Below are 57,671 nucleotides of genomic sequence, written 5' to 3'. Positions count from 1 at the left end.
ATTATTGCAAGTATGTGTTGCGGGTGGGCTTGCAGTTTGGGCGTGAGGTGGGGGCGATCGCTTTTCCCAGGCGAGGCGCTGATAAGATACCTTTACATCTTAGAATAGGAAGTACCACAGCACAATTTAGCAGCATCAGGAGCGATTCATAATGGATACCCAAGAACCAGAGTTAATAGATAAAATTCGTCAACAATTTGACAATGCCCCTTATCCGAGAATTCCCCTAGAGACATCTCCTAAGAATAACTATCAGATTCTGTATCTCCATAATTTGGTAACAGCTTACTATATAAGAAATCAGAAAGTCATAGAAACCAAAGGAAAAGTTATTTTAGATGCCGGCTGCGGCAGCGGGTACAAATCGTTAATTTTGGCAGAGGCAAATCCGGGAGCCAAAATTGTTGGGATCGATTTATCAGAAGAGTCTGTTAAGCTAGCCCGAGAACGCTTGCAATATCACGGCTTTGAGAATATTGAGTTTCATGCTCTGTCAATTGAAGAACTGCCTAGCTTAAACCAGCAGTTTGATTATATCAACAATGACGAGGTGCTTTATCTCTTGCCAGACGCAGTTGTCGGATTGCAAGCCATGAAATCTGTTTTGAAACCGGATGGAATTATTCGCACCAACCTCCACAGCTCCCTCCAGCGAAGTTCTTACTTTGCAGTTCAAAAAGTATTCAAAATCATGGGATTGATGGATGATAATCCTAGGGAGATGGAGATAGAGCTAGCCAAAGAAATTATACAGGACCTAAAAGATGACGTGGCTATTAAGTCAAGAACATGGAGTTCTCCAGCAGAAAAAAACGAAGAATGGATGCTGGCTAACTATTTGCTGCTGGGAGATCAAGGCTATACTGTACCTGAAGTGTTTTCAGCATTAAGAGATGCTGATTTAGAATTTATTAGCATGGTGAGTTGGCGGTTGTGGGACTTGACGGATTTGTTCAAGGAGCCAAATAACATACCTGCGTTTCTGGCAATGAGCTTGCCAGACATTCCTGTGGAACAACGGCTGCACCTGTTTGAACTTTTACATCCAGTTCATCGTTTGATAGACTTTTGGTGCGGTCTTCCCAACCAAGCTCAGTCGTTTGTACCAGTTTCAGAATGGACTGTGGCTGACTGGCAGCAGGCAAAGGTGCATCTGCATCCTCAGCTCAGAACTCCCCAGTTAAAAGAAGATTTGATTAAATCTATCACTAACCAGAGTTCCTGCGAGATTAGCCGTTATGTCACTTCGCCAACCTTAGTGCCGATTTTAATAGAGAGCAGTGTGGCAGCTTGCTTGCTGCCTCTGTGGGAGGGCGCACAGCCTGTGATATCGTTAGCGGAGCGCTGGCTCAACCTCAGACCCCTAGACCTTGTAACCCTGGAACCTGTGAATCAGGAGAGAGCCTTCAATGAAATCAAGGAACTCTTGATTAGCTTAGAAGTCTTTCTGTATGTGCTTTTGGAGCATTAAAGCCAGGAGGTGAAAAAAAAAATAGTTTGGGGTGATATTAAAGGGCTGGTAACTGGGTAAGTTACATACAAGAGTTAGAAATCAAGCATCCCACCCCTCTAGGAGAAACAACCAATGAAAACTGAATTTAAAGCCAGATTCCTGCAACACCTCAATCAAAAAAGACAGGACAAGGGTTTTACCCTGATTGAACTGCTGGTCGTTATCATCATTATCGGTATTCTATCTGCTATTGCTTTGCCCTCCTTCCTTAACCAAGCTAACAAAGCCAAGCAATCAGAGGGTAAGCAGTACGCTGGTTCTATGAACCGTGCCCAGCAAGCAAATTTTGCTGAAAGCGGTAAATTTGGCTCAAACGTGGAGGTTCTGGGGCTGGGCATTAGAACTCAAACCGAGAACTATAAATACAGCGTTATAGCACCAGGTGCTATTGACTCAAACACCACTCAGGTTGGAAATGTCGCGCACGGTCAAAGCACTGTACTCAAATCGTATATAGGATCGGTAGCTCTGATTACTGCACCAGGCACAGTTGACAAAAGCAGCACGGCAGTATTGTGCGAGAGCGCTAAGGCTGGTGCAGATATACCAGTATTGGGAAATACGCCTGCTGATGCTGCTGCTGGTAAGCTAACTTGCGACAACACTAACTATACTATAGTGTCGAAGTAGGAGACGCATCAAAGCAGGGATTCTTCCTGCAAGCCTAACCTGAATCTTTTAAGCAAGTGGGTAGTGTTGTTTACACTACCCATTGCTATTAAGGAGGTTGATAAAAACTGAAAAGCTTCAATTACTATTACTATGACAATCTCTTTAGAAAATATTTCATCGACTGTTCTAGCTGATTGGCAGCAACAAGCGCGTCAATATCTAATCCAAGGAGATTGCACTCAGGCTGCAAACCTCTACGAGCAGGCAATGGCAGCGGAGCCGGAAACTAAGTCCCACTACTGGCACTTGGGGTTGATGTTGCTCTTGCAAGGGCAAGAGATGGAAGCCCAAACGACTTGGCTGCTGGGCATGGCCGACGGGGAACCGGAACAAGTTGAGGAATGGACTGCTCAACTGTTAGATGTGCTGCAAATGGAAGCAGAGCGCCGGGAGGTTTTGTCAGACTACTCTGTTGCTTGGGCAATTCGGCATCATATCAGGGAAATTAATCCGGCGGATGTTAACAACTTGTTGCGTTTGATTGAGCTTTTCATCCGGCTTGAAACTTTTACAGGAGACGAACTGACTTCTGTTGGCTTAATCGAGTTGCTACAGGTAGAGCCTGCAATTGAGGTTGACGCAGCTCTGTTGATGCAAGTATTGCAAAGTGTTTTGGCTCGCGAACCCTCGCATCCGTTAACGCTGGAGTTTGCAGAAGCTTGTCTCGCTCATGTCTGCGAACCTCAAGTTTATATCGGAATTCTATTAGAAACTGCTTGCGAGCTAGGCTATATATTAAAAATAACTAGAGTAGCCATACGCTTGGCTGAGCTGGTTTTGCGCTTAGATTCAGAGCATCCAGAGATGGTTCGCCACTTGGCTTGTTTTTATCAGAATGCCGGTGAATATGATCAGGGGATAAAAACAGCTAAGCTTTTCTACTCATTAATACAAGAGTTACCGGCTAAAGTTTATGCGAATCACCTGATTTTGCGGGGGTTGATGAGTGCAGGCGGATACTGGGAAGAAGCTTGTGCGATACTCAAGCGGCTCAAGTCAGATCAGGAGTTGCTGATAGCAGAGCAGCCGACATCGCTTAACTTATCGACTGTTGACGACTTATTTGTTACTAGCTTTTTTTACCCATACTTTCAGGACGAGCCAAGAAATGGTAGAAAAATTAGCAACCAATTGGCTCAGCTATGCCAACTCAACGTTCAAAACAACAACAAGGAGCAGATAGAGGGGTACCGACAGCGACAGTTAGCTCGAAAAAGCCGGGGCTTTTCTGCTAAGCCGCTGAAGATTGGCTATTTGTCCCACTGCCTGAGAAGGCATTCTGTGGGCTGGCTAGCGCGATGGCTGTTTGAGCACCACGATCGCGATCGCTTTCAAATTCATGCCTATTTTCTCAATTATGTTAATACCGATCACTTTTTACAAGAATGGTATGTCAATCACGTTGATAAAGCCTATCGGTGCGGGATTGTCAGTACCAACGTTGCCGAGCAAATCGATAAAGATGAGATTGATATTCTGATCGATCTCGACAGCATTACTCTAGACATTAACTGTGAAGTGATGGCGATGAAACCCGCGCCCGTTCAAGTCACTTGGTTGGGTTGGGATGCTTCAGGAGTGCCTGCAATTGACTATTTTATTGCCGATCCATACGTGCTGCCGGAATCAGCGCAGGATTATTACAGTGAAAAAATCTGGCGCTTGCCCCAGACTTACATAGCTGTGGATGGTTTTGAAGTGGGAGTGCCAACATTACGTCGCGATCAGTTGAAGATTCCTAACGATGCTATTGTGTATCTCAGTAGTCAGAGCGGTTACAAGCGCCATCAGGACACAGCGCGACTACAGTTGAAGATTTTGAAGGAAGTGCCAAATAGTTATTTTTTAATTAAAGGGGGGGCTGACGAACAATCGATTCAAAAATTCTTTAACCAGTTAGCAGAAGAAGAGGGTTTGGAGGGCGATCGCTTGCGATTTTTGGCAACAGTTACTTCAGAAGAAGTTCACCGAGCTAACTTAGGTATTGCGGATGTAGTTCTGGATACTTATCCTTACAATGGAGCCACAACCACTCTAGAGACTCTTTGGATGTGCATTCCCTTGGTGACGCGAGTCGGGCAGCAATTTGCAGCTCGCAACAGCTACACTATGATGATGAATGCAGGGGTAACAGAGGGAATTGCTTGGACTGATGAAGAATATGTCGAATGGGGAATTCGCTTAGGAAAAGATGCTGCTTTGCGGCAACAAATTTCGTGGAAACTGTGGCAGTCAAGGCAAACTTCTCCGCTTTGGAATGCCCAGCAGTTTACGCGAGAGATGGAAAAAGCATACGAGCAGATGTGGCAAATTTATCTCCAAAGTTAGCCTTATTAAGCTATACTCTCAAACGAGTCAATATCACAATCACTAATATAATCCCGAATTCTGGCAACGATAGGCAGGGAACCTAGTCCCTGCTTAACTAGCTCGGGAAATTGAGCTAGGCCCTCAATGATATTGTTGGCAAAGTTATATTGGGGGTTATTGCCATGTTGCAAAGTTAGATACTCCAATAATTCTAAAGCGTAGTCGGGGAAATTCATAATATCGGCAATGCAAGCCAATTTAAGAATATTGTCAGGTGTTGCCATATTTTGATTAATGTCTTCTCCAATTAAATCGCGGAAGTAAAACGCATCTCCCCACAGTAATTGTCCGCCGCGTAGTGTTGAACCAATAGGGGAATGACTGCGGAAACGGCGAGCACCTGTTAAATCAAATAGTGTAAAACCTTGCTTCCTGAGATAGATATCTACATCTGCAAACAAAGGTTGATTTAAGTATAAATTTGAAAACGAAACTTCAACTTGAACACCTAGAACACTTCGTTTTAAAATTTCTACTGCACCTTCTAATACCAAAAGTTCGGCACCTTGAACATCAATTTGCAGGAAATCTATTTCATCAATTCCTTCCTGCTGGCAGAACTCATCTAAAGTGGTGGTTTCAAGTTCTATACAAAAATCTAAGTTCACCAGTTCGGGTAGTCCTAAAAAACGCTCCAAGTAAGGTTCATTCGGTGGATAAAGCGAACTGCACATGGGATGTTGTGTGACATAAAGTGTAGATTCACCTACAGAGTTTGCTAAGGCTAGAGGAATATGTTTTTCAGTCCAATTGACTTGTCGTGATTCAAGGTCAGCATTGGCTGCTTGGCAAGCATCTGCATCTGCATCAAAACCGTAGATAGTCAGCCGAGGTGCAAAAATATTCCATCCCTGGCTGCCATAGTCATCTTGGCTTGTTAATTTACGACAGCCCACATTACAAAGTGTCATGTGAACTTGCTCTAAATGACCACTTTTCTTTAAGCTTTCAATAAAAAATGTCATAATCAAAGTATCCTCTTCTGTTTCCAAAACTGATTATTCTTGAGTTAATAGGTAACTTTGATTTGGGGGTAAAGCGATTATATTCATATTTCCGTGCAACTCCTCGGCGGAGTTTACAGGAATTAGGTTCTGCAAGTAAGGTTGATAGCGGAATAATCTATATCCTTTCCCTCTAAGGTAGTCAGCAACAGGTAAATTGCTCTCTTTACTTCCGGCAGCGATATTTTCATACATAATGACGGGAGCAAATTCAGATAAGATTCTGTCGCTGCCTGTCAATACTGACAGTTCGTGCCCTTCAACATCTATTTTGAGGAAATCTAGTCGGCTCAAGTTTTCCTGCTCAATCAAGCTGTCTAGAGTAAAGCAGGTGACTTCTTCAAAAGAGTCTGACTGCATTTCTGCGACAGCTTCGCCAGTGACGATTTTGTTTAATTCACTGGCCGGAGAAAGAGATAAGCGAACTGTTCCAGAGCGATCGCTGGCAGCACCGGCACAGACTTTCACCCAGTTTAGATGATTTATTCTACAGGTTTCTTGCAAATAGCTAACGCACCCCGAAAAAGGCTCTACTGCCAGCACGTGGCCTTGGGAACCGACCCGGAGAGCAGCGCTAAAGGTGTAAACTCCTACATTAGCACCCACATCGATAACAGTCATGCCTGGTGCGATCGCACTGCGCCAAAATTCCATTTCTTTTTCAAACCAGTCTCTTTCGGCAATCAATACGCTGCTGGTTATACAACCGTAAAACCTCGGTTCAACTGCTAATAAAAGTTGAGTTTCAAAAGGCACGTAAGTGAAGGGACTGTTAACTTCTAAGTCAGTCCATCTCCACTCTAGAGAATTGGGATGCTGTTGACCCAATTCTCTAGCAAAATTTAGCCATTGCTGGGCATATTCTATCTGCTCTAAATCTTTACAGGCGATGTATAGAGCTTGCAGCACGGGTGCGGAATTCGAGGAAATTTGTTTGGCACGGTGCAAATACATGACTCCTTCCGATTGATCGTTTAGCAGACTGTATACTCCTATTTTTAAGTTTATGGAACCAGAATCTGGTAAAACTTGGGCCGTTAGGTGCAGCAGCCTCATTCCGAATTCATTGTAAGAAATAATCTGCGATCGACCTAGTGCTTCAATTAACAATAATATCGATTGACTGCGAGCGTCTTCGGCTTGTAAAATTTGAGTTAGCTGTTCTGCTTGGTACGTCTTCAAACTACTAGCAGTCGGTGGCAGATAAACAAGAGCTGGAGGAATTTTTTCTAGTGAGCTGCCAGCAGACTGCTGAATACCAAGGGATACCAAAAAATGAAAAGCTTCTTTAATTGATTCATCGGATTCCCCAGTCAGGGCAAGAACTAGGGCAAAATGAGCTGCACAGAGTGGATGATTGTATAAATCAACTGCACTCTTTAAGGCTTCTAAAGCTGTATTGATATATATTTCTTTGAGGGATGATTCCTGGCACTGCTCTGCTTCTATCAAAGCGACTACAGCAAAATTGTTTAAATCCGTCGCTGATACAGGTTCTTCCCAAGATGTATTCTCAATAATTGAACCTACGCGCGACAAGGTATCTAAATCGATAGTCGGACAGTTTCTTTGGAGGTATTCTAAGTAGAAAATGGCGGGGGGTTTTTCGTTAAAATTATTGTGTCTTTGAGAAATTGTGAGAAATAAACTTTCTGGTAAAATCAACTGCCAATCTCCTGTTTCTGATTGGACGGCTCGCTTGCGACTGAAGCTAGCGAGATCGCAGCAGGGAAGGTTTTCTGCTTTTGCTGCTGCGATCGCCTGTTTATTTTCGTTCTCTAAGACAAGTCTAGCCTGGATGCGGCTCAACAGCGCTTCCCGCTGTTTTTCCTCCAGTTGTCCTACCAAGGAAATTTCGGCACACTCAGTAACGTCCAAATCTTCTTCTATCAGCAGATTCATAGCGACACTGGATAAAATCAGATTTGCATCCTCGTCAGAAATGTTGCCAGTATCTACAAGTAATGTCATCTTCATTCGATCGGGGTGAGAAGCGATCGCCCTGATAACTTGTGTAAATTCTTCGCAAATCGTCTCTTCTGATGCTAGCCAATTTGGGAAAACGATTAAATTGATTGACCCCAGCTTTAAAGGCAAGAATGCTGCATCTATCAAAGCCAAACTCACCGTTTTCGCCATTTTCGACCACGAAAAATTTTGCGCTTGTTTGAGACCCGCAGCAATTAAGGCCTTGCGAACATCCGGCTTTTGCACTTCGCAAAGCGCATTTGCCAGTTCGCTAACATCAGCATCGTTAACATATAATGCAGCTTTCCCTGCGACTTCAGGTATAGAGGCATTTGCACAAGTAATGACTGGACATCCGCAAGCGATCGCCTCCAGCACAGGTAAGCCAAAACCTTCATACTTCGACGGATAAACCAGTGCAACAGCACCGGAATAAGCAGCTATCAACTCTTCATCGCTGAGTTGCAGTACGATATGCACCGTACAACCTGACGTATAGGATCTAAACTTTGTATCTAATAAAAAATCACTCCCCGTACAGACAATTTCAAACCCTTGTCTGCTTTCAAGTTGAGCAAAAGCCTGAAAAAACAAAGTTCCATTCTTATAGCCAATTCCAGGCCCGATCAAAAGAAAGTATGGCTTTGAGATACCGTACTTGTTTTTAAAATGATTAACTGCCTCTGGACTCGCTGGTGAAAATTTACTGTTAACTCCGCAATGAGCTACAGTTACTGAATCTGAGGCAATATCTGGAAAAAACTTTACTAAGTCACGGGCTGTATTTTCGGAAATGGCGATGTATGCAGATGCGTGGCGAATCCCGAAATGCTTTTCGCGCCACATCGGTGTACTTAAATTTACTCCTTCAAATTCTGGAATCATGTCATACGCTATGAATGCAGAGGGAGTTGATAGGGGAGTTGTGTAGTAAGTCGAGATAAATAAGTCTGCACTCTGTTCGTCGCAAACTTGCTGCAGCATTTCGCGATCGGCATCCACTGTGTCATAGTTGTAATCAGGCAAAGGACGGTACTGGATGCCGGGAATTTCCGGTACTGTTCCCGTTCTGTCAATAACAACTACGTGTTCGGAAAAACCGTTTTCTACCCATTCTTCTAACAGAGATTTCCAGACCCGAGCAATTCCCGTTTTATAGCGCTGAAAAAATACGCCGTCTACAATTATTTGGGGAAATGGCTTTTGAGGTTTTGCCGATTTTTGTTGCTGAGGTACTTCTACAAACTTCCAGGTATTGCTATCTTTTTCTTTCTGCGCGATCGGCTGGATGTCACAAGCCTTTGCAGTATCGACCGCCGTTAAATCTTTAACCCAGGGAAAATACTGACTCAAGCAAACCGGGAATCTAGTTTGTCGCTGCAACTGGGTCCATTTAGCAACAGCATTAGCATAACCGTAGTATTCCTCTTTAAAACGCAACTGTTCTATTGTGGCGTAAGCGAAATGTTGAAAAATTAGCCCGGCTTCTTCAGTTTCTTCGTGTAAAAAAGGAGTGACCTTAGCCACATCCCGCCAACCGTCAGAATTGGGTTCCGCTAATATTGGGGGTTCGTGTGCGACCCAAAATGCTCCCGGCTTAAATCTCCAAGTACGCAACCAATCTTGTTGAGGATTCTGAGCATAACAATTGCGAGTGCTAATAACCAGATTTTCTCCAACAAAATACCAGCACCAGTAGAAAGCTGCTGTTTTTTCAGGATGATTGATAAACATCTGTCGCGCCGTACAAATTTGATCGGCTGTCCACAGTTCATCTACATCCAATTGCCACAGCAAACATTCCTCTCTAATGTTTGTCAATGGCGCATTCGTCATTTCGCGTTTTCCCTCCCAGAAAACACCTTCCGGTTTGCGATATACTGTAATGTTTTCAGGGTATTGTCTTGCCAGTTCGTCAATGTACTCAGCAGTTCCGTCATTACTGCGTCCGTTGTTGTGAATTTCGTCCGCAATTTTTCCCCCTGAGCTTAAAGACCAAGCTGTATCGTGCTTCAAGTCTGCTACACCCTCAACAATATGCCAGTGCCACTGAAAAGGTAACTCTTTTAAAACTTGGATATGGTACCGAATAAACGGTTGTCCATTGAGAACGATTGTGAAAAAATGTAGGGGCATATCGGAAACTTGGCGATTTTTTTCTATTGCTTCAGTCTTCTTGAAAACCGAATAACCGTGACGCAAAAATAGATTTTGCTCTACCAGTACATAGTTGGAATCTGAAAGTAATCTGCAATAATTCTGATAGTTCTTAAACGTATCGATGTCGTCAAGCATAATAAACTTGGCTCCATATATTTCGTCAAGCTCCCCTCGTCCCGTAAATTCAGAGCCGTCTATTATCACTACATCAAAAATATCGATGTTATTTTCTTGCTTTATTTTTTTGATTCCGTTCTGCTCAACCCCGGATTCTTCAACATATTTTATATTATCTCGTAGCCAATCTATTACCTGTTCTAGTGGGTAAACTCTTAAACCTGTATTAATGTTGTTGTAGAAGTTGATAACTTCTTCTTCCTCGGGAAATTCTTCTAAAGAAACAGTAGAGACGTTGTAGCACTTGACAAAATCATCATTAGCATATCTCTTTTTTAGTTCAGCAAAGCGAGGTTGTGAAATTTCTATACAGAATAGCGTTGGGTTGTTCGGATTTTGCCGAATCCCTGTCACCAATGCCTCTGTACTTCCTTCTCCCGATGACGAGCCAATTTCTAAGACAGTTTTAATATCTTCGTTGTGAACAATCCTTTGAATTGCCCGATAAAATCCATCATTTTTAATCTCAGGTGGAATTATCCTGTTGAACGACGATTGAAAAACATTATTGTTCATAAGTTGCACCCGCTTAAACTTAGTTTTTATAATTTGATATTGGCGAAGTTTTCTATTTTACAATGCGGTAAGTTACCTGCTTTGTGTGCCATCTGTTTATTTTCTTGCTCTAATACAATGCGAGCGCGGAGACTGGACCAAAGAATTTCCCATTGTATTTCGCTCATCTGTCCGATTAAGGTAATTTCCGGCACCTCGCCAACATCTAAATCCTCTTCCAGCAGCAAAGTCATGGTAACATTGCACAAAATAAGGTTAGCATCCTCTTCATCAATCTCGCTACTGTCTATCAGTAGAGTGATGCGATCGCGATCGCGATGAGCCAAAACAGCTTTGATGACTCCTGACAACTCCCCAGAGAGAGACTCTTCTGGCTGATGCCAATTTGGGAAAATGATTAAATTAACTTCTCTGAGGTTTAATTTCTGGATCGTTTCTTCAATCAAGTCAAGATTAATTGTTTTCGCAGTTGTTATTAATTCGGGGTTAATTTCGTTAGTAGAGCTGATAACGTTGACATTCCGCAAAATTGGTTCGCTATTCCACGGATCGAAAGGAATGAGTTTTTGGGCAGACAAGTGCGGACGAAAGAAAAATTTGCCTTTTTCGTTGAGCATACAAGCTGCAAAGGAAAATGAGCTATTTGAAATTGCTACAATATCGCACTGGCTCAATAAATAAAAATCTGGATAAAATTCTGCTTCCGGTAACTCCCAACCTAAATCTTTGGTCGTGATGGGATTATACTCCTCAAAATCAGTTAAAACTTTTTCCGGTTCATCGCTGGCAATAAATAGTATTGGTTCATCCAGAGTTTCCCACAAACCTTTTAGCCATTCTCTGTACCATTCGCTCGGTGCTATGAAGAAATCGCTGTAGCCGTAGTCTCCCCGCCGCAAATGCAAACCGACGATTGTTTTGCCACGCGATCGCCAACAATCCAAGGCCTCCTTCATTTTAGTTTCTATTGTCGGCACCGGTTTGAACAGAGACCGAAAATACTCCTTGTGCGCTGCATAATACTTTGTATGGTACTGAAAGTAACCCCAAAAATTTACATTTTTGAATGTTTCTTTTGCATTAGGTATGCGAGCTTCTAAAAGGTTATTAGTTTCTTCGCTAACTACAGGTAACTCCTGAGAAATTGGCTGATCCTTGCAACCAAAGAGAGCCTGACCAATCCAGGCTGGTGTCTCTACTCTCAAGTTATGTTCTTTTGCGTATATTGTCAAGAAAGCATACTGAAATATTTGATTGGCAAACCGCCCGTTTCTACCCAGGGTGGACATTGTGACTGCGGGCTTTTTCACATAAAACGCATCGCCCCAAGATGGATGGAACGGTGTTGTCGTTGCTACGCGATCGAAACCGCACATCTCCAGAAAATCATCGATTTCGTCAATTAAAGCGCAGCCTTCATACAGTTCTTCATAATTAACTTCCGTGTTTATTGCTTCTATGTGTCTGAGAACGTTGGTTGCTCCCTGCAAAGCCAACAACTCTGCACCTTGAATGTCAATGTTTAATATATTAAAATCGGCTGGGTTAATTTGAAGTTCTTCTAGAAGTGTATCCAGAGTTCTCGACTCCACAACTACACGCTCAACTTCCTTGATTTCTGGATAAAACTTTTGATGCTCCTTCAATGGTAATATCGAACTGCTTTGATCCATAGAAGTTACATACAATGTGCTTGTGCCGTTGATGTTGCTAATTGCACAATTCACCGCTAGCACGTGAGGAAAACCCGCTATATTCGTTTTCAAACGTTCAAACACAGCAGGGTTGGCTTCAACAAACAGTACCCTTTGCACTCCCATTTCTCGGTATCTTGCAATTTCCTTGCCTTCGTGTGCCCCAATGTGAATAATGCCGCGCGGTGCAACAGAATGTTTTCCGCAAAGCTGCTGCAAATCGAGCAGATTTGGTGCTTCACTAAAAATCAAAGCTGTGAACCTCTCGTTCACTGCTAAAAAGTTGCTATACTCGTAATTCTCATATTCTGGTAAAAACTCGGGTAAGGGTTGTAAAGCATTGGGCAGTATTTTAAACATTGTATAACGAAATTTTTGTAAATGCTCGAATACTTGTTTTAATGTGATGTTGGCATCAACAAATGTTCCGCCATACTCAAACTGAATATAATCTACTTGGCCTTTTTGCAAGAGGTTAGTTGCTCCGTGAAGAACTTCTAATTCGCCGCCTTCTGTATCAATTTTTAAGAAATTAATTCGCTTTATAGCCCTTGTTTGGACATAATCATCAAGAGTAGCTGTTAAAACCTGAAATGGCTTAGGTGAATGAATATTATACTGTTTTTCGATTTCAAATCGGCGGTGAAATGTACTCCACCCTGATAATTTCTCGTAATAATAAAATTCCCTGATTTCCTGTTGGTGTGCTATTGCCAAGTTGTTTAACACGAGTTGACCTGTTTTAATCGGTTCAGCCAGGTTTTGTAGAAGTGTTTGATATATTGGCGGTGCTGGCTCAAACAAATGGATTTGAACGTCGGGGCATATGTTTAATACTTGATTTGTCCAGCTACCTATGTTTGCACCAATATCGAAAACCACATTACCGGAAGCAATAAAATTTTCTATAATCTTTAATTCATAGTTATTGATAGACTCTACCTGATTAATATTATTAGCAGACACCCCTGTGCTTCGATGATTTTGTTCCTGTTTCCCGCTGCCTGTATTTCCTAAAGTTGCGAGCAAATCTTGGCAATACTGAACAATTACTTCTTTTGCCAGCGCCGGAACAGCAATAATAACATCATCAATAATTACAATATGCCTGCTGTTTTTTCCTGAATTCAACAAATTTAATACTGCGCTAATATCCGGCCAGTGTGGAGGTGAATGGGGCGGCGGTGGAGGAGATAAAAACAATCGGGCATCATCAATAAAAATAAAGTGTTCGCAGTCGGCTCGGTTAATTATTTCGATTTCTGCGAGTAAGGGACACTCATCGATTTCTCCATAGGTTTGCCCTCCGCTCCAATGAGCGTCAAGCCAGAATAAACTTGGGTTCTCAAGTTTTGATACTGTATTGTCAAGAATGTTTCTAGTATCACCGTACAGAAATTCTATGTTTTTGATATGACCGTATTTTTGGGTAACTTTATGATAAATATCTTGAGAATACTCTATTGTAAAAACTTGTTCAAATACTTGACTAGCCCAGTAGGCTGTATTGCCTTGATAAGTTCCTGTTTCAATAAAATTATTAATCCCGTAAGCTTCTTTTAGTTGGGAGATGATTTCTCTTGGTGGCCCCATGCGTACTATGCCCATATTCAATCCTTTTGTGATACTAAGTCGGGTATTTTAATTAGGAAGCTGCATTTAATTTAAGGATTTTCAATCTATCTTACTAAAAAATTGACCGCTCGCCTACTACTTCCCCTTAGCCTGCTCCAACAGCGCCTTATAATCCGCCCTGTCAGGATTTAGCTTCACCAACTTCTCCAAAGGCTCGATCGCCCCTTTCCCATTATTCATCTGCAACCGCACATTTGCCAACCCCTCCAGAGCCGTATGGTTCTGCGGTTCCCGCTGCAAAACCGTTTCATATCCCCGTTCCTGCGCCACCAGCAAAGATTCCTGGGAAACTGTCGCAGTCGCCTGCTTTTGTTGGTGCTGGCTGCTCAAACCGCTGCTGAACAGACTGAAAATACCAAAAATCGCAGAACCACCAAATGAAACCATTGATACTAACGCAAAAATCTGCTTAATTCGATCGCTCCGATTAACCCGACTATCACTAGATTTTTTCTGTGTGCTTTCCATTGCTAACTCTTGGCGTCGCTGTTTTCCAGGCACTCGCAAAGCACCTATCTCTAGAATGCCCAAGTTCGATCGCAAAACGATCGCCTCCGCCATTTAAAATTTAAGACCACTTCTCGCCCACCCCACAAAACCTGAGATTTGTCAAGGAGAGTTAGGTAACAATAACACGCGGGCGATTGAGATCGGTGAAGCGCGATCGCACCCTTACTTTTTAGCCGTTACTCTCAGGCAATTCGCCAAACCGATCTCGGTAACGCGCTAACAAAGAATCGAGTTCAGCAGCACGCTGGCGTTCCGCTTCTAGTGCTGAGGGTAATTCATCAGGAAGCCGTAATTTTTATCCATTATCTTTCCGAGCAAAAACAATGAGTTTTCCATTTATTTATAAACGCCGTTGCAGCACTTCACTGCGACTTTTAGTAATTAATTGATAGCTATGTTCCTGTTGGTAGTATTGAGATCCATCGCCCTTTTGAATTCCTTAATTGCCTCAACATGACTCGGCATATTAACACACCTGACGAGTAAACCAATATCGAGTTCTGGGAGCAATTGCGAACTCGCAATCTCTTCGTATGCTTGCTGTCTGAGAGCATACAGAGACAGTCGGCTGTTTTCCCAAAACCCGACTTCAGGGATTTGCAGCCGTTTGTAAGCCTCTAGCTTATCAATTCCACCGCTAGTGACGGCTACTTCGATCGCTAAATCTGGACGTTCTCTATCAGCAGCCAATTCGTAAGACTTGTCTGCTTCACACTTCACCAGTCGCGATTCATTTTCTAATGCCAGAGACTCCGTAGCGGTGAAATCGATTCCTGCCGGCATCATGTAAGTTTCTACCAACGCACCGATACGTCCCTTGGCTGTTTCGTGTTTTCTTCCAGGCCTTTTCTGAATCTCCAGTATTTCATCTAAAAATAACAGCCGAACCCCTGGAATATCGAGCATCGGTTCTAAGGTTTTGAATTGTTCCCAAGTTAACCCTGGAAATAGCAACGGCCGATCTAATTTCTCTTCTAATGTTGTTGCAGTCATGCCTGACGCTCCTTAATTGTGGTTATTTTTAATCTAAAACGCCCTTGCTGACTCGATTGTGCAATCAAAATGGGATTGGATTAAGGCCCGAAAGGTCGATCGACATCCCACACCTTCAAATGCCATCAGGATCGATACCCTGACTTCTTAAGTATGCCATTAGTCGATCGGCCCTCTGGCGTTCCTCTTCGGCCCTCTGGCGTTCCTGTTCCACCCGTTCGGCACCCCACAGCAGCAAATTGCCATTCTCATCCCACCAGCGCAACCAAAAACCCGTTATCTGAGATTTTTCACCTTCCCAAACCCCCAGAAATAAACCCATTGATTCTATCCAGAATCGCTGATTAGCATCCGGTTATTGCAGTTCGTATTCTCCCGAGTTCGAGAGTCTGTACACTTCCAATACTCCCGATTTAGGTTCAAAAATTACATTAATTGGTACTGGCAAAATTAGCTCGTAAAACCGCCATTTTCTGTAAGGATATGTCTGTTTATTTGAATATTCACTACCGTCAGTATCCGATAAAAATTCCATCACTACTGCGGGTACTTCTCCCTCAGCATTGGGCGTATAACTGCGGCGAACTTCTCCGGGTTCTGCTGGCAATACCGAGGGAACGTAGACCCAATCTGGGGCTTTTACTACTGTTTTGTCGTTGACTTTGGCACACAGTCCAAAATTGGAAGCTATTAGCATTGAAGCTAGGATAAATCATGCGAGATCCAAGGCTTCTCGCAGGGCGGCGGCTAAAACTGGTTGGTCGATGTTTTCTAGAGGATTGTCTGGTAATTTAAAGTCATCTGGCAATTTTTCCCAAGTTACAGTATACTGTTATTTGGTTTCAGCCGATTTCGATAATGTTTGCGTCAGTGGTTTTTATTGTTGAAATTGAAATAGTTTTTTGTTAATAGCATTGGCACAATAACTTTAATGGCGGAGTGTGCAGGGCGCACCTTACTAACTAGCTGTAATCGGGGTGTGAAGTGCGCCCCTTACTAACTAGAGTAAGTCGCGATTTTTGCCAGGGTAGTTATTCAATGATACCCTGTTTTAAGGGGTATTTTCGGGAGCAAATCGTTCGGCTGACCTGGCAGTTTGAGAAGGTATAACAGGCAATTTTTGCTGTTTGTTCAAGCTGGGGAATCCAGGCTCTACTGATTGATTTTTGGCAGGGGTACTCGCATTTACTTTCTCAGAAAGGGGAGCTAATGTTTGAGTCACTTTAACTTGGTGTCGTAGTTGTTCTGTCGAACCCAATAAGCCTCCCAATCCGTTGAACAACCTGCGAATGTTGTTGCGGAAAGCCGGATCTCCTGTCAAATCATCCACGTCGGAAGTAATTTTCTGCACGTTCTGAAATGTAGCTCGTGCAGAATCTAGAGTTTGCTGCAATAATAGCAAAGTGGCGGGATTGTTTACCTGGCTGGATAAATCTCGCAAACTACTAGAAGCTTGGGCAGCATTCGCTGATAAAACTTCTAAATTGTTCAGCAATTGTCCTTGGTTGATTCGATTAATTGTCGGGTTCAAACTGCTGACAGCTACCTGCAGTTCCTGACTGCTTTGATTGATGTTATTCAGAGTTGAGACTAAACTGGCGCGGTTGGTTGTTACTAAAGAATTGACTTGGTTTGCTGTTAATGTAATTTGATTGGCTGCTTGAGTTACTGAATTAGCAGAATTTATCGCAGCGGCAGATACAGCTTTTGTGGAAGTGTCCGCCGTAGATGCTACTTTAGAAACATCAGCGGCGACTGCTGATATTTCCGTCGTGAGCGATTGATTTAAGGTGCTTGCTTCCCCCTTTAATGATTGATTTAAACTGCGGGCTTCCCCCTTTAATGATTGATTTAAACTGCGGGCTTCCCCCTTTAATGATTGATTTAAACTTGCTATTTCGGTTTTTACAGATTGATTTAAGCTGCCAATGTCTCCCCTTACAGATTGATTTAAAGTTTTTATTTCCGCTTGGGCAGTTTTAGTTAAAGTCGATAAATCTTGAGTTAGTTTAGCTGCACCTTTAGCGGTGTTGGCTGTATTCTCGGCAAGAGATTTAATATTGTTAAACAGCGCGGGGTCAGTGTAGAAGTTAGCTAGGCGAACTGTGGACCGAATAAGTTCGTCGATAGTGACTCCAGCTTGACCTTTTAAGCGCGAATTGTTGCAGATAATCTCAGGGGGACAGTCGGCACTAACGGGATTGGCGGTAAGTAACGATTCTGGCAAAATCGAGTTGGGGGTAATGTCGATCGACGATTCGCCAATTAAACCGGATTTATTCGCTTCGATCGTAACATCCCGGGGAATCACTAAAGTACCGGGGGCAATCTCCAGCGTCACGTCTACGCCGTTGGAACCCGGTTGGAGGGCGGTAATTTTACCGACTGCAACCCCACGATACCTGATGGGCGTGCCTATTTGCATTCCTTGGGCGCTGCCAAATTCTACGGCGAATTTGTAGCTGCGGTTCCCTAGCTGCACGCCCCGCAGCCACAGCACTAAGCCGCCAAATAAACCGATTCCTACTAAAATTAAGAGCCCGACAGAACCTTCTCTTACAGTTCGCGATCGCATATTACCTCCTTAGTCATTGGTCATTAGTTATGGGTTATTAGTTATGGGTTATTAGTCATTGAGCATCATTTTTAGGGGATGACCCGATAGATTGTAGGTATGAGTTTAATTGAGTGGGCTAAGTCATTAATGATTGCTGTGAATGTATTTACTTGTTGAACGTTTAAAAGGTTTCGAGTGTAAGCTCGTCTCAACCAGTGTTGACTTTCATATAAAGAACCTCTAGCTATCTTGACAAAGCGTCTGTTGTCTTGATAAGTGCCTCGTCCCACTCCTTCTGCTATGTTAGCACCGATGCTATCGGCTGAACGGACAATTTGTTGGCCGAGCGTATCTTTGGCAAATGGCTCCCAAGTCTTAACAGTTTGCCAAATTTCATCTGCTAGTCGTTCTGATAATTTATAAACTCGCAATTTCTGAATTTTTTTTGTTGCCATATTACCCTCGACATTAATGACTGCTGACTAATGGCTCATGAAAATTGACTAATAACAATTGACTATCCAAGCGCTGGAATTGGCCCAGTAACACTGCCGCTAAAAAATTGTCTGATCAGTAAATTATCTGTCGATGCAATGTCATTGACAGTTCCCTCCCACTGCACTTTGCCTCGATAGAGAAACACGATGCGATCGGCAGTGCGGCGGATGGTACTGTCTTGGTGAGTGACGATCGCATAAGTGCTGCAAACACCGTTAGCCGCCTGCAACTCACGGATTAAATCTTCAATTACCGTCGAAGCGATCGGATCTAAACCCGCCGTCGGTTCGTCGTACAGCAAAACCTCTGGATTATCCCTGTCATTATCAGGATTCGCCATGATAGCGCGGGCAAAACTTACCCGCTTCCTCATTCCCCCAGACAACTGCGCCGGATAGCGTTCGCCAATTCGCGGCAAACCCACCATCTCCAACTTTTCCTCCACCAATTCCCGAATGCGGCGGCGCGGCAGCTTAGAATGCTGGTAAAGTAAAAAACCGACATTCTCCTCCACCGTCAGCGAATCAAACAAAGCCGCTTGCTGAAAAACCATCCCAATTCCGATCGGATCTGCCACGTCGTCCACCCATCCGACCCTGCGCTGTCCCTGAACAAAAACCTCACCGGCATCCGGGGCCAACAAACCCGCAATTATCCGCAGAATCGTAGATTTCCCCGTCCCGGAAGGGCCAATAATTGCCAGGGCCTCTCCCCGATAAATCCTCAGATCGACTCGATCGAGGATCGGGTTCTGGCCGAAGGACTTACTTACCCCCTTGAGTTCGATTAGTGGCTCTGCCATAGGATGTTATCAATAAGTTGTGAGTCCTCAGTCATCAGTCTACCTAATGACTCATGACTCATGACTAATCACTAATTACTTAAATTGACTGCCAGAATCAAAACTCTCTTGTATTGTAAATTTGTCCGGTCGAGCTGTTCCAATACCCTTAAGACTAATTAACCATGTCAATTAGTTCACTTCCTAAAGCCCTCCGCGTCTTGGCTAAAGCCAAGCAGGTTTTTGCCCAATCCAGAAATCCTTACCCCCCTTCTTTGCGGAACGGGCGAGTTCACCAGTGGTTTAAGTGGTTAGCCCCCGGACTGTTAGTGAAACGGTGGCTGCTGATTAGTGCTAGCGGCGTGGTACTTGCCACTTTGGGTTTAGCGATTTGGACTGGGATGACTCCCATTTTCTTCTTATTGCAATTGTTGAGAAATTTTTTGGCGTGGATTGCGGAAGTTATTCCCAATTACGTGTCGGGGCCGATCATCATTGCTGGCGGGATTTTGTTAATTCTGTGGGGTCAAACTCGCAGTTTGAACTCTATTACTCAAGTGCTGATGCCCGAAGGGAATGAGGAATTGGTCGATCGACTCCTCAACCACCGCCGCTTGCACCGCGGCCCGAAAATTGTGGCACTTGGGGGTGGTACGGGCCTTTCTAATTTGCTCAGGGGATTGAAGGATTACAGCGCCAAAATCACTGCTATTGTCACGGTGGCGGATGATGGCGGGTCTTCCGGGCGGCTGCGGCGGGAAATTGGGGTATTGCCGCCGGGGGACATTCGCAATTGTTTGGCTGCTTTGGCAGATGAGGAAAAGTTATTGACTGAGTTATTTCAATATCGTTTCCGGGCTGGTGACGGTTTGGTGGGTCACAGTTTTGGGAATTTGTTTTTGACGGCGATGAGCGATATTGCTGGAGATTTGGAACAGGCGATCGCGGCGAGTTCTAAAGTTTTAGCAGTGAGGGGAGAGGTGCTGCCGGCTACTCTGAGCGATGTTTCTTTGTGGGCAGAACTCGCTGACGGCCGCAGGATTGAGGGGGAGTCCAGCATTACAAAAGCTAACGGGCAAATCCTCAAAATAGGCTGTAATCCTGCTAATCCTCCGGCATTACCTAGGGCTGTGGAAGGTCTTCGGGAAGCGGATTTTATTATTATTGGGCCGGGGAGTCTTTATACGAGTGTCATTCCGAATTTGTTGGTGCCGGAAATTGCTGATGCGATCGCCAACAGCGAAGTTCCGCGAATTTATGTGTGCAATATTATGACTCAGCCGGGGGAAACTGACGGATACAGTGTTGCAGACCACATTCGGGCGATCGACCGCGCTTGCGGCCGGCCGCTGTTCGATGCTGTAGTAGTTCAAGGAAAAGTCCCTTCTGCAAAGGCTTTGATCCGCTATTCTCAGGAGAATTCTTATCCGGTTGTCCTCGATCGAGAAGCCGTGACGCAATTGGGGCGACGAGTTGTCATCGCCAATGTCATGGATGAAGATGAAAATACGGGTTTAATTCGCCACAATTCGCAAAGGTTGGCGGGGATGTTGCTGCGTTGGTACGGCCGCGCGCAGAACATTTAAGCTGCTGACTGTTAACTGTTGACTGTTGACTGTTGACTAATATTATTGGTTATTGGTTATTGGCCGCCGCCAGCGAGTAACAAATAACAAATAACAAATGACTAATGACTAATTATTGAAATGAAAACTTTGCTTCCCGATTCTGAGGCTACGCGCAAGTTTGGTGTTGCGTTAGGTCGATCGCTCCCCGCCGGCACTGTAATCTTATTACAAGGAGATTTAGGTGCGGGCAAAACTACCTTGGTTCAAGGCATCGCTGAAGGTTTAGGAATCTCAGACTCGATCGAAAGTCCTACTTTCACGCTGATTAACGAGTATTTTGGAGGGCGAATTCCGCTGTATCATCTAGATTTGTATCGACTGGAACCCCAAGAAGTGGAGGCTTTGCACTTAGAAAGTTATTGGGACGGGTTAGAAATGGATTTGGGAATTGTGGCGATCGAATGGGCGGAAAGATTGCAGTACCAACCAGAAAATTATTTGCAAATTTCTTTAAGTTATCTCGATAACGGGCGGCAAGCTGAAGTGATTGGTAATGGCGAGTTATTGGATTGGCAATGGGAAAATTGAGCGAGTGCGATTCCCTACCCTTCGGGAACCCCTGCGGGAAGATAGCTTCGCTCGCGCGTACTTACTGCGGACGGTTGACACGAATTAATTTGCCTCTCAAACTTTCTTCACCAGCAATAGCATCATTGATGCGTATTGCCAACATTTCTACATTCCGATTTTTGGTACAAACAATAATACCAGAGTGGTCTGGCTGTCGGTTGTGCAGTCCGATAAAATCAAACCGATTTAATGTCAAAACAGCTCTATCTTTGCTTATAGCAAATGCTAGCACCTCTGGATCGGGAATCCCAAGTCCTGCTTTTCCTGCTTCCTGAACAGTCAGGATATTGTGACCAAAAGCGCGCAGCAATTGCACAACGGGCAAAGGAAATTGTTCGTCTGCATACAAATTCAGCATGACTCAGGCTTCCTCATTCTTGCAGATTGCTTCTTCGATTTCCTCCAGATGTGCATCAGCATAAGTCCAAACATTGACTAGATCGGCAGCGCTTAGATGGGGATAAAATTGTAGAAGTTCAGAATCGCTTGAACCTTCACGGCGAAAACTTTCAAGCAGCCAAACTGGGATGCGAGTTTTGGCAATGCAAGCATCGCCACCACACACGTCGGGAGTTTTGGTAATTCCTGGCCAGCTATTACTTAAACTTTGGGTTAAAAGCCGGATGGCTTCAGCTTTCTCAGTCGGAGTTAAGGCCAGGAGTTGTGTTTCTAGTTCTTGAAGAAGCATGGGTAAAATCGCCTTGGCGATGCAGGAATACCCAATTATAACACTTGAGTTAAATTCATGCTTACTCAGCGTCAAATGTCAAGGCTTCTCCCCTCACATTTGTATCCAATTTACCGTTTTCAAAAACCACTTTTCCTCCAACAACAGTCACAACTGGCCACCCAGTCAAACTCCAACCTTCAAAGGAACTCCAGCCGCACTTGCTCGCCATCTCTGCTCCGACCACCGGGCGGTAGTTCTCCAAATCAACTAAGACTAAATCGGCATCAAAACCCGGAGAAATCGCCCCTTTGTTGGGAATCTTATAAGCCTTAGCAACGGCTGCCGACATCCAATTAGCAACTTGCGCCACTGTACATCTTCCCTCTACTGCTTGCGTCAGCATCAAAGGCAAAGAAGTTTCGACTCCGGGCATTCCAGACGGCGTATTTGGATATTCTTGAGCTTTTTCTGCTAATGTGTGCGGCGCGTGATCCGTGGCGATAAAATCAATTACGCCGTCGAGTAAAGCTTGCCAAAGTATTTCGTTATCGCGGGGCTCGCGCAAAGGCGGATTCATCTGAGCTAAACTGCCAATTTTTTGATAGGCGCTGGTATTTAACAACAAATGCTGCGGGGTCACTTCTGCTGTCACCCAACTCGGTTTTTCCTGGCGCAAAAGCTCAGCTTCATCCCCCGTTGAAAGGTGCAGAATGTGCAGACGCCGCTGATATTTATTAGAAAGTTTTACTGCTAGTTGAGTTGCCAATAAAGCTGCTTGATTGTCTTGAATTTGCGAGTGCACGGCAACATCGGAAATCCCGGCAAATTCCTGACGCCTCTGATTGATTCTAGCTTGGTCTTCTGCGTGCACGGCAATTAGTCGATCGCCCTTGGCAAAAATCGCCTCTAAAGTTGCTTCTCCATCCACCAAAAGCTGCCCGTGCATCGAACCCATAAACACCTTAATTCCCGGAGTCGGATTCGCAGTCAACAAATCCGGCAAATTCTCGGGCGTTGCACCAATAAAAAAGCCGTAGTTCACCAAACACTTCTCGGCAGCGCGACTTAGTTTATCATCTAAGGCAGCTTGGGTTGTGGTCAGAGGTCGCGTATTCGGCATTTCCAGAAACGATGTCACGCCGCCTTTAGCGCAAGCACAGCTAGCGGTAAATAAGTCTTCCTTGTGTTCTAAACCCGGTTCCCGGAAGTGTACCTGGGGATCAATTACTCCGGGTAACAGAGTTAAGCCTTTGGCATCTATTTCTCGATCGCCCGATTCGACAATTTCCGCAGCAACCTTGACAATTTGGCGATCGCAGATTTGCACATCTCCTACCAAAAACTCACCATTGGGCAAAAGAATGCGAGCGCGACGGATTAACAAACTTGATTTGGGAGTCATAAGATACCATTAATTGAGTAAACAGCGTGCTAGCATGGAAGCATTATTAAGTTTATAATTCGTATCCAGCTCAGTCACTACAATACCCTATGACTCGTCTAGACAAGTCAGCCGACGAAAAACCCCCGCAAGACACCGAAAATCCTTGGATCGAAGGAATTAAGACGATCGGCTTAGCAGCATTTTTGGCCTTTGGTATCCGTACTCTGGTTGCCGAAGCACGCTACATTCCCACCGGCTCAATGCTCCCAACCTTACAAATTAACGATCGATTAATTATAGATAAGGTCAGCTATCGATTCCAAGAGCCCCAGCGAGGAGATATTATCGTATTTATGCCTCCCGATCCGGCTAGTTTGTGCACGGGACAGCCGCCACCGATCAAAGATGCCTATATCAAGCGAGTGATCGGACTGCCGGGGGACAATGTGGAAGTCAAAGAGGGAAAAGTTTTTATTAACAAGCAGCCGCTACAGGAAAAATATATTGAAGAAATTCCGCAGTATCCCTACGGGCCTGTAGTTGTAGCTCCAAATTCTTACTTGGTGCTCGGCGACAACCGCAACGCAAGCTGTGACAGCCATTATTGGGGCTTTGTACCCAAGCAAAATATCATCGGTAGGGCAATTGTCCGTTTTTGGCCACTCAACCGCACAGGTTCGATCGACCCCACGCCCCTTTATCCCGCTAAAAATTAGCTACAACCTTCAGTAGGGTGCGCTAGGCGCACCTTACTACTACAGATTAATGAACGTCAAAATTTAAAACTGGCTTAACTTGCGATCGTGCTGCAATTCCAGCAGATTTAGTACGACGTTTCGCGATCGAGAACTTTCACCACTTTGTTATACATCTCCTCAGCTTCTTGCTGCGAATTTCCGATACTCGTCAAGCCCAATTTGCCAAACTCCGACAAACAACCCATTAAATGAAACACACTGCCCGTCTCTGTACCGCTGTCAAAGTGCAGTTGATTGTCAGCAATAATATCCATCAAATCGTTCGGTAATAATCCCCGATATCGCTCTTTTTTCAAATTGTCCGAAGCGACATAATATTTCGGACGGCCCTGCTGGCTGTAAAATAACCCGGTAGTACGATCGTACCGACCGTTTGTTAACAGCTTCAAAGCCATAAACGGATGAGTTGTGCCTCCTTTTCGTAAGTTAATTTCTATTGCTTGAAGATCCCATTTCCCATCGGATTGCTTTACAGCGAGAAAATCTACTCCAAATCTCTCTAAAGCCCCTTTTTTAGCTAAGTTTTTCCCCACTTTCCATCCCAATTCTTGCAACGCCAGCCGGTAAGATTCGTCCGCAGGAAATCGGCAACCCAAGAAAATTTGGCCGTCTGGGCCTCCTAAAATCTGGTCGTGAGTGGAGAGGATTTCTACTTCGCCGCTGGGAATAATTCTGCCTTGAACACTGGGCGAGAACTTTTCTTCTCCTTCGATAAATGCTTCGGCAATTGCCCCTAATTCGGGAATGCGGCTGCTAAAATTTTCCCAGGTTTCGCCTGTGGATTGAAAGCGCAAATTATGGAAGCAATCCCCAATTGCCTTCGCTCTTTCTTGAGGCGCTTTACTTGCCAGGGAACGCAGATCTAGAATTGCATTTCCTTCCCCCGAGAAACCTTCATTTAACTTAATTACCATCCGCTGCAAATCCGGCTGCCGTTCCCACAATTGAGCGGCAGCTTCTGCTAAATCTTCCGCATTCCAAACCAACTCGGAACCGTCAGGATAAGGCACGCCACATTCTTGGAAAATTTGCCTGCTGCCGCTTTTTGTTCCCCAGTATAACAGATCGGGATCGCTGGCCCACAAAGGAATCCCCAATTTAACAGATAACTCGCGTTCTAAGGGCGTCGAGTTATAACAAACCATATAAGATTTTGTCGGCCGTACTGCTTGACGAATGCGCTCCATCAAGCGGGGGCGATCTAAAATTTTCTGGGTGAGGGATTTGGCAGAAGCATCGTAAGCACTGAACAGCAAAAGCCGATCGCGCGCGTGAGAAAACGGAATTCCCGGCAGCAATTGCAGGTAATAATCCACAATCATCGGGTGCAAGGGCTCCGAGGTAATGTAAATTAAGCGCGTGCGGGGATTTCGCAGGCGAATTAATGAAAATAAATGTCGCTCTTCGTAGTGGTAAGCACCCTCAATTTTCCGCATTTCTTGCTGATCTAAGCTGACAGAAGGAATGATAATAATGTCACAATCTCCGCTGTCGAATTCTTCTATCGCTCGCCAACGTTCGCGTAATTCGGTCTGAAGATTGCGAAACTTCTGCGTTGATTCGGAAGATGAATTATTTAACTCTTGCATTGCGTTTTATCCTAAGTATTCAAATAATTATTGCTGATTATGTCGGGTGTGTCAGCCCCCATAGTGGAGACAACTAAAACAGTTTTTTCTGACCCCGCCCAAAAACCGATACTGTGCCACCTACTCCTGTCGTGAATCTCCAAAAATTTTAGACCCAAGTTTAATCTCCCAGATTCATCTGTGGAATAAATCTAAAATCTAAAATCTAAAATCTAAAATCGACTGACGCACCCTACCGGGGACGAGCTTCCATTTCTGTCAATCTGCTCTAAGAAGCTCGCCGCGCTCGAAAAAGTCTGGCATACTGCAAAATTGGCTCTAAGCGGCGTTGATTTTGCTTGAGTGCCGAGCGCAATTTTTCCGAAGGGCGGAACACCAGGGGAGCCGAATATTTGTTCAGCATTTCCATATCTGGCGACTGGCTCAGCAGCATCAGCCTCACTTCTTTGTCGAGCAAATAACTCAAAGAAAGCAAATCTCCCATGTTAGTAAAATCGTTGCCGCGATCGCTAATTACAATTGTATCTTTAATGGATCGATTAGCTATCACCTCTTTGTTAATAATTTTCGCAACTTCAGCATTAAAATAGCTCAAGTCTTTGCTCCACCAAGTATCAGAAAAAGCGCTAACTGTACAGGAGGCTACACTTGCTGTAAATACCAAGGCTAAAATGACTTGCCACAACCGCTGCTGAGTTTTCACGTTACTCGCGAGCAAGTAAGCAACTGCTAGCTGCACTCCCGGAAAGCAGGAAATCAGATAGCGGCTGACGGCGGAACGTTTGCCACCTAGAATTAGATCCGGTAATGCCAGTATCAAAAAAGGTACCAAAATAGATGTTACAATAAACAGCCAAGTAGAAGTGCTAACCCTGCGACAGATTGTGTAAAAAGCTGCCGCAATTAATAGCAAAAATGGCAATCTCAGCAGATAAGTCCAAATATTATCCCCGAAGTCAAAGTCAAAAAATAAGGCTGTAAAGCTGAGTGTCCACAATTTGACAAGATACAGCCAACCCGGAGATAGTCGCGTCCAATCTGTCGTAGCTGATGCTCGTTCCAGGTTTGTCGCCAGCAGGTAAATCCAGGGGATATACAATATTAAAGCTGCTGTTACTGCTAAGAAAAATTGGGAATTAGTTACGTGACCTGGCAATTTTGTTTTTTTGACAAACAACCAGTAAGAAATTATAAAAACTCCGTGTCCAATGAGTGTTAAACTGAAGAAAGGGTGAGTGTAGAAACCAAAGGCGATCGCCAGCGAGTAAAATACCCAATCTTGCCAACCCCGCAACCGCACTGCTCTTAGCAGCAGCCAACTGCTGCCAATAACTGTCGCTGTCAGCAAACTGTACTGCCTTGCTGTCTGAGCAAACAATATATCAAAGGGAGATAAAGCCAAAAGTGCTGTTGCTAATAACGCAGCCAAATTCGAGGCGAAAAGTTCCTGAGCTAAAGCGTACATCAAAGGCAGCGACAGCAAACTCAATAGTGCTGGCAAACTGCGGGATGCTGTTAGAGAACTGCCAAATTCCTGCATCCACCAACGAGCCATGAGAAAGTATAAAGGCGGATGCTGCGGGTCTTCTAGTGCTAAAGAACGAATTGTGTCTGCTTCTGTACTTCCCGGTTTAATCTGCTGATATTTTTGCAATTCTGGTGCGGGAACAATCCGGTTTTGGAATAGTTCGTCGTCAATTTCTTGGCGGGTGAAACCAGCGGCGCGGATTGATGTGTAAGCTTCGTCGTGCCAGTACAGTTTGCGATCGATCTCAAAAAACCGAAATCCGATACCAAGTAAAATGCCGATCGCCAATAAGTTCATCAGCCAGCGGGAATTTTTGGTATTAACAGATGTGTCTTGATGTGTTGTAGATCCCATGCTTGTCCTAATTGTGGCGATTCCCTCCGGGATAGCTACGCTTCACGGAATTTGGAACTGTAGCCCATCTTAAACCTCACTCCCAGAGCGATCGATACCAACTACATCCCCCAACAGACAATAATTCTACCCTCTGCCGGATGCCGAATATCTTCTCGATTAGAGCCTTCTGAAAGCTGGCTCAAGCTCAACCACCCCCAAAATCAAGAATCTTCAGCCAGATCCTCCCAGAACCTCCAGACCCCAAAAATAACTGCTAACATACGTGTTGTACAGTTAATCAACAAGCTCCGCAAGGGGTCTACCCGCGTACCGCAAATGGCAAAATCAAAAGAAACGTCTATAAAAACTTCCACTGAAAACTCAGAAAAGCAAAAAGCTCTAACTTCCGTACTCTCCCAAATCGAGCGCAGCTTTGGCAAAGGGGCGATCGTCCGATTGGGAGACTCCACTCGCATGAGGGTAGAAACCATTCCCACCGGAGCCCTGACACTGGACATTGCTTTGGGCGGCGGTTTGCCAAAAGGCCGAGTCATTGAAATTTACGGCCCGGAAAGTTCCGGTAAAACCACTCTGGCCCTCCACGCGATCTCCGAAGTCCAAAAATCCGGGGGTATCGCAGCCTTCGTCGATGCCGAACACGCCCTCGATCCCACCTACGCCTCAGCTTTAGGCGTCGATATTGAAAATCTCTTAGTTTCCCAGCCGGATACCGGCGAAATGGCCCTAGAAATAGTCGATCAACTCGTGCGTTCCGTCGCCGTCGATATCGTAGTAATTGACTCCGTAGCCGCCCTCGTCCCCCGCGCCGAAATCGAAGGCGACATGGGCGACTCCCACATGGGTTTGCAAGCGCGCTTGATGAGCCAAGCTTTGCGGAAAATCACCGGCAACATCGGCAAATCCGGCTGTACCGTCATTTTCCTCAACCAATTGCGGCAGAAAATCGGCGTAACTTACGGCAACCCCGAAACCACAACCGGCGGTAACGCACTCAAATTCTACGCCAGCGTGCGGCTCGACATTCGCCGCATTCAAAGCTTGAAAAAAGGTACAGAAGAATACGGCAACCGCACTAAAGTTAAAGTTGCTAAAAATAAAGTTGCTCCGCCTTTCCGTATTGCCGAATTTGACATTGTATTTGGCAAAGGCATTTCTACTTTAGGCTGTCTGACTGACTTGGCCGATGAAATGGGAGTAATTACTAAGAAAGGTTCTTGGTACAGCTACAAGGGCGACAACATTGCTCAAGGACGCGACAACGTAATTCGGCACATGGAGGAAAATACCGAATTTAAAAATGAGATCGAGAAGTTAGTGCGGGAAAAACTTGATACGGGAGCTGTGGTTTCTGCTAATTCTGTCGCTCCGGTCGATCTTGATGTTGATGATGAGGATGAGGATATTGATGACGTTCAGGATGTAGAAGAGTTGGAAGAAGTCTAACTTTTGTAGTGATTTAGCGATTAGTCATTAGTGATTAGTCATTAGTAAAAGTAGGTTGGTTGAACGTAGAGAAACCCAACCTACTTTTGTGCTTTTGTCCTCAAAGATATGCAGGTTATACCATTTTAGATTTGGGAATTACTTACTGGGAGCCTCTCATATTTGTAAAAACACTTCTTCTGGCTCCTTCCTTCTTCCTTCTGACTCTTTCCTCCTGGCTCCTAGCTCCTGGCTCCTAGCTCCAATTTTTAGCTTGGCTGCTTTCATTGAGATGCTCCCTACTTACTATCACTTATTCAGGCATAGAAACGGGCTGAACGTATTGAGAATTAGCGCGCACATAACAGCCTTGTCTTGTCTGCAACCAGGGTTGACCGTTCGCCACCGTAATCGCATTTACTCCCCTGAGTTCAGCAGCAATTGTATCTCTATCAGCGCGGTAAACTTGTTGAATTGCTCCGTTTGGCGTCTTGCGGCAGTTTAGTTGTCCATCTCGCGACGTGACTCGCCAAGCAGGCCAAGTTGCAGAACCAGCAGTTTCAGTCAACCAAGTATTAGAATTGCTAGAAGTATAGTCGCCACTTGCATTAGGAAGCGGTAAAGATTCGACTAAATTTACTTTAAATGTCTGGCCAGTAGAAGGACAATTTTCTCCTCCTTTCACCTTCCAAGTAACTTCGGCTCCCAATTGGCTGCTCCTTCCAACTTGACGCCTAACAATGGTAATATCCCCAGAACAAACAATTTTTCGGCCAGGGCCGGTCGTACTGTCTTTGAAAGTCCCATTGTAATAGTAAGAGCCTGCTGCTCCTTCGGAACGGGTAATTTGAATGTTGCCCAAAAAATTCCGATTGCCTACTTTGGTCAAGTAAAAACCTCTGGGATTGTTCCCTTTTTCGGACAGGTTTAAAGTAGTTTTACCGTTAGGGTTAACATAAGTCGTAGCGCTAGCAGCACCGCACCAAATTAATGACAGAACTCCTGTGGACAACAAAATGTAAAGTTTTTTCACAGCAACTCCTTGTATGATATGAATCTCTACTTTATTTATAGCTGTTGGTGAAAATACTTGCCCAGTCGCTCACATGAGTGTCACTCATTTGAGCGACATTCTAACGACATACGGGCAATCCCCCATGATTGCCACTACAAATTCGGCAACCACAGGGGATTGGGACTACTGCGTAATTCCTAAAAATCAACTCTGCATAACTTCACCTTGCTTCAGCTCCCTTCAACTCTCTTCACTGGTATGCACCTGCATCACGAGGCCTGCAAGCTTCAACTTCTGACTCATTGCAGGTTCCAATAATTATCGGCAGAATAAATTTATATACGTAAGTAAAGGGGTTCCAGTCACCGCTAAATACTGGGGATTTTACTTATACTTCCCGGTGGGTCAAGTTGCGATTAGAAAAACTAAGGAGATTTTTACAGGTAGCAGATTTCACATCTAAAAATGTTTGTAAAGAAATGTAAAAGCTCCTGATAGCCGATTGGTTTGACAGAAAGTACAATTTTTAAGCTGAGTCGGTAAAAAAAGTCGTCTTGATTCAGCGCAAAAATGAACTTGACAAACACAAATTAATTGGCTCGAAACTTAAATCATTTTTGAAGGGAGAATAAATTATGGGTGACGGTCAATTAGAAGTTATATTAAAGATGGCTCAAACAATTAATCCTCAAATTGAGAGCGATCGACATTTGGAAATAGACTTGGCAAAATTGCGCCAACTGCCAACAGGAACATTAGGGTGCGAAGTGGCGCGATTTCTAGACGAACAAGGCTTTGAGCCGATCGCATCGGGAGACTGGATTCAGCGAAACCACGACGTTTGGCACGTGCTGACGGGTCTTTCAGCTTCAACAGAAGATGAATTGGTACTTCAAGCGTTTACTCGCGCTCAAGTATTTCGTCCTTCCTGTGCGATTTTAGTGTTAGTTGGACTGATCGGCGGCAAATGCGCGATCGGACAAATTATCAAAGGCTTAAAATACGGAAAATTAGCCACTCGGTTAATTGACTGGGACGTTGCATCTGATTGGGAAACTCCTTTATCTCAAGTTCGAGAGAAACTCAGAATTCTACCCTTAATTGATTAGATTTTCACTCGTTACCTCATTGCAAAAGTATGCAAAGCACAAGTTACAAACCGGAAATTAGCCTGAGCCCACGCGAAAGAGCGATCGCGCAATTAGTAGCCCAAGGCCTGCCAAACAAATGTATTGCCAAAAATTTAAACATCAGTCACTGGACGGTTGCTACTTACGTGAGGCGGATTTTTATCAAACTCGGTGTTTGTTCCAGAACTGCGATGATTGCACTGCTGATCCAAGAAAATTTGCTCTGGGACTGATAAATAAGTAGCGTGCGTCAGCTAGCTTTAATTCTCTGGTAATCCAGAAACTCTAGGCACGACGCACCCTAAAAAAAACCTATCCCTAGACAGATGAAAACCCGGTTTAGCTGTAAAACCGGGTTTTAATTTGCAATGTTTAAAACTTTCTATGCCAAAGCCAAAGAAGGAGAAGAATTTCTGAGAAAACTCAGCAATTCTCGATTCACCGTTTGCGGCGCTTCCTGCTGAATCCAGTGACCGCAGTGAGGAACTAATTTCAACTTAAACGGAGCCGTAATTAATCTGTCTAAACCTTCTACAAGTTTGTGGCTCAAAAACGCATCTTCTTCTCCCCAAAGCACCAAAGTAGGCACTGTCACAGGTTCTAATTTCTCCGCCAAATTCCAAAGCCTCTGCGGATGAAACATCTGGCGGTAATAATTGATAGCGGCGGCTAATACTCCCGGCTTTTCTAAAGCAGTCTGATAAATCTTAGTTTCCTCAGCGCTAAAAGCTCCTTTGCGAACAGCTTGTCCTTGGAAAACATTGTGAACAAAATCTTTCAAGTTTTGCCGGATCAACCATTCGGGAATGCCGGGAACCTGAAACGCCAAAACGTACCAACTGCGGCGGATTTGATCTAAATTGCTCGCCATTTCCTGCACGAATCGCTGCGGGTGCGGAGCGTTTAAAATTGCCAAGCGGTTGAGTTGTTCGGGGAATTTTTGAGCTAAGTGCCACGCAATCGCCCCTCCCCAATCATGACCTACAACGTGAGCTTTTTTATAACCGAGGCTCGCAATCAAACCGCGAATATCCGCGCTCAGGGTATCTAAATCATAGCCGCTTTCCGGCTTGTCGGAATCGTTGTAGCCCCGCAAATCCGGCACCACAACCTTGAAATGACGCGCTAAAGCAGGAATTTGATGACGCCAAGAGTACCAAAACTCTGGAAACCCATGCAGGAGGAGAACAAGCTCGCCTTCTCCTTGAGAAACGCAGTGCAGGCGGATGTTATTGGTTTCGACAAAGATGTGTTTCTGTTCGGAATCGAAAGAATTCATAGTTGGAAAGTTAGACTTATTTTCGGGAAGTACAGAACCCGCCGACTGGTAGCAGGCTAAAACGGCCCAATGGTTTTAATTTTTCTACTTTTATTGTAGCTGCTTTTCAATCCCCGTCGCTGCAATCTAATGAAACTTAAAACTTGTAGGGTTTTTGGGTGTCCGGTTTTTTAGGTGGAACTACTGAGCTTAACTTTCTCACCTTAAATCTGTTGTTTTAACAGCGGCGCAGGCGATTCAATAATAGCACGATTTCGTCAGTTGCCGATCGCATTTTTGCAGCCGATAGGTCAGATTGATTGACGATAATGCTAAACACCAGCGGCTCGTAATTCGGAACTTCAATATATCCCGACAGCGCCGAAACTCCACTCAACGTTCCTGTTTTAGCTTGCACAATTACGCGGTTTGGTGTATTATTGAAGCGATTTTTCAAAGTGCCGTTCTCGCCAGCGATCGGCAGTGACTGGCGGTAAATAGATGCAGCAGGTGAATTGGCCATCAATCTCAAAGTTTGCACCAAGGCTTCTGGGCTAATTAAATTGTGGCGGGAAAGTCCCGAACCGTCGGCTAATATGTAGCTGTTTGGATTTACTCCTAATTGAGTTAAAGCGGTTTTTAACTCTTTCAAACCCATTTCACCTGTATCCTCTGGCGGCAGGGGCATCTTGTCTGTAACTTTTCCCAGCAATCTCAATATAACTTCTGCATAAAGATTGTTGCTTTCGCGATTAGTTTCTCTCACCAATTCCGCCAGAGACGGCGATTCAACGGTCGCTAATTCTTGATTTAAATTGCGAGAAGCCGAGGCAACTAAAGCCTGTTTAACAGGAATTCCCTCAGCCGCTAGAACTTGCTGAAACTGCTGCAAAAAATTATTAGCGGGGTTGACAACTGCCACATAAGCTGATTCAGGTTCGCCACCAACTTTCAACTGTCCGCTCACTCGAATTATAGGTCGATCGAACTCCCGGCCAACTTCAATAAACTCAGATTCGTTTTGGGCGACTGTTACTGAATTGTTCTGGAGTTGCCACTGATTTGCCTGCTTTGGTTCGGCAAAAGTAACTTTCAGAGGTTGCCCGAGAGCCTGCGGGGACAAGAGAAGGTCGATCGCGTTTTGATTGAAAATTAAACTGTTAATCGGCGCTCCGTAGCCAGCTTGCGCGTCTTCCCATTCCCAATTCGGATTGACTGCACTGCCTTGAAAATAGCTGTCATCGCCAATCAACTCGTTTACTTGACTGATTCCTCGCTGCTTCAACTGCTGCGCTAAAGATTTCAACTGAGCCTCAGCAATGCTCGGATCTCCCCTGCCGGCAACGTACAAACTTCCATTTTCGCCGCTGTAAACCGATGTCTTAATCCGAAAATCTGCACCGAGTTTCTGCAAAGCAGCGGCTGTAGTTAGCAGCTTGGCATTTGATGCTGGAATAAAATATTTGGTGGCGTCGCGGCTGTAGAGAGTAGTAGAAGAAGATAGAGGTTGAATCAAAATGCCCCAGCGCGAGCGACTAAATTCGGGACGGTTGGCGATCGCATCTACTTGCGCCCCCAATTCCCCAGGACAAATATCCCCAGCAACCGCCGACGTTTGAGCAGCAACCGCCGACGGACGCCCCAGCACCAGCACTAACAAACTAAGCGCAATTCCTTGGATTTTCAAAGTGGCAGTTCCTTAACAATAACTATTAAAATTAGATGCGCCAGAGCTTGGAAGTTTCACCGAATCAAGTCAATATTAATAATAATAACGCGCATGAATTCTCGGATTGAACAACGCCTCTACAGGTTTTCCCTCTTTGAAATGCTCTTCCACAATTAACGGTACATCACTCGGTTTAACTCGACAATACCAAATTTCGTCCGGGGTAACTCGCACAGTCGGGCCCGTGGTGCACTGTCCCTGACAGCTAGTAGCCTCAACTTTCACCCCTGCAACTTGTTGAGCTTCAAAAGCAGCTAGCACTGCTGCTGAACCATTTTTCAGGCAAGATAGATACTGGCAAACCAATACACAGCGCGCTTCTGGTTGGGAGTCTGGTTCTCGGGTTGGAGATTCTGGCATTGGTAAGGATTTATCGGCTCTTTAAGATATCTTAACAATCTTGTCAGGTCGATCGCTCGCCGGAGGGAGGCAAACAACCGAATTTTATAGTGCGATCGAAAAAAACAGCAAAATTCTGGCATTCAAACTTTTTCCTTCCTTCTACCTTCTAACGAATTCCTCCAGCAGAGCTGCCTTTCTTCAGTCTGTGTCACGCTTTCCCGATATGATCGATTTAGAGCAACAACTCAATCAACCGCTAATCATGCCAAAAACAGTAGCCGATGTAATGAGCCGCGAGCCGATTTTGGCGCGACCCGAAATGCCCTTGAACGAAGCGATTAAAATTTTAGCCGCTCGACGCATTAGCGGTCTTCCCGTCGTAGATGAGAATGACGTGTTAGTAGGAGTCATCTCCGAAACCGACTTGATGTGGCGGGAAACCGGCGTAACTCCCCCCGCTTACATCATGGTGCTCGACAGCGTGATTTACTTAGAAAATCCATCTCGTTACGAGCGAGATCTGCACAAGGCTTTAGGACAAACAGTAGGAGAAGCGATGAGTAAAGAACCAGTTACCATCGGGCCCGACAAATCTGTCCAAGAAGCTGCCAAACTGATGCACGATCGCAGTATCCACCGATTGCCCGTGCTTGATACTGCGGGCAAAGTAATCGGCATCCTCACTAGGGGAGATATTATCCGATCGATGGCTGCCGAATCTTAAATTAACTGTTGCAGTTCCAGGACTGTATCAGAAAATGAGTCGATCGCTCTTTCAATCTCGCTGACTTTTTGCAATTACCAATTATCTAGATTCACGACACGGAAGTCAGGAATAGACGCAGAGCTATTTTTTCTTTCTTGCTTCTTCTTCTTCCCTCTTCCTTCTTCCCTCTTCCTTCTTCCTTCTCCCCAATTACCAATTATCAAATTTAAAATCGAATGAGCATTACCCCTGAGTCTGTCGAACAATTGCTGAATTCCGAGGATTTTGGCGAAAGACTGCGAGCAGTCAACCAACTGCGGCAACTAGAACCCGCGATTGCTTATAAACTGATTCAAATTGCGATCGGCGATCAAAACGTCCGGGTTCGCTACGCAGCAGTCAGCCAGATATCAACCCTCGGTACGCAGAATCTGCCGAACGCTTTAGAGGTACTGCGAAACAGCCTGAACAACGACCCCGAACCCGACGTGCAAGCAGCAGCAGCCGATGCTTTGGGCGCATTGAAATTAACCGATGCTTTAGAAGATTTGCAGCAAGTTTATAGCAGTACCTCTGAATGGCTGGTGCAACTGAGCATCGTTGCGGCTTTGGGAGAAATGGGAGATCCGAAAGCTTTTCCGATGTTAGAAAATGCCCTGACTTCTGAAAACGAATTGATCCAAACAATTGCCATCAGTGCATTAGGTGAATTGGGAGATAAACGCGCGCTGCCGCTGCTGCTTCCCTACGTTTCCAATGCAGATTGGCAGATCCGTTACAGAGTCGCGCAAGCTCTGGGGCGGTTGGGCGGTGCAGAAGCACAGACAGCTTTGGAAATTCTCGCCAAAGATGAGGTTGAACAAGTTGCTCAGGAAGCTAAAGCCGGACAAGAAAATAGTTTGAAATCTTGAGATTGCTTTGGCGATCGCGAACAACCCTGCGCGGTTGTGAATTTTGAATTAATTTAGAATTTTTTGTGCGGGTTCTAGTAACAACTCTGTTCGCGATCGCACACAGAATTCAGAAACCCGGTTTCTTGCTATATTTCTTGTTCCTGTCTGCAAAACTTGTAGAAACCGGGTTTCTAGCCAGCCAGCGGGCTGGTTGGGTAGCGCAAACCTTACTAATCAGGAAAAAGCTCAAATCTTAACTCTCAAATTTAAAATTGTATTGATGCGACGGGCGATCGCAAATTCCATTGAAACTCTCCTTAAATTCCAGCGTACTCTTCCCTTTCCCAACCAGAGCCGGGATCTTGACATCCGCACTTTGACGACAGCTATAATTAGAATAAATAGAGCAGCGGTAGGGATTAACACAATTATTGAATTGTGCCCAGCCAGCTAGGGATCGGGGAAACTATCGTTAAGACGGTAAGCAATCTACCAGCAAAACCAAGTCTTAAAACTGTTTATCATCCCCATGCTTGAACAACTATCAAATTCCGGCTCTCAGTCCTTGGACATTTTAACAGAAGAGCGATCGGCCTCTCCAGTAGCACCAAGCCCAACCAATCAAAACTTTATTAATAGAGTTTTAGAACTTACCAACATCGAACGCAGCAAATTGAGTTTGTCCCCGCTAACCTTCAATACTCAGTTACTAAATGCGGCGGAAAATCACACCCAAAACATGGCACTGCAAGACTTCTTTTCCCATACCGGAAAAGATGGTTCGTCATTAGGAAGTCGGATTAGTGCAACGGGCTATCAATTCTCAGCGGCAGCAGAAAACATCGCTGCGGGCTCTTCTACACCCGAACAAGTTGTATCATCATGGATGAACAGCAGCGGCCACCGCGCTAACATTCTTAACCCGAATCTCAAAGAGATTGGCATCGGTTACTATTTCTTAGCCGACGATACGGGCACAGAAAATTGGAATCACTATTGGACGCAAGTTTTTGCGACTTCTCTTGACGGTAGTGTCAATCCCGCACCGACACCGACACCAACTCCCACACCAACTCCCACACCAACTCCCACACCAACTCCCAACACATTGGTATCGATTACTTCGCCCATACCCAATGCTATAGGGGACGGCAGCCCGACGACAGCACCCAAAAATACAGCCAGCAACGGCAATTATTTCCTATCAGATAGTGCCGATAGTCAAATACCGACAAATGCTGCGGGATTGCCAATTTTTTCCCTTTCCGGCAAAGACAATATCACCGGGGGAGAAGGTGTTGATAGCATTAATGGAATGCAAGGTGCGGATACAATTAATGGCGCAGGCGGCAATGACAGTTTATCGGGCGGCAAAGAGTCGGATTCAATTGAGGGCGGTGTTGGCAATGATTTTATCAGCGGCAATAACGATAACGATCGACTAATCGGATCTGAGGGTAACAATACTATTCGCGGCGGCAAAGAAGATGATGTCTTGGTTGGCGGTAACAGCGACGATTTGTTGGCGGGCGATCGCGGGCAAGATATGCTGACCGGCGGTGCTGGAAATGATACGTTTATCCTAGCAGGAGGTTTGTCTGCGGCGGCTACTTTAATAAGTGCAGATGTAATCGTCGATTTTGGGGCTGGGGATAAAATTGGTTTGACTGACAGTATCGGATTTGCCAACTTGACTTTTGAATCTGTGAGTTTGCAGTTGGATGGAGGTGCAAGTGTCGCTTCTACGGCGATTAAGTCGGGCAACACTTATTTGGGAATCGTCCAGGGTGTAAATCAAAGTCAGCTTACATCCAGCGTTTTTGTGAATGGCTAACGGGGAATGGGTAGTGTAAAATTTCACTTATGCAGCGTGTAAGGTGCGTCAGTTCGTAAGGATTGGATGGGTAGCCCACATTGTCGCAGCGGACGCACCCTACTACTTCAGTTGTTATAGCAATTATCCCAAATCTTGCTACAAACTTCATCATTACTAAGAGGGGTAACTATGAAAAAAGTAGCCGTGTTTGGCAACACTGGAGGCGGTAAATCAACTCTAAGCAAGAGATTATCAGAAATCACTGGTTTGCCACTTTACCCCTTGGATAAGATTCAATATCAATCTGGGGGCGCTGAGGTTCCAAATGAAGAATATAAGCATACGCATGAGAAAATTTTGGCTACTGACCGATGGATTATAGACGGTTTTGGTTGCATGGAAACCCTATGGCTTCGACTCAACGAGGCAGATACTCTGGTTTTTGTCGATCTGCCCCTATACGTGCATTTCTGGTGGGTGACTAAACGGCTGATTACAGGTAAGTTTATACCGCCAGAAGGCTGGCCCCAAAAGAGTCCGATCTTGAAGAGTTCAATTAATAGTTCCCGTGTTCTTTGGTTGTGTCACAAGTATTTGACTCCCAGATATCGGGAGTATGTCGATCGCGCTCAAAATACCAAAAGTGTTTATCACATCAGATCCACTGAAGAGATTTCACAATTTTTTGAATCGATGGTGCAAATGACTAACAACTCAAATCAGGTTACTGACTACTGACTAATGGAGGCCACAGCCGATCGCAAATTCCCTTGAAACTCGCCCAGAATTCGATCGCACTCTTCCTTCTCCAAATTAGTCCAGTGCATCATCAAAGCTAATTTTACAGACTTGCCGCTTTTTTCGAGCAAAAAACCCGCCTCCTCCCGGCTTAAATCAGTCAAATCCTGCAACATCCGCACAGCCCGATCGCGCAATTTCTTATTAGTCACCGCCACATCAACCATCCGATTGCCGTAAACCTTCCCCAGCTTCACCATTACCCCAGTCGAAATGATATTTAAAGCCATTTTTGTTACTGTACCCGCTTTCAAGCGCGTCGAACCCGCCACTACCTCCGGGCCAACCAACAACCGAATATCAACATCAGCCTCAAAACTCACTTGTTCGACGGGTACGCAGGCCATAAACACAGTTTTCGCCCCCCGCTGGCGTGCCGCCTGCAAAGCGCCCGCGACAAACGGCGTTGTACCTCCAGCCGTAATCCCGACAACCACATCTAAGTTGGTAATTTGACGGTGGGCGATCGCCTCAGCCCCATCTTCAGCCCGATCCTCCAAATCCTCCGAACTCCGCACCAAAGCCCCCGCACCCCCGGCAATTATGCCCTGTACGAGTTCTGGCGGCGTGCAGAAGGTGGGGGGACACTCGGCCGCATCCAGCACCCCCAAACGCCCGGAAGTACCCGCACCGACGTAAAACAGGCGACCTCCTTGACGCAGAGACTCGGCTGCAATGTCGATCGCTTCGGCTAACTGTTCGCGGGCACGGGCGATCGCGCTTAAGGTTTGGGCGTCTTCCCGGTTGAACAAGTCCACTAATTCGATCGAACTGAGTTGGTCTAAATTCTCGCTGTTGGTATTCACCTGTTCAGTCAGCAGATGGCCCCGTTCTTCCAAATTCTTCATTTTTTCTCAGTTGTTAATTGTCAGTTGTCGGCCTTCAAGCGAAGTCAGGAGACATACAGAGTCCCTGGTTCAGCCTGCAAGCCTGTATCTACAAATGAAGCCCTTGATTGAGTACGCTGGAAGAGATTAAATTTATCCTTCTTCCCTGTTCCTTCTTCACATCGAGCCTCGAATCTCAATATCCACCCGTTACATCCGCTACAGAATCCGTTGCCGAACCTTCCGTTTACAAAAGTCCTTCGAGTCGGCGGCGAATAGAATCCAGTTCGTTTTGGGAAACCTCAGAATCCAGAGCGAGATCCGGCTCCGGCTCCGGCTGCCACTGAGTCTGTGTTACATTGTTTTCTGGCGGAATCTCCAACGCCCCCGCCGGTATGAGTTCCCAATCATAATCAACACTGTTGCAGAAATCCTTAATTTCCTCCTCGTCGATCGCCTCGACAGTGGGTTCGGGGAAATCCTGAGCTTCCAACATCACGCCAAAGCGGGTGGCGTCGTCTTCTGACTCAAACATCAGAACTTTATTGCGATCGCCGAGTTGAATGGTATGAATTCCCTCATTCTCGGTGCGGGCATTGAAGAGTAAGACGAACACTCGCATAAGTTTTAAAGACCTTCTTAACCACCATTTTTTTATCTTAGAAGCGATCGGGCAACCGATTTTAAATTTTATATTTTAGATTTTAGATTGACCAGCGATCCTGCACTGGCGGGATCGAAAGGAATTGGGGCATTTGGACGACTTGGTTTGATATTTGAGATTTTAGATTGACCGCCGATCCTGCACAGCGGGGGAAACCTAGAGGATTTGGGGGAGTTGGAGGACTTGGTTTTAGGTGATGTTGCGTGTTTTGATTAAGTTCGGTAAAGGTTTCTGGAGTCTACCCTGGAGTGGGGGCGTGCCTTCGACCTTCGCTGCGCCCGATCGGCACTTCCGACCTCACTTCTGAGTCTACCAAAGGCAGAAGGCACACTGGCGAATCACAGAAATTATACCTGTCTAAAATTGGCTGATTCCCTTAATTCCTGAATTCTCTGATTTCTGAGAAACACCCATGACTAACTCCGACGATAACAAAAATCAACTCGCACCCCGTCCCCACCGCCGCTGGTGGCGTCTGCTGCTGCTTAGCGGTACGGGATTGGGTATTCTCGCCTTGGTTGGGGCGGCGGTAGGATACCAGTGGGTGCGGGAAAAGTTAGCTCCTTTGGTGGAAACTGAAGTCAGCCAGTTGCTGAAGCGGCCCGTGCAACTCGGACGTTTGGAGGGATTTTCTCTGACAAGTTTGCAGTTTGGCCGATCGACTTTACCTGCAACTCCTACCGATCCGGATTACGCTTCTACAGAAGCAGTTAAAGTAAAGTTTTCGGTTTTGCAACTGCTGTTCACCCGCAATCTCAAATTAGATATTACCTTAGTTAAAGCCAGCGCTTATATCGAACAGGATGCTAAAGGCCGCTGGGTTAATATTCCAACTGCGGAGCAGAAATCTCCGGGTTTATTTAAAACTGAAGTTGAAGCATTTCGAGCTGAAAATTCCGTCGCAGTTTTGGTGCCGCGTCCCCCAGTCGGACAGACAACTTCGGCTCCGATTTCTGTAAATTTGAAAAATGGCAGTGCTCTATTTCGCGACCAAAACCAGCGCGTTCTCTACGAAGTAAACGGTCAGTTTACTAATAGCGATAATTTTATACTTAAAGCTGATTCTATGTTACCTGCAGCTCAAACTAACCTGCAGTTGCAAGGTCAAAATTTGCCTTTACCCGACCTCGCTCGCTTGCTAAGACTTTCCGGCATTTCTTTACAAAAAGGTCTGGCTAATGGCAATTTAACCGTGCAAGTGCGAGAGAATAAAGTATCGGGAATTACTGGAACGGCTAGTTTTGGAGGAGTGCAAGCGAGTATTGCTCCCTTGAAACAAATCATACAAAATAGCAGCGGTCAGTTGCGGTTTCAGGGAACTACTGTGATTGTCGATAGTCTGGCGGCTAATTACGGTCTAATTCCGCTTAGAATAGCAGGAACAGTCGCAACTGGAACTAATTTTAATTTGGAGAACGCTAGCTTCAATCTGGCAACTAGCGTGCAACCAGTGGCTTTTGCAAGTGTTGTCACTGCGGTGGAGACAGAGTTAGGACAGAAAGTAGTATTGCCGGTTGCTGTTGCGGGGGAGGTGAAGGCCGATGTCAAGCTAACTGGAACCGTCGATCAACCGGTGGTGACAGGTGCGATCGCCTCGACAAAACCCGCTACGGTCGATCGACTGCCATTAAATAATATTAGCACTAATTTCAAATTGGAACGCGGGAGAATAGCTAAAACCCCAACTCCCAATTCTAAATCTTCTATTCCCGCGTTTTCCTCTTTAGCTTTGACTTTGAGCGATATTTTGGTAGTGCCTGCGGCGGGGGGTAAACTTGGCGGCAAAGGTGAAGTTGAGATTGCTTTAAAAAGTAAGAATTCGCCATCGGGTTTGGTGTTTGACTTGCAAGCTGAAAACTTGCCTGCAGATAATCTCGCCCAAATTTACGCTCTCCCAATTCCTGCTACTGTTACAATTGGCAATGTCTCCGCAAAAGCTCAAATTTTCGGCCCCTTAGACAACATTCAAGCTAGAGTTCAATGGCAAGCACCGCAAGGAACTTTCCCCGCAGCGGGCTCCATTCGAGCCGCAAGGAATTCGGCGGATTTGCAAAATACGGTTGTGAAAATTGGCGACGCTTCTGTTAACGTAGAGGCTGCGCTAAAAGACCGTGAGTGGCAAGCTATCATCGAGGGCGATCGCGTGGATCTCAACAGTTTGCGGCAAGTCCTGCCAGACCTTAATTTACCTCCTGAACTAGCCGGTTTGGTCAGCGGAACCGCCGAAGCAGCAGGAACTCTGGACGATTTGAGTTTAAATGCGATCGCTGCGACGGGCAAAGGAACGCTGAATATTGCTGACAGTATTGTTGATGTTAATGGCGAACTAGAATCGGGGAAATGGCAAGTTTTTGGCAACACTGAAAAAGTGGCTGTCAATCAATTAATTGATATTGGTTTGCCGTTTTTAGCACGGGAAACGCCAGCCAATCGGGAGAATCTAGAAGCTAAAATCCAAAATCTTAAAACGTTAAACGGACAGCTAGCAGGGAAATTTCAAGCTGCGGGAAATGTTGACGACTTGACTGCTGGCGGAATCAATTTTAGTAGCAACGGTAGGCTCTATTTTGCCGACAGCAATGTCAATTTACAAGGAGAATTGGTAGCGGGAAACTGGCAAGCCACAGCAGAAACAGATCGCACTTCCATCAGCCGCTTGGTAGATTTGACACTGCCGATTTTAGATGTGGCTTCAGCATTCAATCCCGAAAATCAGCAATCTGCCAATCTCAACAATCTAAAATCCAAAATCCAAAATCTAAAATCGATTGACGGACTGCTATCGAGTCAATTTACAGCATCGGGAAGTCTTGACAATTTGACTGCTAGCAGCATCAATGCCAGCGGCAACGGCAGACTCAATCTTGCCGACAGCAATGTCAATTTACAAGGAGAATTGGTAGCCGGAAACTGGCAGGGAAAGGCAGAAACCGATCGCACTTCCATCAGGCGCTTAGGAGATTTAGGATTGCCCCTGTTAGATGTTGGCTTAGCTTTCGCTGCTGACAATCCCCAAACAGTCGCCAATATCAACAATATAAAATCCAAAATCCAAAATCTCCAATCGCTTGACGGACTGCTATCGAGTCAATTTACAGCATCGGGAAGTCTTGACAATTTGACTGCTAGCAGCATCAATGCCAGCGGCAGCGGCAGACTCAATCTTGCCGGCAGCAATGTTAATTTAAAAGGAGAATTGGTAGCGGGAAACTGGCAAGCAACAGCAGAAACCGATCGCACTTCCATCAGGCGCTTAGGAGATTTAGGATTGCCCCTGTTAGATGTTGGCTTAGCTTTCGCTGCTGACAATCCCCAAACAGTCGCCAATATCAACAATCTAAAATCCAAAATCCAAAATCTCCAATCGCTTGACGGACAAATATCCAATCAAATTCAAGCCAGCGGCAGTCTTGATAATTCAACCGCCGCTGACATAGGCGTCAGCAGCAGCGGCAAACTCAATATAGGGGACGGTACTCTTGCTTTTAGAAGTAAATTAGAAGGCAGACGCTGGCAAGCTTTCGCCGATGCCGATCGAGTTATTCTCAGTCGCTTAGAACAAACAATCCGCAATACCCAACTGTTTCCGCTGACGGCGACTTTGCCTAAAGGATTTGACGGCAGAGTTAACGGCGAATTCCAAGCAGCGGGCAGTTTGGATAACTTGACAGCCAAGGGAATTAATGGTAGCGGAGAAGGAGTGATTGTGGTCGATCGACTCGGGGCGATCGATACTACGGCCAAATTAGAAAACGGCAACTTGCAAGCATTGCTGGAAACAAACGGAATTGCCGTCAGTAATTTAGAACAAACCCTCAAACAAACAGGTTTGCTGACAGCGGATTTACCGCCAGAAATTGAGGGAACCCTCGACGGCCAAGTCCGCATTTTGGGAACAGTAGATAATCTAACCGCCAACGGCATCACCGCCAACGGCGACGGACAAATTCGACTCGCCAACGGCGGAGGAATTGTCAATGCTAAAGGGCGCGCAGAATCGGGGAATTGGCGCGCGTCAATCGAGGGCGAGCAAATTGCTCTAAGTCGCTTCCAGCAAGCCTTTGAGTCGCAGCGACAAAGCTTGCAAACCGGAGGTGTAGTCTCTGGTGCCCAAAATCTCCCCCAGCTTGGAGGACTGTTTAACGGCAATATCAATTTATCCGGCCCGATTGCCGCTTCCCCACAAACAGTTCGCGCCGGTGGCAGTTTCCGCATCTCGGAAGTGCCGTTTTTGAAACAACCTTTTGAGGCAGTATTTAATTGGGACGGCAAACGGGTGGAAATTGAGAACGCCACAACTCCCGGTTTGACAGCAAACGGCTTTGTTAACGTCGAACTCGAAGGTAAAGGAGGGCCCTCAATTTCCAACTTAGATTTGGATGTCAAACTCGCCAACTTTAACCTGGAAGCCTTACCAGCAGAACAACTAGGATTTTTGTCTGCAATTGCGGACAAAAATTCCTCACAGCAAAACCCACCCCTGCGCGGCAATGTCGATTTTACCGGCAGCCTCACCGGAACCCTCGCTGCCCTCAGCTTAGTTGGCGATGTGGAAGTGCGGGATTTAGCAGTAAATCAAATCGCTTTTGACCCGGTACTGGCGGGGAGTGTGAATGCGGATGCTGGGAAAAGTGTAGATTTGCGTTTGGCCGGCGCCAGCGACAAAATTGAAGTAGCTTTAAATCCATCTTTTCTGCCGACATCTTTCTTAATTCAACGCGGGGAATCTGTGGCTAGCGGCCAAACCGAGGGAGAAACTTTGCGAGTTAATTTAAGCGATTTTCCCCTCGCTGCTTTGAATCTCGCACCCGGTAAAGAGGCCGGTTTGGGGCCGATAACCGGTACGGTTTCGGGACAAGTGAATGTGCCCGGTTGGAAGATGCCGTTAAATCCGGCGACTTTGCAAGCAAGCGGACAAATTGCGATCGCCCAACCGGCGATCGGCTACATTAAAGGTGACAGTTTCCAAGCCGAATTCAGCTACGCTAACGGCAGCGCCACTCTCACAAATGGCATATTCCGCCAAGGCAGCGGTCAATACTTAATTTCCGGCAATGTTCAAACAGGCGCAAACCCGCAATTTGCCGGGAAAGTTAACGTCCAGCAAGGCAATTTGCAACAGGTTTTAGCCGCTTTGCAATATTTCAATTTAGGCGACTTGGCTAGAGGCTTAAAACCTCCGGTTTACGCTAGCGCCGCCGACGTGCAAACTGTAGCAGTAGGAGAACCAGAAGCCCCGCTAATTGAACAGTTGCGCCGCTTGGCAGAAATTGAAACTATTTTGCAGCAGCAGCAGCAGGCCGTGGAATCATCAGAAAAATTGCCTCCCTTATCCCAATTGCAAGGCACTTTTGGCGCGGAAATTGCTGTCGCCGGTTCTTTGCAAACAGGTGTACAAGCTCAATTTAACGTCAAAGGCGATAACTGGCAGTGGGGAGAATATGTCGCCGAAAAGTTCAGCCTTGAAGGCAGTTTTCAGGACGGGATTTTAACTGTTTTGCCTTTGGAAATTCGATCGGGCGAAAGTGCGATCGGCTTTTCGGGACAACTCGGGCAAAAAGCTCAATCCGGGCAGTTGCGGGTAGAAAATGTGCCGCTGGAAGAGTTGGCAAAACTGGTGGAATTGCCTTTTGTAGATGTCACGGGAAATTTGAATTTGCGCGCGAATTTAGCCGGCAGTTTGGAAAACCCGCAAGCCACCGGGGAATTGAGTTTGCTTGAGGGTACGCTAAACGGAGAACCGATTAAACAAGCCGACGGTAGTTTCAGTTACAGCAATGCCCGCCTGAATTTTGGTGGCAGCGCTTTGGTAACTCAAACCGAACCGATTGAAGTGCAGGGAAGTTTGCCTTTTGAGTTGCCGTTTGCAGCGGTGAAGGCCGACAGCGATCAAATCGATTTGAGGGCGAATTTGCAAAATGAAGGTTTGGCAATTATTAATGTATTGACTCCGCAAGTTGCGTGGGTCAGCGGTCAGGGACAGGTGCAAATTCGCGTCGGAGGGACGCTGCAAGACCCTGTAGCGCAAGGAATTGCGAATTTTGAAAATGCAACTGTCCGCGCGCAAGCCTTCCCAGAACCGCTGACAGGGCTGACTGGGACGGTGCGCTTTGAGGGCGATCGTATTCGGGTAGAAGGAATTCGGGGACAGTTGAGTCAGGGAGAAGTTGTCGCCGCTGGCGTGATTCCGCTGTCTGTGCCTTTTGCTGAGGGCGATGTCGATGCGGCTAATCCTTTGGCTGTGAATCTCGACAAGTTAGCACTGAACCTCAGAGGATTGTACCGCGGCGGCGTAGTCGGTCAAGTGCAGGCAAGGGGCACGGCTAGGCGCCCGCAGTTGAGCGGTAATATTGAACTGTACAACGGCGAAGTATTTCTCCGGAGTCCCGGCGGCGGCACAACTGAGTTAGCTTCTTCCTCTTCTGCTTCTGATTCTCCTTCGACATCTTCCCCTTCCCCTGCGACTGAGGTTTCTGCTTCCCCGACGACTGAGGTTTCTCCTTCTGGTGCGACTCCGACTTCCCCTCCCTTTGAAGTTGGAGTGAACGATTTGCGGCTGAATTTGGGCCGGGGAATTCGGGTAACGAGTGCGCCGATATTGAGTTTTCAGGCCACTGGGGGCTTGACGGTGAATGGAACTTTAGATGACCTTCGCCCTGTCGGTACGATTCGGTTGACTTCCGGGTCGGTGAATTTGTTTACGACAGAGTTTAGACTCGATCGAGGATACGCGCAGACAGCTACCTTTGTACCAGGACAAGGACTCGATCCGACGCTGGATGTGAGATTAGCAACTTCGGTGCAGGAAGTAACGCGGTTCCGCACTCCCGGCACATCTGTAGCCTCTGAAATCGCAGACGAACCGACAAGTTTCGGCAATGTGCGGAGTGTCCGAGTTCAAGCGTTAGTGCAGGGAAGAGCTTCTCAGTTGGCGGAAAGTCTGGAGTTGAGGAGTTCTCCGAGTCGATCGGAAACAGAGATTGTAGCGCTCTTGGGCGGCAGTTTCGTGCAGACTTTGGGACAGGGAGACAGTACGCTGGCGATCGCAAATTTAGCGGGTGCGGGTTTATTGAACAACCTTCAATCTGCCATTACTAACGCCACAGGATTGAGCGAATTTCGCTTATTTCCCACTCGGATTAGAGGCAACGAAGCACAAACTGCTAGTTCCAGTTCTGGTGCGGGTTCTCTCGGTTTAGGTTTAGAAGTGGGGTTTGACATCACGCGCAATATTTCTGCATCAATCATCCGAGTTTTGTCAGCAAATCAACCGACTGAATTTACTGTGCGCTATCGAGTGAGCGATAAAATTTTACTCAGGGGTTCGAGTAATTTTCAAGGAGACAACCGCGTCACTGCTGAATATGAATTGAGGTTTTAGTTAGCAAAAAATACAGTCTAAAAAAAGCTGAACATCCTCAATCAGGAGTCGAAAAAGTGAAAAGGAGAGAAGCACTCAAATTGGTAACAGTAAGCATGAGTTCTTTAATAGGGACAATATATTACTCGGGAGACCAATATATGCTTGGAAGTACGGTCAAAAATCATTATGACTGGATATTACTATACTGGATGCCCTATGACAATAATCTCTCAAGATTCGGGCAACCAATTATTCAAATGCTAAGTAAAGGTGTAAAAAGTGACAAAGTTTTAGTAGTAGTACAATCAGACTTTAGCGGATCAGCACAAGTTTCTAGAAGCATCATTAGCCAAGGTAAAGTTGATACGCAATACTTAGAAACAGTAGATAGTAGTAGTGCAGAAGTCTTGAGTGAGTATCTGACTTGGGCACAATCTCAATTTCAAGCCAAACGCTGGGCTATTGTGTTTTTAGGTCATGGTGGAACGCTTATGGAAATCAGCCCCGACGAACATCCCACGTCCCCTTTAATTTCAGAAATTAGATGGATGAATCTTCAAAAAATAAATCAAATTATATTGAATTTTAACCGCTCTGTAAAGGGAAATCTAGAATTATTATTTTTCCAAAATTGTCATAAAGGAAATATTGAAGTACACCATACCTTCCAAAATACTGCTAAGTATACGCTTTCCTCTCAACTGCCACTTGGAGTGCCAAATTACTATTATGAGCAATTGTTAAGCCATTTGAGCGATGATCCAGACATTGATGGTTCTCAGCTAGCTAAAAAGATGATGGATTATGAACCGCCTGATATGTACCATAGTTTGACATTAACTAACAATCATTATTTCCGCTACTTTGCCGAAAAAGTTAATGTTGTGATTGATTCTATTTTGCAAGCAGATATTGCGCCAGTGAAAGTTTTTATATCCTCAATTTTAGGACCTGAAGTCAATTTTTCCAATAACACTACTGTAGTAGTTTATCGTAGCTTTGGAGAAACCTTTGTTGATTTCGCAAATTTTTTACAAAAACTTACCCAATTATCAGGTGCAAGTCCGTCAGCTTGTAACGATTTCTTGTTATTTTTAAATAATTTTCTCATTCAGAGAGTGCAACAGAATGGTGAATTACTGGACTCAAGAATTAGGCATAAGTATAAAAGCTTATCAGGCTTAGGTTTATTCTTACCTAGAAATCGGCAGAAACTGGAAAAGTATTTGTATTTATCGGTTTATTCAGACTTAAAGCTTGTAGAGCTTTTTGAGGCAGTTGTATTCGAGACAAAAAAGAACTAAAGGTATTGGGGATATTTTACTTTCCCGACTTCACAGAAGCAGTCTGGGAGGTAAAACAACAGCCAGGATTCGCTCCCAATTCCCACTTCCCAATGCTATAATATAAATAGCAGAATTAAAGCCCTGCTGCCAACCCCGCACACAAGGTTAGAGGAGTTAAGTCAGATGGCAAACAAACTCCAAGTCAATACACAGTCGATCGGCTACAGCGACTTTTACTGGAACCGCTTTAGTCCGAGAGTTGCGACTATCAGCAGTGTCCGCAACGCCAATCATTGGGACGGCGGATTTATCACCTATATTGCATTTCCCACAAAAGTAGAAGCTACAGCAGCAATGAAATATTTGCTCTTGAATCAAAAAGCTGCTGATGTCGATATGCGGAAAGCCAAACGAATGAAAGCAAAAGGCATTCGGTGGGAACTCAAAATTCGGGGTTTAGCTTTTAATGAAGTGCTGAAGCTTGCGACGATGGACATAGCTGGAAAGCTAGTTATGTCACCTGCAACTACTACTGAAGCCACAGGCTGATAAAAGCATTCAGATAATAGGTTGGGTGGAGAGAACAAAACCCAACCCTTCCCATATTTGTCAATATCCATCTTCCTCTCTTTTCTTCTCCTCTGTGTCCTCAGCGCCCTCTGCGGTTCATAAAAAAATTCCTATAAAATATATGCGCTTCATCAGTCCCAAAACAGATTTTGCATTCAAAAAAATATTCGCTTCTTCCGAACATCCAGAAATTCTCATCAGCTTCCTAAATGCAATGCTGTATAACGGAGAACCAACCATCCAAGAATTAGAAATAATTGACCCTTATTCAGCAGGAAGCGTTACAGGATTGAAAGACACTTACCTGGATGTCAAAGCCAAGATTACCGGTAACAAAACCGTGATTGTGGAAATGCAGGTACTCAACGTCGCCGCCTTTGAAAAACGGGTAGTGTACAATGCAGCCAAAACCTATTCTACTCAACTCAAAGCCGGAGAAGGTTATTTAAAGTTAAATCCAGTCATTGCTTTAACCATCACCGACTTTATCTTATTTGAAAACACCGAAAAACTAATCTCTAACTTTGAATTCACAGAAACAGAAGAGAAATTCGTCTATCCCAACTGCGAGTTAAAATTAGTGTTTGTCGAGTTACCGAAATTTAAAAAAGAATTGAATGAACTCGAAAATCTGCCGGAAAAATGGATCTACTTTATGAAAAACGCGCCCTCTTTGGAAGCAGTACCAGATACATTGGGGTCTGTTGAAGAGATTAATACCGCGCTGGAAATTGCCAACAGAGCAAATTTGACACTAGACGAATTGAATGATGTAGACAAACGAGAAATGTTTATTCAAGACCAAATTGGGTCTGTGATGAAAGGGATAGAAATTGGTCTACAACAGGGAATTGAAAGGGGTAAAATTGAGGGGGAAATAGGATTAATTATGCGTCAGATAGTGCGGCGGGTGGGTGAGGTTACACAGGAAGTTCAAACTCGCATCCAGGGGTTATCTGCGGAACAGTTAGATGATTTGGGAGAAGCTTTGTTGGATTTTAGGAGTAAAGAGGATTTGATCGCGTGGTTGGAGTCGGCGGGATGAACTGATGAGTTAAAAAGAGAGTCGGGGATTTGTAACGCGGATTTGGTAAAATTCCCAATCTCTGCATTCATTTAAACTTTAGTATCGGCGGGAACTTCCCTCTGTACAAGCATCCAACCTAACAGCGCTAAACTAACTCCAAGAGCGAGAAATCCTAAATCCCAAGCTAACTCGTTGATACCGGGTTTGACGTGGTGGATTCCCAAAATTTGATGGTCAACAATGCCTTCAACAAAGTCAAACAATCCAGCACCAATTAATATGGAACCTAAAAAAGTTTGAGTTGACAAAGGAACATCTTTGCGCTTCACAGCACCCCACAAACAGAAGATTCCCGCCATTGTTACCAACCAATCCGCAGCGTGAAACAATCCATCTCCGAGGGTATTCAATTCTAAACCAGCAACGGTAGCATCGGTTTTAACGCTGCTAAACATATGGTGCCACTGGAGGAGTTGGTGCAGCACAATGCCGTCAAAAAAGCCTGATTGACCGATACCGAGGAGAATTCCTGCGATAATTAGAGGTCGGCGGTTGTTAACAGCCGTGGTTGGTGGGTTTGTACGATCGTCCAATGGAAAACCTCAGATTATTTAACTGCTGAGCCTGGGTCGGTGAAGGGATTTGCCAGTACATTTTTTAGTTTTGCTGGGGAGGAGGGGCGATCGCATCATCCGCGAGAGAGATTTCTGGAGTGAAGTGCGATCGCGCCTTGATTTTTGATGGATGATGGGAAAGTGCGATCGAATCTTGCCTGCAATAACTTCTAAAACACCATCCAAATACTAATTGATAGTTTTCATTACGTTAAACCTCAACATATTTGCATAAAGTCCTGGCTTCAGGAATAGACGAAGAAGATTGACGCAACTCTTCTAAATGAAAAACTATTGCTGCTTTAATTTGCTGTTCTACTTCCTCGATTGTTGTTCCTGTTCCTAGGCATCGGGGCAACTCTGGTAAAATAATCAGAAGAATTGCTTTCTGATTTCCGGAGGGGAATGAAATCTCGATTGTTGTTCCTGTTGCTAGGCATCTGGGTACCTCGGGCAACAAAAGCAAAAGATTTACTTTCTGATTTCCGGAGGGGAATTAAATAAATTCTAATTCTGCTTTGACTATCTGCTTTTGGGCTTGCCAACACCATAGACCCTTTTGGCGTCAATTCCCATCTGTCGCGAGGCGAATTAGTTTCTACATATCGTTTAACCAAGCCATCAGCAGCCAGTTTTTTTAAGACAACCATCATGTCAGGTTCTCGCGGTACATCTCGACGGGAAAGTGCATTCGCGAGTTCGTACCAACTCCACTTTCCTTGACCTTTAGCTACTAATTCCAGCAGCACTAATTCAAGCTGGGTTAATTGAGTTAGGTTTTTCATCAAAATTCCTCTACGCTCGGATGAAATAAAACGCCGAATCCTTCTTTTAATTTATAATCTTCCAGAGTAGCTGTGTGAGCATTGTTCCAGAGTTCATAAGCCTGATCCGGGTCAGCGGGTTGTCCCGTTGGGTAGCCAAGCTTTTTATACCTGAGATACTCGCGTAACTCGTGAGTATAAAAGCGTAAATCAACAGGCTCAGCTACAAGGGTTTGGGTGGTGATACCTCTTAACCTTTCAACCATTCTTAGCTCAGTTTCACCAACTGGATTAAATCTGCGAACATGAGCTTCAACTAAGCCAACGCCTTTCTCAGTAATTTTAACATTTTGATTAGATAACTTGAGAATCTTTCCGCCAGCTTTTGAGGGATTGAAGGGTCTGCCACTTATTGCACCTTTTTCTAACATTTTATTCGAGTGGCTTTAATCTACCCGTAGTTAACAAAGTTGTGAAACCTTTAGATGTTACACCTTGCAAGTCTCGACGCGAGAGAAGAGACACTCACTCCAACCAACAGAACCACCAACACAAATTACTAGACGAGTACAACATCCAATGCTGTAGAGACTTTCCCTCCCCCGCCAGAACAGACACAGGAAGGTGTCCTGGCGCCGTATTCTTGTCTGAGAAAGTAAGGTCGTCGTAGTACAGCCATTGACCGTTTTTTCGCCAGCCCACCGTATCACCAAACTTCTCCCATATTTCCGTATTATGTTGAGTGGTTCCCCCTAGACTTTGATAAATGCGTTTATTTACGCTAAAGCCGAAGTGACCGTTAGAATACTTTACCCAAAGTTTGTCAATGGTACTCAATTCCTCGCAGGGAAATTTTTCAATACTTTTTGTGTCCAACAATCCTTCTTTCTCCCTACCCGCCGCCTTCAAAATCAGTCTCAGCGTTTCCCTATCCGCTTCTTTCCACCTTCGGGCAGCGAGTAGATCGCGCAGATTTGTATAGTCTACTCCCCGCTCAGATTTGAGAGGAATATCAGCCTCAGTACGAGTAGTGTTCGCTACAGGTGTAGATTTTGAAGACAATGGAGATTGCGATGGCTTTTCAACGCTGCCACTAACAGAATTATCTTGAGACGATACCTCATTTTCTCTCCTTGACACAACAATTCTTTTAATTCCATTAATAGCATCTATATCGCCCGGAGATGCTGCTAATACGCGAATCCACCACTGTTCAGCCAGCTCAAAATCTTTGTTTACTTCCGCAGAATAAGCATCAACTTTCATTTTAGCAACATCATATAAAGTTGCATATTGCGGGCAAATAATTAAGTGCGACTTCGCGATCGGCTCTGCAATAACGTAAGGTGTTTGTCGCACTTTTTTGCTTTTGTATTGCCGGATCAGTTCAGGAACTCGTGAGTTCAAATAATGATCTAATCGCTCAACAGTTGCACATTTACCTTGAACGCCCAACCCCTCAAGCAGTGCTTTTGTAAAAATACCCTGCTGTAAATCTTCAATTTCATAGGACAATTCATTAGGACTGCAAGAAAAAAAGGTAATAACTCCTTTTTGTCGCGCAACTTCAGTGGCTTGATTGCCGATTCCTTCTCCCGATTTACTCCCTTGATCCCGACAAGCATCCAGAATCAAAATAACATTATCAGCACCGCAGCGGCGCAGGCGTTCAGTCACGAAATTAATCGAAATTGCCGTATTCTCAATATCTCCCGGATCGCCATCGCACGGCATCAAATAATCAGAGCCGTTATGGGGCATTCCGTGACCGCTGAAGAAAAACCAAAAGTTATCTCCATCCCCCAAAAAAGGTTTTTCAAACATCGTCCTCAAAACTCGTTTCAGATTGATAAAAGAAGGACGACTTGGTTTACCTTTAATATCAGGAGAGTCCTCTGAGAATAAAAGAACTTTCTCAAACCCCCCGCGAACGCGAAAGAATTCACGCATTAACTCTGCATCCCGCTTGGCATATTTCAGCGGAGTTAGGAAATCATAGGCATTGATGCCAATTGATATGGCTAAATTTTTTCCCATCTCACCTTAAGACTTGCGTTTAAATCTCAACAATACAGTTCTTGTATCTGCAACTTTCGCCCCCAGGCCGACTAAACTGAAAGAACCCTCGGCGTTAATCGCAGCGGATAACTCAATTTCAGATAACTCGATCGATTTCATGTCAGCTTCCGCATCCGCACGGCTGAACATTTGATCTACCGTTTGCATGAAGTCAACCAATTCTTTTTCTAATTTCTTGATACTGACATTGTGAAATCGCAAGCTATCAACCGCTTTTGCCGCCTGCTTTTGGGTCGGCTCATTTGGCTGCGCGTCCCAAGCATCACTCCAATCCACGCCTATATGTCCCCCATTCTTCGCACCGTCAGAATCAGGTGCATCAGGAGACTCATCCGAAGTATTGGCGGTCACAATCCAAATCGTTTCATCTGGCATAAGTGTTTAAGACTCCAAACTATCGAGATAATTTTGCTAGATGCGATCGCCCACGATAATTTTATATTCTACCTGAAATTTATCAACTGTTAAACAAGCCCCCGGATTCATCTGTGGAGTGGGTATCCTGGCCGCCCGGAATGTTAAATTTTAATACTAAAAAAACGATCGCCCGATCGCCCAAACATACATAATGTGAGTTACAAGTTCGATCGTACTTCTATCAAAAATCCTAAATCCCAAAACCTCTTTGCCCAAACAGACCCTTTCTGTGCAAACCTAAAAAACAGCAGACACAATTTTATAAACTCTAATTACAGAACACTCGCAACCAGTTATGCAAACTCTGCCGAACCCCACTAAAAGCGCATCTAGCCAACCCATCTTCGACACCACCATCAAACGCCGCAAAACCCGACCCGTCAAAGTCGGTAGCGTCACCATCGGCGGCGGCAACCCCGTCGTCGTACAGTCGATGATTAACGAAGACACCCTCGACATCGACGGTTCAGTCGCCGGAATTCGGCGCTTGCACGAGATAGGCTGCGAAATCGTCCGCGTCACCGTGCCCAGCATGGCCCACGCCAAAGCTTTAGCCGAAATCAAGCAAAAACTGCACGCCACCTACCAACCAGTTCCTCTCGTGGCCGATGTCCACCACAACGGCATGAAAATTGCCCTCGAAGTTGCCAAACACGTAGACAAAGTGAGGATCAATCCCGGGCTTTACGTGTTCGAGAAGCCGAAAGCCGACAGAAGTGAATACACCGACAGCGAATTCGCGGAAATTGGCGAAAAAATCCGCGAAACCCTGGAACCTCTGGTGATTTCCCTGCGCGACCAAGGCAAAGCTTTGCGAATCGGCGTTAATCACGGTTCCCTCGCCGAACGGATGCTTTTTACCTACGGCGACACGCCCGAAGGCATGGTAGAATCGGCCCTGGAATTCATCAAAATTTGCGAATCCCTAGACTTCCGAAATATTGTACTTTCCCTGAAAGCGTCCCGCGCACCCGTGATGGTTGCTGCTTACCGCTTGATGGTGCACCGGATGGACGAACTCGGCATGGATTACCCGCTGCATCTCGGCGTCACGGAAGCAGGAGACGGCGAATACGGCCGCATCAAATCCACCGCAGGCCTCGCACCTTTGTTAGCTGACGGCATCGGCGACACCATCCGCGTCTCGCTGACAGAGGCCCCAGAAAAGGAGATTCCCGTCTGCTACAGCATTCTGCAAGCCTTGGGACTGCGGAAAACGATGGTTGAGTATGTCGCTTGTCCTTCCTGCGGTCGCACTTTGTTTAATTTAGAGGAAGTGTTACACAAAGTGAGAGAGGCGACGAAGCATCTCACGGGTTTGGACATAGCAGTAATGGGGTGTATTGTCAATGGCCCGGGAGAAATGGCTGATGCTGATTACGGCTATGTCGGGAAGCAACCGGGTTATATTTCGCTGTACCGGGGCCGGGAAGAAATTAAGAAAGTGCCGGAAGACCGAGGTGTACAAGAATTGATTGATTTGATTAAATCGGACGATCGCTGGGTCGATCCTTAGCCGATTCTTTCTCTGTTGTTAGAGTTCGACAGTCCGACAGTCCGACAGTCCGACAGGGGTTGAAACCCCTGTCTCATAGCTGAAGTCGGTTTAAACCGACTGAAGAGCACCTTTGTCAGAAGCTGCAAGGCCTGTTCCACAAAGAGTGAGAGTTCTATTCACGGTGGGCACCCTCACGGGCCCCTGAATAGAAGTCGCCAAAGTGGAATAATATATGTACGCCAAACGCGAGCGGGCCTTGCCTGTGTTAGATTGAGCGTAATTATTCTGAACTCTTTTCCTCCCGCGCGTCAGACAAATGGTTATAACAAAACGAGGGCTTGTTCTAAGTGCAGCAGCGGTGGTACTCACTGCTGTAACTCTTGCGAACACTGGTTGCAGTTCTAAATCTCTGGCTTCTTTTCGGGGAAGCCCTAAAGAGTTGGTTGATGAAGTTTGGCAGATTATTGACAAAAGTTATGTAGATGGCACTTTTAACCAGGTTGACTGGAAAGCGGTGCGGAATGATTATTTGAATCGGACCTATACCAGCGACGAGGAAGCTTACAAAGCAATTCGGGAAATGCTGAAAAAGCTGGACGATCCTTATACGCGGTTTATGGACCCTAAAGAGTTCCAGAATATGCAGGTTGAAACTTCTGGGGAACTGACAGGAGTTGGGATTCAGTTGACTCAAGATGAGGAAACTAAGAAGTTGGTGGTGATTTCGCCGATCGAAGATACCCCTGCTTTTACTGCTGGTATTCTGGCAAAAGATATCATTACTAAGATTGACGGCAAGAGCACAGAAGGCATGGATACGAATCAAGCGGTAAGTTTGATTCGCGGCCAGGCTAATACTGAGGTGACGCTGACGATTTTGCGGGGAAGCAAGGAATTAGAATTTAAGCTGAAACGCGCTAAAATTGAAATTCATCCCGTGCGGAAGTCGGTGCAGAAAAGTCCGATCGGAGAAGTCGGCTATATTCGCTTAAATCAGTTCAGTGCGAATGCTGCATCGGAAATGCGAACGGCAATTAAGGATTTGGAACAGAAAAAGGTAACGGGCTATATTTTAGACTTGCGTTCCAATCCAGGCGGGTTGCTGTACGGAAGTATTGAAATTGCTCGGATGTGGCTCAAAGAAGGTACGATCGTCTCGACGGTCGATCGAGTAGGTGAGGCCGATAAACAAACTGCAAATAAGGCAGAGCTCACAGACAAACCGTTAGTTGTACTGGTAGACGGCGGTTCAGCAAGTGCTAGCGAGATTCTATCCGGTGCTTTGCAAGACAACAAGCGCGCGGTTTTGGTGGGAACAAAGACGTTTGGTAAAGGTTTAGTTCAGTCAGTACGCGGCGTGGGAAATGGTGCCGGTTTGGCAGTGACAATTGCCAAGTATTTTACTCCCAAGGGCACTGATATCAACAAGGCCGGGATTGAACCGGATTTTAAGGTAGAACTCACCGAGGCTCAAAAACAGGAATTGAGGCGCGATCGCGATAAAATCGCTACAACGGCAGATCCGCAGTACGCGAAAGCTATGGAAGTTTTGACACAGCAAGTTACTGGTAAAACAGGGAACAATAAGGCGGAGTCGAAACCGAATGCAGCGCCACCTAAACCAAATGCAGCGCAAGCAAAACCGAGTGCGGCACCTTCTAAATCTAAGTAGAAAACCTGTGTAAGGTTCCAGTTAAAAAAAAGCATTCGGGGGAAGATTTACGGCTAAAAGCCAAGATTTTCAACTCGAATGCTTCGCTATTTTTTGCAATGCGCCGATGCAACCGAAATTTATATAATTCATCGGCGTTAATCTGTGTTAATCTGCCCTCATCTGCGGTAAACGGAACTTACCCCCTGCGGGGTAGTTCCGTGGAACTCGAACGCATACTAGCTGTAGGTTTTGCCAATTCGATCGGCT

The 57,671-nt window shown here is 45.4% G+C and carries 45 protein-coding genes and 1 pseudogene; 19 read left to right on the top strand and 27 right to left on the bottom strand.

What is annotated here, in order from left to right; all coding sequences use genetic code 11:
- The first annotated feature begins 151 nt into the window (after nt 1-151).
- From QUA71_RS13555 to QUA71_RS13545, 3 genes are all read left to right on the top strand, one after another.
- Entirely contained in the window at nt 152-1,471 is a 1,320-nt protein-coding gene (locus QUA71_RS13555) for a class I SAM-dependent methyltransferase (RefSeq protein ID WP_333285622.1), read from the top strand.
- A 114-nt stretch (nt 1,472-1,585) separates the two neighbouring features.
- Complete coding sequence (locus QUA71_RS13550) at nt 1,586-2,143, top strand: type IV pilin-like G/H family protein (protein WP_333285620.1); 558 nt, start codon at nt 1,586-1,588, stop codon at nt 2,141-2,143.
- Between the two features lie 132 nt (nt 2,144-2,275).
- Entirely contained in the window at nt 2,276-4,513 is a 2,238-nt protein-coding gene (locus QUA71_RS13545; RefSeq protein WP_333285618.1) for an O-linked N-acetylglucosamine transferase family protein, read from the top strand.
- A 5-nt stretch (nt 4,514-4,518) separates the two neighbouring features.
- On the opposite strand, the gene QUA71_RS13540 is transcribed toward QUA71_RS13545, so the two are convergent.
- From QUA71_RS13540 to QUA71_RS13500, 9 genes and pseudogenes are all read right to left on the bottom strand, one after another.
- Nucleotides 4,519-5,547, bottom strand: coding sequence for an FkbM family methyltransferase (locus QUA71_RS13540; RefSeq protein ID WP_333285617.1), 1,029 nt, complete (start codon nt 5,545-5,547; stop codon nt 4,519-4,521).
- A 6-nt stretch (nt 5,548-5,553) separates the two neighbouring features.
- A complete protein-coding gene (locus QUA71_RS13535) occupies nt 5,554-10,380 on the bottom strand; it encodes an FkbM family methyltransferase (RefSeq protein ID WP_333285615.1) in 4,827 nt (1,608 codons plus the stop codon).
- Nucleotides 10,381-10,406: 26 nt separating this feature from the next.
- Nucleotides 10,407-13,667 carry an FkbM family methyltransferase gene (locus tag QUA71_RS13530; protein ID WP_333285613.1) on the bottom strand — a complete coding sequence of 1,087 codons (3,261 nt, stop codon included), beginning with the start codon at nt 13,665-13,667 and terminating at the stop codon, nt 10,407-10,409.
- A 117-nt stretch (nt 13,668-13,784) separates the two neighbouring features.
- On the bottom strand, nt 13,785-14,270 hold the full coding sequence (locus QUA71_RS13525; RefSeq protein ID WP_333285612.1) for a tetratricopeptide repeat protein: 486 nt from the start codon (nt 14,268-14,270) through the stop codon (nt 13,785-13,787).
- A gap of 330 nt (nt 14,271-14,600) precedes the next feature.
- On the bottom strand, nt 14,601-15,212 hold the full coding sequence (locus QUA71_RS13520) for a Uma2 family endonuclease (RefSeq protein ID WP_333285610.1): 612 nt from the start codon (nt 15,210-15,212) through the stop codon (nt 14,601-14,603).
- A 115-nt stretch (nt 15,213-15,327) separates the two neighbouring features.
- A pseudogene (locus QUA71_RS13515) lies at nt 15,328-16,020 on the bottom strand (Uma2 family endonuclease).
- A 243-nt stretch (nt 16,021-16,263) separates the two neighbouring features.
- Nucleotides 16,264-17,787, bottom strand: a complete 1,524-nt coding sequence (locus QUA71_RS13510) for an MlaD family protein (RefSeq protein ID WP_333285608.1) — start codon at nt 17,785-17,787, stop codon at nt 16,264-16,266.
- Between the two features lie 71 nt (nt 17,788-17,858).
- Complete coding sequence (locus QUA71_RS13505) at nt 17,859-18,224, bottom strand: four helix bundle protein (RefSeq protein ID WP_333285606.1); 366 nt, start codon at nt 18,222-18,224, stop codon at nt 17,859-17,861.
- 62 nt (nt 18,225-18,286) lie between these two features.
- Nucleotides 18,287-19,069, bottom strand: coding sequence for an ATP-binding cassette domain-containing protein (locus QUA71_RS13500; RefSeq protein ID WP_190660058.1), 783 nt, complete (start codon nt 19,067-19,069; stop codon nt 18,287-18,289).
- 164 nt (nt 19,070-19,233) lie between these two features.
- Between QUA71_RS13500 and QUA71_RS13495 the strand changes: the two genes are divergently transcribed.
- Together QUA71_RS13495 and tsaE are read left to right on the top strand one after the other, a co-directional pair.
- The gene (locus QUA71_RS13495; protein WP_190660056.1) at nt 19,234-20,634 is read left to right on the top strand and encodes a gluconeogenesis factor YvcK family protein; all 1,401 of its coding nucleotides are present in this window, start codon (nt 19,234-19,236) and stop codon (nt 20,632-20,634) included.
- Nucleotides 20,635-20,754: 120 nt separating this feature from the next.
- Nucleotides 20,755-21,204 (top strand): tRNA (adenosine(37)-N6)-threonylcarbamoyltransferase complex ATPase subunit type 1 TsaE, encoded by a 450-nt coding sequence (gene tsaE, locus QUA71_RS13490; protein WP_333285603.1) that lies wholly within the window; start codon nt 20,755-20,757, stop codon nt 21,202-21,204.
- A gap of 61 nt (nt 21,205-21,265) precedes the next feature.
- Here the strand turns inward: tsaE and QUA71_RS13485 are convergent, their stop codons facing one another.
- From QUA71_RS13485 to QUA71_RS13475, 3 genes are all read right to left on the bottom strand, one after another.
- Entirely contained in the window at nt 21,266-21,604 is a 339-nt protein-coding gene (locus QUA71_RS13485) for a DUF5615 family PIN-like protein (protein WP_006633191.1), read from the bottom strand.
- Between the two features lie 3 nt (nt 21,605-21,607).
- A complete protein-coding gene (locus tag QUA71_RS13480) occupies nt 21,608-21,934 on the bottom strand; it encodes a DUF433 domain-containing protein (protein WP_190660053.1) in 327 nt (108 codons plus the stop codon).
- 61 nt (nt 21,935-21,995) lie between these two features.
- Entirely contained in the window at nt 21,996-23,318 is a 1,323-nt protein-coding gene (locus QUA71_RS13475; protein ID WP_333285601.1) for a dihydroorotase, read from the bottom strand.
- 89 nt (nt 23,319-23,407) lie between these two features.
- Between QUA71_RS13475 and lepB the strand changes: the two genes are divergently transcribed.
- Nucleotides 23,408-24,016 (top strand): signal peptidase I, encoded by a 609-nt coding sequence (gene lepB / locus QUA71_RS13470; protein ID WP_190660049.1) that lies wholly within the window; start codon nt 23,408-23,410, stop codon nt 24,014-24,016.
- 107 nt (nt 24,017-24,123) lie between these two features.
- Here the strand turns inward: lepB and QUA71_RS13465 are convergent, their stop codons facing one another.
- Nucleotides 24,124-25,647 (bottom strand): peptide ligase PGM1-related protein, encoded by a 1,524-nt coding sequence (locus QUA71_RS13465; RefSeq protein WP_333285599.1) that lies wholly within the window; start codon nt 25,645-25,647, stop codon nt 24,124-24,126.
- 268 nt (nt 25,648-25,915) lie between these two features.
- Nucleotides 25,916-27,529, bottom strand: a complete 1,614-nt coding sequence (locus QUA71_RS13460; RefSeq protein ID WP_333285597.1) for a glycosyltransferase family 39 protein — start codon at nt 27,527-27,529, stop codon at nt 25,916-25,918.
- 318 nt (nt 27,530-27,847) lie between these two features.
- Between QUA71_RS13460 and recA the strand changes: the two genes are divergently transcribed.
- A complete protein-coding gene (recA, locus tag QUA71_RS13455; RefSeq protein WP_199292592.1) occupies nt 27,848-28,975 on the top strand; it encodes a recombinase RecA in 1,128 nt (375 codons plus the stop codon).
- A gap of 292 nt (nt 28,976-29,267) precedes the next feature.
- Here recA and QUA71_RS13450 read toward each other — a convergent pair whose 3' ends face one another.
- Nucleotides 29,268-29,987 carry a hypothetical protein gene (locus QUA71_RS13450; protein WP_333285595.1) on the bottom strand — a complete coding sequence of 240 codons (720 nt, stop codon included), beginning with the start codon at nt 29,985-29,987 and terminating at the stop codon, nt 29,268-29,270.
- A gap of 617 nt (nt 29,988-30,604) precedes the next feature.
- Between QUA71_RS13450 and QUA71_RS13445 the strand changes: the two genes are divergently transcribed.
- Nucleotides 30,605-31,078, top strand: coding sequence for a Coq4 family protein (locus QUA71_RS13445; protein WP_333285593.1), 474 nt, complete (start codon nt 30,605-30,607; stop codon nt 31,076-31,078).
- Between the two features lie 29 nt (nt 31,079-31,107).
- On the top strand, nt 31,108-31,332 hold the full coding sequence (locus QUA71_RS13440; protein ID WP_083888111.1) for a response regulator transcription factor: 225 nt from the start codon (nt 31,108-31,110) through the stop codon (nt 31,330-31,332).
- A gap of 149 nt (nt 31,333-31,481) precedes the next feature.
- Here QUA71_RS13440 and QUA71_RS13435 read toward each other — a convergent pair whose 3' ends face one another.
- The 3 genes from QUA71_RS13435 to QUA71_RS13425 all read right to left on the bottom strand — a co-directional run bounded on the left by QUA71_RS13435 (nt 31,482) and on the right by QUA71_RS13425 (nt 34,446).
- Nucleotides 31,482-32,378 carry an alpha/beta hydrolase gene (locus QUA71_RS13435; protein ID WP_333285591.1) on the bottom strand — a complete coding sequence of 299 codons (897 nt, stop codon included), beginning with the start codon at nt 32,376-32,378 and terminating at the stop codon, nt 31,482-31,484.
- 217 nt (nt 32,379-32,595) lie between these two features.
- Entirely contained in the window at nt 32,596-34,038 is a 1,443-nt protein-coding gene (gene dacB, locus QUA71_RS13430) for a D-alanyl-D-alanine carboxypeptidase/D-alanyl-D-alanine endopeptidase (protein ID WP_445243779.1), read from the bottom strand.
- Nucleotides 34,039-34,119: 81 nt separating this feature from the next.
- A complete protein-coding gene (locus QUA71_RS13425; protein WP_333285587.1) occupies nt 34,120-34,446 on the bottom strand; it encodes a (2Fe-2S) ferredoxin domain-containing protein in 327 nt (108 codons plus the stop codon).
- A 244-nt stretch (nt 34,447-34,690) separates the two neighbouring features.
- On the opposite strand from QUA71_RS13425, the gene QUA71_RS13420 reads away from it, so the two are divergent.
- The 4 genes from QUA71_RS13420 (at nt 34,691) to QUA71_RS13405 (ending at nt 38,581) form a co-directional block, all read left to right on the top strand.
- Nucleotides 34,691-35,152, top strand: coding sequence for a CBS domain-containing protein (locus QUA71_RS13420; RefSeq protein ID WP_333285677.1), 462 nt, complete (start codon nt 34,691-34,693; stop codon nt 35,150-35,152).
- 218 nt (nt 35,153-35,370) lie between these two features.
- Complete coding sequence (nblB, locus tag QUA71_RS13415; RefSeq protein WP_333285585.1) at nt 35,371-36,045, top strand: phycobilisome degradation protein NblB; 675 nt, start codon at nt 35,371-35,373, stop codon at nt 36,043-36,045.
- 511 nt (nt 36,046-36,556) lie between these two features.
- On the top strand, nt 36,557-37,861 hold the full coding sequence (locus tag QUA71_RS13410; RefSeq protein WP_333285583.1) for a CAP domain-containing protein: 1,305 nt from the start codon (nt 36,557-36,559) through the stop codon (nt 37,859-37,861).
- A 171-nt stretch (nt 37,862-38,032) separates the two neighbouring features.
- Entirely contained in the window at nt 38,033-38,581 is a 549-nt protein-coding gene (locus QUA71_RS13405; RefSeq protein ID WP_333285581.1) for an adenylate kinase, read from the top strand.
- On the opposite strand, the gene murQ is transcribed toward QUA71_RS13405, so the two are convergent.
- Together murQ and QUA71_RS13395 are read right to left on the bottom strand one after the other, a co-directional pair.
- Complete coding sequence (gene murQ, locus QUA71_RS13400) at nt 38,575-39,489, bottom strand: N-acetylmuramic acid 6-phosphate etherase (RefSeq protein ID WP_333285579.1); 915 nt, start codon at nt 39,487-39,489, stop codon at nt 38,575-38,577. The two genes, QUA71_RS13405 and murQ, sit on opposite strands and share 7 nt — an antisense overlap.
- Before the next feature lie 226 nt (nt 39,490-39,715).
- Entirely contained in the window at nt 39,716-40,090 is a 375-nt protein-coding gene (locus QUA71_RS13395) for a DUF3110 domain-containing protein (protein WP_333217859.1), read from the bottom strand.
- Nucleotides 40,091-40,544: 454 nt separating this feature from the next.
- Between QUA71_RS13395 and QUA71_RS13390 the strand changes: the two genes are divergently transcribed.
- From QUA71_RS13390 to QUA71_RS13375, 4 genes are all read left to right on the top strand, one after another.
- On the top strand, nt 40,545-47,513 hold the full coding sequence (locus QUA71_RS13390) for a translocation/assembly module TamB domain-containing protein (protein WP_333285577.1): 6,969 nt from the start codon (nt 40,545-40,547) through the stop codon (nt 47,511-47,513).
- Nucleotides 47,514-47,653: 140 nt separating this feature from the next.
- Nucleotides 47,654-48,799, top strand: coding sequence for a clostripain-related cysteine peptidase (locus QUA71_RS13385; RefSeq protein WP_333285575.1), 1,146 nt, complete (start codon nt 47,654-47,656; stop codon nt 48,797-48,799).
- A 165-nt stretch (nt 48,800-48,964) separates the two neighbouring features.
- Nucleotides 48,965-49,330: a hypothetical protein gene (locus tag QUA71_RS13380; RefSeq protein WP_006633171.1), complete on the top strand. Its 366-nt coding sequence runs from the start codon at nt 48,965-48,967 to the stop codon at nt 49,328-49,330.
- Nucleotides 49,331-49,472: 142 nt separating this feature from the next.
- Nucleotides 49,473-50,396, top strand: coding sequence for an Rpn family recombination-promoting nuclease/putative transposase (locus QUA71_RS13375; protein WP_190733890.1), 924 nt, complete (start codon nt 49,473-49,475; stop codon nt 50,394-50,396).
- Between the two features lie 71 nt (nt 50,397-50,467).
- On the opposite strand, the gene QUA71_RS13370 is transcribed toward QUA71_RS13375, so the two are convergent.
- From QUA71_RS13370 to QUA71_RS13340, 7 genes are all read right to left on the bottom strand, one after another.
- Complete coding sequence (locus QUA71_RS13370) at nt 50,468-50,971, bottom strand: DUF2243 domain-containing protein (protein ID WP_333285572.1); 504 nt, start codon at nt 50,969-50,971, stop codon at nt 50,468-50,470.
- Between the two features lie 18 nt (nt 50,972-50,989).
- On the bottom strand, nt 50,990-51,178 hold the full coding sequence (locus QUA71_RS13365) for a hypothetical protein (RefSeq protein WP_333285570.1): 189 nt from the start codon (nt 51,176-51,178) through the stop codon (nt 50,990-50,992).
- A gap of 25 nt (nt 51,179-51,203) precedes the next feature.
- The gene (locus tag QUA71_RS13360; protein WP_333285675.1) at nt 51,204-51,350 is read right to left on the bottom strand and encodes a type II toxin-antitoxin system HicB family antitoxin; all 147 of its coding nucleotides are present in this window, start codon (nt 51,348-51,350) and stop codon (nt 51,204-51,206) included.
- A complete protein-coding gene (locus QUA71_RS13355) occupies nt 51,295-51,777 on the bottom strand; it encodes a hypothetical protein (protein ID WP_333285681.1) in 483 nt (160 codons plus the stop codon). The genes QUA71_RS13360 and QUA71_RS13355 overlap by 56 nt, the downstream gene beginning before the upstream one ends.
- Nucleotides 51,777-52,187 carry a hypothetical protein gene (locus tag QUA71_RS13350; RefSeq protein ID WP_333285568.1) on the bottom strand — a complete coding sequence of 137 codons (411 nt, stop codon included), beginning with the start codon at nt 52,185-52,187 and terminating at the stop codon, nt 51,777-51,779. The genes QUA71_RS13355 and QUA71_RS13350 overlap by 1 nt, the downstream gene beginning before the upstream one ends.
- Nucleotides 52,188-52,281: 94 nt before the next feature.
- Complete coding sequence (locus QUA71_RS13345; RefSeq protein ID WP_333285566.1) at nt 52,282-53,793, bottom strand: GUN4 domain-containing protein; 1,512 nt, start codon at nt 53,791-53,793, stop codon at nt 52,282-52,284.
- 6 nt (nt 53,794-53,799) lie between these two features.
- Nucleotides 53,800-54,210 (bottom strand): Pepco domain-containing protein, encoded by a 411-nt coding sequence (locus QUA71_RS13340; RefSeq protein WP_333285564.1) that lies wholly within the window; start codon nt 54,208-54,210, stop codon nt 53,800-53,802.
- Between the two features lie 337 nt (nt 54,211-54,547).
- Here QUA71_RS13340 and ispG point away from each other — a divergent pair, with 337 nt between their 5' ends.
- On the top strand, nt 54,548-55,768 hold the full coding sequence (gene ispG, locus QUA71_RS13335; RefSeq protein ID WP_333285562.1) for a (E)-4-hydroxy-3-methylbut-2-enyl-diphosphate synthase: 1,221 nt from the start codon (nt 54,548-54,550) through the stop codon (nt 55,766-55,768).
- A gap of 298 nt (nt 55,769-56,066) precedes the next feature.
- Nucleotides 56,067-57,422 carry a carboxyl-terminal processing protease CtpC gene (ctpC, locus tag QUA71_RS13330; RefSeq protein ID WP_333285560.1) on the top strand — a complete coding sequence of 452 codons (1,356 nt, stop codon included), beginning with the start codon at nt 56,067-56,069 and terminating at the stop codon, nt 57,420-57,422.
- Nucleotides 57,423-57,671 lie beyond the last annotated feature (249 nt).

Origin of the sequence: Microcoleus sp. MON1_C5 (genome assembly GCF_036701875.1) — a bacterium.
Classification (GTDB): domain Bacteria; phylum Cyanobacteriota; class Cyanobacteriia; order Cyanobacteriales; family Microcoleaceae; genus Microcoleus.
This window is presented reverse-complemented; position numbering and strand designations above follow the sequence as displayed.

Bases quoted from the DNA above. Each gene is read 5' to 3' on its own strand.
- QUA71_RS13340 (WP_333285564.1), bottom strand. From the start codon at position 54,210: ATGCCAGATGAAACGATTTGGATTGTGACCGCCAATACTTCGGATGAG.
- QUA71_RS13405 (WP_333285581.1), top strand. From the start codon at position 38,033: ATGAAAAAAGTAGCCGTGTTTGGCAACACTGGAGGCGGTAAATCAACT.
- QUA71_RS13350 (WP_333285568.1), bottom strand. From the start codon at position 52,187: ATGTTAGAAAAAGGTGCAATAAGTGGCAGACCCTTCAATCCCTCAAAA.
- QUA71_RS13355 (WP_333285681.1), bottom strand. From the start codon at position 51,777: ATGAAAAACCTAACTCAATTAACCCAGCTTGAATTAGTGCTGCTGGAA.
- QUA71_RS13460 (WP_333285597.1), bottom strand. From the start codon at position 27,529: ATGGGATCTACAACACATCAAGACACATCTGTTAATACCAAAAATTCC.
- QUA71_RS13475 (WP_333285601.1), bottom strand. From the start codon at position 23,318: ATGACTCCCAAATCAAGTTTGTTAATCCGTCGCGCTCGCATTCTTTTG.
- QUA71_RS13420 (WP_333285677.1), top strand. From the start codon at position 34,691: ATGCCAAAAACAGTAGCCGATGTAATGAGCCGCGAGCCGATTTTGGCG.
- QUA71_RS13530 (WP_333285613.1), bottom strand. From the start codon at position 13,667: ATGGGGCCACCAAGAGAAATCATCTCCCAACTAAAAGAAGCTTACGGG.
- tsaE (WP_333285603.1), top strand. From the start codon at position 20,755: ATGAAAACTTTGCTTCCCGATTCTGAGGCTACGCGCAAGTTTGGTGTT.
- ctpC (WP_333285560.1), top strand. From the start codon at position 56,067: ATGGTTATAACAAAACGAGGGCTTGTTCTAAGTGCAGCAGCGGTGGTA.
- QUA71_RS13465 (WP_333285599.1), bottom strand. From the start codon at position 25,647: ATGCAAGAGTTAAATAATTCATCTTCCGAATCAACGCAGAAGTTTCGC.
- ispG (WP_333285562.1), top strand. From the start codon at position 54,548: ATGCAAACTCTGCCGAACCCCACTAAAAGCGCATCTAGCCAACCCATC.
- QUA71_RS13380 (WP_006633171.1), top strand. From the start codon at position 48,965: ATGGCAAACAAACTCCAAGTCAATACACAGTCGATCGGCTACAGCGAC.
- recA (WP_199292592.1), top strand. From the start codon at position 27,848: ATGGCAAAATCAAAAGAAACGTCTATAAAAACTTCCACTGAAAACTCA.
- QUA71_RS13495 (WP_190660056.1), top strand. From the start codon at position 19,234: ATGTCAATTAGTTCACTTCCTAAAGCCCTCCGCGTCTTGGCTAAAGCC.
- QUA71_RS13375 (WP_190733890.1), top strand. From the start codon at position 49,473: ATGCGCTTCATCAGTCCCAAAACAGATTTTGCATTCAAAAAAATATTC.
- QUA71_RS13395 (WP_333217859.1), bottom strand. From the start codon at position 40,090: ATGCGAGTGTTCGTCTTACTCTTCAATGCCCGCACCGAGAATGAGGGA.
- QUA71_RS13385 (WP_333285575.1), top strand. From the start codon at position 47,654: ATGCTTGGAAGTACGGTCAAAAATCATTATGACTGGATATTACTATAC.
- QUA71_RS13505 (WP_333285606.1), bottom strand. From the start codon at position 18,224: ATGGCAACAAAAAAAATTCAGAAATTGCGAGTTTATAAATTATCAGAA.
- QUA71_RS13535 (WP_333285615.1), bottom strand. From the start codon at position 10,380: ATGAACAATAATGTTTTTCAATCGTCGTTCAACAGGATAATTCCACCT.
- QUA71_RS13480 (WP_190660053.1), bottom strand. From the start codon at position 21,934: ATGCTTCTTCAAGAACTAGAAACACAACTCCTGGCCTTAACTCCGACT.
- QUA71_RS13485 (WP_006633191.1), bottom strand. From the start codon at position 21,604: ATGCTGAATTTGTATGCAGACGAACAATTTCCTTTGCCCGTTGTGCAA.
- QUA71_RS13525 (WP_333285612.1), bottom strand. From the start codon at position 14,270: ATGGCGGAGGCGATCGTTTTGCGATCGAACTTGGGCATTCTAGAGATA.
- QUA71_RS13440 (WP_083888111.1), top strand. From the start codon at position 31,108: ATGCAAAGCACAAGTTACAAACCGGAAATTAGCCTGAGCCCACGCGAA.
- QUA71_RS13425 (WP_333285587.1), bottom strand. From the start codon at position 34,446: ATGCCAGAATCTCCAACCCGAGAACCAGACTCCCAACCAGAAGCGCGC.
- QUA71_RS13500 (WP_190660058.1), bottom strand. From the start codon at position 19,069: ATGGCAGAGCCACTAATCGAACTCAAGGGGGTAAGTAAGTCCTTCGGC.
- QUA71_RS13510 (WP_333285608.1), bottom strand. From the start codon at position 17,787: ATGCGATCGCGAACTGTAAGAGAAGGTTCTGTCGGGCTCTTAATTTTA.
- nblB (WP_333285585.1), top strand. From the start codon at position 35,371: ATGAGCATTACCCCTGAGTCTGTCGAACAATTGCTGAATTCCGAGGAT.
- QUA71_RS13445 (WP_333285593.1), top strand. From the start codon at position 30,605: ATGGGTGACGGTCAATTAGAAGTTATATTAAAGATGGCTCAAACAATT.
- QUA71_RS13390 (WP_333285577.1), top strand. From the start codon at position 40,545: ATGACTAACTCCGACGATAACAAAAATCAACTCGCACCCCGTCCCCAC.
- QUA71_RS13410 (WP_333285583.1), top strand. From the start codon at position 36,557: ATGCTTGAACAACTATCAAATTCCGGCTCTCAGTCCTTGGACATTTTA.
- QUA71_RS13545 (WP_333285618.1), top strand. From the start codon at position 2,276: ATGACAATCTCTTTAGAAAATATTTCATCGACTGTTCTAGCTGATTGG.
- QUA71_RS13345 (WP_333285566.1), bottom strand. From the start codon at position 53,793: ATGGGAAAAAATTTAGCCATATCAATTGGCATCAATGCCTATGATTTC.
- QUA71_RS13520 (WP_333285610.1), bottom strand. From the start codon at position 15,212: ATGACTGCAACAACATTAGAAGAGAAATTAGATCGGCCGTTGCTATTT.
- QUA71_RS13435 (WP_333285591.1), bottom strand. From the start codon at position 32,378: ATGAATTCTTTCGATTCCGAACAGAAACACATCTTTGTCGAAACCAAT.
- lepB (WP_190660049.1), top strand. From the start codon at position 23,408: ATGACTCGTCTAGACAAGTCAGCCGACGAAAAACCCCCGCAAGACACC.
- murQ (WP_333285579.1), bottom strand. From the start codon at position 39,489: ATGAAGAATTTGGAAGAACGGGGCCATCTGCTGACTGAACAGGTGAAT.
- QUA71_RS13555 (WP_333285622.1), top strand. From the start codon at position 152: ATGGATACCCAAGAACCAGAGTTAATAGATAAAATTCGTCAACAATTT.
- QUA71_RS13550 (WP_333285620.1), top strand. From the start codon at position 1,586: ATGAAAACTGAATTTAAAGCCAGATTCCTGCAACACCTCAATCAAAAA.